Source organism: Tenacibaculum sp. L6 (genome assembly GCF_028823685.1).
Classification (GTDB): Bacteria; Bacteroidota; Bacteroidia; order Flavobacteriales; family Flavobacteriaceae; genus Polaribacter.
The window spans coordinates 1-51,825 of the sequence record NZ_JAPEHZ010000012.1 but is presented as its reverse complement, the minus strand read 5'-3'; the positions used below and the strand labels follow the sequence as shown (position 1 = coordinate 51,825).

Annotated in this window: 48 protein-coding genes, 1 other RNA gene and 3 pseudogenes; 29 read left to right on the top strand and 23 right to left on the bottom strand. The window is 33.3% G+C overall.

The window, feature by feature from the left end:
* Positions 1–37 precede the first annotated feature (37 nt).
* The 9 genes from OU788_RS04170 to hemA form a co-directional block, all read right to left on the bottom strand.
* Positions 38–1,348 carry a dihydrolipoamide acetyltransferase family protein gene (locus OU788_RS04170; RefSeq protein WP_274633992.1) on the bottom strand — a complete coding sequence of 437 codons (1,311 nt, stop codon included), beginning with the start codon at positions 1,346–1,348 and terminating at the stop codon, positions 38–40.
* A 183-nt stretch (positions 1,349–1,531) separates the two neighbouring features.
* The gene (gene hemF, locus OU788_RS04165) at positions 1,532–2,434 is read right to left on the bottom strand and encodes an oxygen-dependent coproporphyrinogen oxidase (RefSeq protein ID WP_274633991.1); all 903 of its coding nucleotides are present in this window, start codon (positions 2,432–2,434) and stop codon (positions 1,532–1,534) included.
* A 28-nt stretch (positions 2,435–2,462) separates the two neighbouring features.
* Positions 2,463–3,209: an EI24 domain-containing protein gene (locus OU788_RS04160; RefSeq protein ID WP_274633990.1), complete on the bottom strand. Its 747-nt coding sequence runs from the start codon at positions 3,207–3,209 to the stop codon at positions 2,463–2,465.
* A gap of 71 nt (positions 3,210–3,280) precedes the next feature.
* Complete coding sequence (locus OU788_RS04155) at positions 3,281–3,883, bottom strand: TlpA family protein disulfide reductase (protein WP_274633989.1); 603 nt, start codon at positions 3,881–3,883, stop codon at positions 3,281–3,283.
* Between the two features lie 20 nt (positions 3,884–3,903).
* Positions 3,904–4,935, bottom strand: coding sequence for a uroporphyrinogen decarboxylase (gene hemE, locus OU788_RS04150; protein WP_274633988.1), 1,032 nt, complete (start codon positions 4,933–4,935; stop codon positions 3,904–3,906).
* A 70-nt stretch (positions 4,936–5,005) separates the two neighbouring features.
* Positions 5,006–6,295 (bottom strand): glutamate-1-semialdehyde 2,1-aminomutase, encoded by a 1,290-nt coding sequence (gene hemL, locus OU788_RS04145; RefSeq protein ID WP_274633987.1) that lies wholly within the window; start codon positions 6,293–6,295, stop codon positions 5,006–5,008.
* 65 nt (positions 6,296–6,360) lie between these two features.
* Positions 6,361–7,323, bottom strand: coding sequence for a porphobilinogen synthase (gene hemB, locus OU788_RS04140; protein ID WP_274633986.1), 963 nt, complete (start codon positions 7,321–7,323; stop codon positions 6,361–6,363).
* 3 nt (positions 7,324–7,326) lie between these two features.
* Positions 7,327–8,913, bottom strand: coding sequence for a hydroxymethylbilane synthase (gene hemC / locus OU788_RS04135; RefSeq protein WP_274633985.1), 1,587 nt, complete (start codon positions 8,911–8,913; stop codon positions 7,327–7,329).
* Positions 8,897–10,168: a glutamyl-tRNA reductase gene (hemA, locus tag OU788_RS04130; protein WP_274633994.1), complete on the bottom strand. Its 1,272-nt coding sequence runs from the start codon at positions 10,166–10,168 to the stop codon at positions 8,897–8,899. The genes hemC and hemA overlap by 17 nt, the downstream gene beginning before the upstream one ends.
* Before the next feature lie 211 nt (positions 10,169–10,379).
* Here hemA and OU788_RS04125 point away from each other — a divergent pair, with 211 nt between their 5' ends.
* Genes OU788_RS04125 through OU788_RS04110 form a run of 4 tightly spaced genes read left to right on the top strand, consistent with a single transcriptional unit; the run spans position 10,380 to position 13,520 of the window.
* Entirely contained in the window at positions 10,380–11,264 is an 885-nt protein-coding gene (locus tag OU788_RS04125; RefSeq protein ID WP_274633984.1) for a helix-turn-helix transcriptional regulator, read from the top strand.
* Between the two features lie 55 nt (positions 11,265–11,319).
* Positions 11,320–11,835 carry a TrmH family RNA methyltransferase gene (locus OU788_RS04120; RefSeq protein ID WP_274633983.1) on the top strand — a complete coding sequence of 172 codons (516 nt, stop codon included), beginning with the start codon at positions 11,320–11,322 and terminating at the stop codon, positions 11,833–11,835.
* A 12-nt stretch (positions 11,836–11,847) separates the two neighbouring features.
* On the top strand, positions 11,848–12,885 hold the full coding sequence (hemH, locus tag OU788_RS04115) for a ferrochelatase (protein ID WP_274633982.1): 1,038 nt from the start codon (positions 11,848–11,850) through the stop codon (positions 12,883–12,885).
* A gap of 44 nt (positions 12,886–12,929) precedes the next feature.
* Complete coding sequence (locus tag OU788_RS04110) at positions 12,930–13,520, top strand: CopD family protein (RefSeq protein ID WP_274633981.1); 591 nt, start codon at positions 12,930–12,932, stop codon at positions 13,518–13,520.
* A gap of 31 nt (positions 13,521–13,551) precedes the next feature.
* Here the strand turns inward: OU788_RS04110 and recR are convergent, their stop codons facing one another.
* Positions 13,552–14,169, bottom strand: a complete 618-nt coding sequence (recR, locus tag OU788_RS04105) for a recombination mediator RecR (protein ID WP_274633980.1) — start codon at positions 14,167–14,169, stop codon at positions 13,552–13,554.
* 71 nt (positions 14,170–14,240) lie between these two features.
* On the opposite strand from recR, the gene OU788_RS04100 reads away from it, so the two are divergent.
* From OU788_RS04100 to OU788_RS04035, 15 genes are all read left to right on the top strand, one after another.
* A complete protein-coding gene (locus OU788_RS04100; RefSeq protein ID WP_274633979.1) occupies positions 14,241–15,704 on the top strand; it encodes an aminoacyl-histidine dipeptidase in 1,464 nt (487 codons plus the stop codon).
* A gap of 63 nt (positions 15,705–15,767) precedes the next feature.
* Positions 15,768–16,355, top strand: coding sequence for an acyl carrier protein phosphodiesterase (locus tag OU788_RS04095; protein ID WP_274633978.1), 588 nt, complete (start codon positions 15,768–15,770; stop codon positions 16,353–16,355).
* Positions 16,356–16,360: 5 nt separating this feature from the next.
* Positions 16,361–18,040, top strand: coding sequence for a gamma-glutamyltransferase (ggt, locus tag OU788_RS04090; RefSeq protein ID WP_274633977.1), 1,680 nt, complete (start codon positions 16,361–16,363; stop codon positions 18,038–18,040).
* A 145-nt stretch (positions 18,041–18,185) separates the two neighbouring features.
* Positions 18,186–18,818: a pseudouridine synthase gene (locus OU788_RS04085; protein WP_342454902.1), complete on the top strand. Its 633-nt coding sequence runs from the start codon at positions 18,186–18,188 to the stop codon at positions 18,816–18,818.
* A 4-nt stretch (positions 18,819–18,822) separates the two neighbouring features.
* Positions 18,823–19,062: a hypothetical protein gene (locus OU788_RS12900; RefSeq protein WP_342454901.1), complete on the top strand. Its 240-nt coding sequence runs from the start codon at positions 18,823–18,825 to the stop codon at positions 19,060–19,062.
* Positions 19,063–19,092: 30 nt separating this feature from the next.
* Entirely contained in the window at positions 19,093–19,767 is a 675-nt protein-coding gene (gene trmD / locus OU788_RS04080; protein ID WP_274633976.1) for a tRNA (guanosine(37)-N1)-methyltransferase TrmD, read from the top strand.
* A gap of 126 nt (positions 19,768–19,893) precedes the next feature.
* Entirely contained in the window at positions 19,894–20,241 is a 348-nt protein-coding gene (gene rplS / locus OU788_RS04075) for a 50S ribosomal protein L19 (RefSeq protein ID WP_274633975.1), read from the top strand.
* A gap of 706 nt (positions 20,242–20,947) precedes the next feature.
* Positions 20,948–23,173 (top strand): NADP-dependent isocitrate dehydrogenase, encoded by a 2,226-nt coding sequence (locus OU788_RS04070; protein ID WP_274633974.1) that lies wholly within the window; start codon positions 20,948–20,950, stop codon positions 23,171–23,173.
* 207 nt (positions 23,174–23,380) lie between these two features.
* Positions 23,381–24,196: an N-acetylmuramic acid 6-phosphate etherase gene (gene murQ, locus OU788_RS04065; RefSeq protein ID WP_274633973.1), complete on the top strand. Its 816-nt coding sequence runs from the start codon at positions 23,381–23,383 to the stop codon at positions 24,194–24,196.
* Complete coding sequence (locus OU788_RS04060) at positions 24,189–24,431, top strand: DUF6095 family protein (RefSeq protein WP_274633972.1); 243 nt, start codon at positions 24,189–24,191, stop codon at positions 24,429–24,431. The genes murQ and OU788_RS04060 overlap by 8 nt, the downstream gene beginning before the upstream one ends.
* A complete protein-coding gene (locus tag OU788_RS04055; protein WP_274633971.1) occupies positions 24,418–25,470 on the top strand; it encodes a D-alanine--D-alanine ligase in 1,053 nt (350 codons plus the stop codon). Before OU788_RS04060 ends, OU788_RS04055 begins: the two co-directional genes overlap by 14 nt.
* An 89-nt stretch (positions 25,471–25,559) precedes the next feature.
* Complete coding sequence (locus OU788_RS04050) at positions 25,560–26,507, top strand: hypothetical protein (protein WP_274633970.1); 948 nt, start codon at positions 25,560–25,562, stop codon at positions 26,505–26,507.
* A 51-nt stretch (positions 26,508–26,558) separates the two neighbouring features.
* Entirely contained in the window at positions 26,559–27,305 is a 747-nt protein-coding gene (locus OU788_RS04045; protein ID WP_274633969.1) for a hypothetical protein, read from the top strand.
* A gap of 22 nt (positions 27,306–27,327) precedes the next feature.
* The gene (locus tag OU788_RS04040; protein WP_274633968.1) at positions 27,328–29,421 is read left to right on the top strand and encodes a hypothetical protein; all 2,094 of its coding nucleotides are present in this window, start codon (positions 27,328–27,330) and stop codon (positions 29,419–29,421) included.
* Between the two features lie 10 nt (positions 29,422–29,431).
* Positions 29,432–30,607 carry a gliding motility-associated C-terminal domain-containing protein gene (locus tag OU788_RS04035; RefSeq protein ID WP_274633967.1) on the top strand — a complete coding sequence of 392 codons (1,176 nt, stop codon included), beginning with the start codon at positions 29,432–29,434 and terminating at the stop codon, positions 30,605–30,607.
* A gap of 3 nt (positions 30,608–30,610) precedes the next feature.
* On the opposite strand, the gene OU788_RS04030 is transcribed toward OU788_RS04035, so the two are convergent.
* Positions 30,611–31,105, bottom strand: coding sequence for a DinB family protein (locus OU788_RS04030; protein WP_274633966.1), 495 nt, complete (start codon positions 31,103–31,105; stop codon positions 30,611–30,613).
* Between the two features lie 240 nt (positions 31,106–31,345).
* Here OU788_RS04030 and OU788_RS04025 point away from each other — a divergent pair, with 240 nt between their 5' ends.
* Positions 31,346–32,053: a hypothetical protein gene (locus tag OU788_RS04025; protein ID WP_274633965.1), complete on the top strand. Its 708-nt coding sequence runs from the start codon at positions 31,346–31,348 to the stop codon at positions 32,051–32,053.
* A 60-nt stretch (positions 32,054–32,113) separates the two neighbouring features.
* Here the strand turns inward: OU788_RS04025 and rny are convergent, their stop codons facing one another.
* From rny to OU788_RS04005, 4 genes are all read right to left on the bottom strand, one after another.
* Positions 32,114–33,679, bottom strand: coding sequence for a ribonuclease Y (rny, locus tag OU788_RS04020; protein ID WP_274633964.1), 1,566 nt, complete (start codon positions 33,677–33,679; stop codon positions 32,114–32,116).
* A gap of 49 nt (positions 33,680–33,728) precedes the next feature.
* Positions 33,729–33,836, bottom strand: a non-coding RNA gene (gene ssrS / locus OU788_RS04015) — 6S RNA.
* Positions 33,837–33,895: 59 nt separating this feature from the next.
* Complete coding sequence (locus tag OU788_RS04010) at positions 33,896–34,183, bottom strand: cell division protein ZapA (RefSeq protein WP_274633963.1); 288 nt, start codon at positions 34,181–34,183, stop codon at positions 33,896–33,898.
* Between the two features lie 14 nt (positions 34,184–34,197).
* Entirely contained in the window at positions 34,198–34,488 is a 291-nt protein-coding gene (locus tag OU788_RS04005) for a hypothetical protein (RefSeq protein WP_274633962.1), read from the bottom strand.
* 149 nt (positions 34,489–34,637) lie between these two features.
* On the opposite strand from OU788_RS04005, the gene OU788_RS04000 reads away from it, so the two are divergent.
* The 3 genes from OU788_RS04000 (at position 34,638) to OU788_RS03990 (ending at position 37,307) form a co-directional block, all read left to right on the top strand.
* Positions 34,638–36,335 (top strand): M23 family metallopeptidase, encoded by a 1,698-nt coding sequence (locus OU788_RS04000; protein WP_274633961.1) that lies wholly within the window; start codon positions 34,638–34,640, stop codon positions 36,333–36,335.
* A gap of 273 nt (positions 36,336–36,608) precedes the next feature.
* Complete coding sequence (locus OU788_RS03995) at positions 36,609–36,935, top strand: DMT family transporter (RefSeq protein WP_274633960.1); 327 nt, start codon at positions 36,609–36,611, stop codon at positions 36,933–36,935.
* Between the two features lie 9 nt (positions 36,936–36,944).
* Positions 36,945–37,307 (top strand): DUF2200 domain-containing protein, encoded by a 363-nt coding sequence (locus tag OU788_RS03990; RefSeq protein WP_274633959.1) that lies wholly within the window; start codon positions 36,945–36,947, stop codon positions 37,305–37,307.
* Between the two features lie 62 nt (positions 37,308–37,369).
* On the opposite strand, the pseudogene lgt reads toward OU788_RS03990, so the two are convergent.
* The 6 genes and pseudogenes from lgt to OU788_RS03960 form a co-directional block, all read right to left on the bottom strand.
* Positions 37,370–38,225, bottom strand: a pseudogene (gene lgt / locus OU788_RS03985) (prolipoprotein diacylglyceryl transferase).
* 127 nt (positions 38,226–38,352) lie between these two features.
* The gene (gene yidD / locus OU788_RS03980; RefSeq protein WP_274633958.1) at positions 38,353–38,607 is read right to left on the bottom strand and encodes a membrane protein insertion efficiency factor YidD; all 255 of its coding nucleotides are present in this window, start codon (positions 38,605–38,607) and stop codon (positions 38,353–38,355) included.
* A 149-nt stretch (positions 38,608–38,756) separates the two neighbouring features.
* Complete coding sequence (gene cysS / locus OU788_RS03975) at positions 38,757–40,238, bottom strand: cysteine--tRNA ligase (RefSeq protein ID WP_274633957.1); 1,482 nt, start codon at positions 40,236–40,238, stop codon at positions 38,757–38,759.
* A 108-nt stretch (positions 40,239–40,346) separates the two neighbouring features.
* The gene (locus tag OU788_RS03970; protein ID WP_274633956.1) at positions 40,347–41,870 is read right to left on the bottom strand and encodes a hypothetical protein; all 1,524 of its coding nucleotides are present in this window, start codon (positions 41,868–41,870) and stop codon (positions 40,347–40,349) included.
* Positions 41,851–42,417: a hypothetical protein gene (locus OU788_RS03965; RefSeq protein WP_274633955.1), complete on the bottom strand. Its 567-nt coding sequence runs from the start codon at positions 42,415–42,417 to the stop codon at positions 41,851–41,853. Before OU788_RS03965 ends, OU788_RS03970 begins: the two co-directional genes overlap by 20 nt.
* Positions 42,410–42,964, bottom strand: coding sequence for an RNA polymerase sigma factor (locus OU788_RS03960; protein WP_274633954.1), 555 nt, complete (start codon positions 42,962–42,964; stop codon positions 42,410–42,412). The genes OU788_RS03965 and OU788_RS03960 overlap by 8 nt, the downstream gene beginning before the upstream one ends.
* 100 nt (positions 42,965–43,064) lie before the next feature.
* Between OU788_RS03960 and meaB the strand changes: the two are divergent.
* The 6 genes and pseudogenes from meaB (at position 43,065) to OU788_RS03930 (ending at position 49,652) form a co-directional block, all read left to right on the top strand.
* A pseudogene (gene meaB, locus OU788_RS03955) lies at positions 43,065–44,140 on the top strand (methylmalonyl Co-A mutase-associated GTPase MeaB).
* A 10-nt stretch (positions 44,141–44,150) separates the two neighbouring features.
* Entirely contained in the window at positions 44,151–44,492 is a 342-nt protein-coding gene (locus OU788_RS03950) for a tRNA-binding protein (RefSeq protein ID WP_274633953.1), read from the top strand.
* 180 nt (positions 44,493–44,672) lie between these two features.
* Positions 44,673–45,866, top strand: a pseudogene (locus OU788_RS03945) (APC family permease); the annotation flags it as partial.
* Entirely contained in the window at positions 45,867–46,775 is a 909-nt protein-coding gene (locus OU788_RS03940; RefSeq protein ID WP_342454904.1) for a PTS sugar transporter subunit IIA, read from the top strand. It begins immediately after the preceding pseudogene.
* Between the two features lie 108 nt (positions 46,776–46,883).
* Positions 46,884–47,693 carry a hypothetical protein gene (locus OU788_RS03935; RefSeq protein WP_053056683.1) on the top strand — a complete coding sequence of 270 codons (810 nt, stop codon included), beginning with the start codon at positions 46,884–46,886 and terminating at the stop codon, positions 47,691–47,693.
* 117 nt (positions 47,694–47,810) lie between these two features.
* Complete coding sequence (locus tag OU788_RS03930) at positions 47,811–49,652, top strand: PLP-dependent transferase (protein ID WP_274633952.1); 1,842 nt, start codon at positions 47,811–47,813, stop codon at positions 49,650–49,652.
* A 113-nt stretch (positions 49,653–49,765) separates the two neighbouring features.
* On the opposite strand, the gene rlmF is transcribed toward OU788_RS03930, so the two are convergent.
* Both rlmF and bshC read right to left on the bottom strand, forming a co-directional pair.
* The gene (gene rlmF, locus OU788_RS03925) at positions 49,766–50,623 is read right to left on the bottom strand and encodes a 23S rRNA (adenine(1618)-N(6))-methyltransferase RlmF (RefSeq protein ID WP_274633951.1); all 858 of its coding nucleotides are present in this window, start codon (positions 50,621–50,623) and stop codon (positions 49,766–49,768) included.
* Positions 50,623–51,825, bottom strand: a 1,203-nt coding sequence (bshC, locus tag OU788_RS03920) for a bacillithiol biosynthesis cysteine-adding enzyme BshC (RefSeq protein WP_274633950.1), incomplete at its 5' end; no start/stop codon positions are given. The genes rlmF and bshC, both read right to left, overlap by 1 nt.

Sequence of the window (51,825 nt, the reverse complement as noted above, 5' to 3'; positions counted from 1 at the left end):
TCACTTTTCAGTGAGCTTTTTTATTTCTATACTTTTATTAAAAATCTTGGTCAACATTCCAAGACTCTAAAATTTCTTTAAATGTTTTGATAAACATACCACCTAAGGCTCCGTTTACTACTCTGTGATCGTATGAATGAGATACAATCATTTTATGACGGATTCCGATGAAATCTCCTTCTGGAGTTTCAACAACTGAAGGCATTTTTCTAATAGCTCCTAAAGCTAAAATTGCCACTTGTGGTTGGTTGATAATTGGAGTTCCCATAATTGAACCAAAACTTCCCACGTTTGTTACCGTATAAGTTCCTCCTTGAATTTCGTCTGGCTTTAATTTATTAGCTCTCGATCTGTTTGCTAAATCATTTACTTGCTTAGTCATTCCCACTAAACTTAATTGATCTGCATTTTTAATTACAGGAACAATTAAATTCCCATCAGGTAAAGCAGCAGCCATTCCTAAGTTTACATTTCCTCTTTGGATGATTTTATCTCCATCAACAGAAATATTAATTAATGGGTGCTTTTTAATCGTTTGCGCTACAGCTTGCATAAAGATTGGAGTAAAGGTTAACTTCTCTCCTTCTCTCTTAAAGTAAGCGTCTTTAACTTTATTCCTCCAGTTTACAATATTGGTAACATCAATTTCTATGAAAGACTGAACATGCGCCGATGTTTGTATTGAATCAACCATGTGCTTGGAAATCAATTTACCCATACGGCTCATTTCAATTACTTGATCTTGCCCTCCTAAGGTAATAGGTGTTGACACTACTTTTTCAGCTGGAGCTGCTTTTGCTGGAGCTGCAGCAGGCTTTTCAGCTACTTTTGGTTGACTTCCTCTATTTTCTAAATATGATAAAATATCATTCTTAGTAACTCTTCCTTCTTTTCCTGTTCCTGAAATAGAGTCTAATTCTTCAACAGAAATTCCTTCTGTTTGTGCAATACTTTTTACTAATGGTGAGTAAAAACGATCGCTAGAAGAAGTATCAATTGATGTGGCAACGGTTTCTTTTGCTACTTCAACTGTTTTTTCTACTGCTTCAACAGCCGCTGGTTGTGCTTCTTCTTTCTTTGGAGCTTTTGTAGCTGCTCCCTCTCCACCTTCTGTTTCGATAATAGCAATTGTTTGCCCTACCTGCACAACAGCATCTTTTTCAAATAAGATTTCAACTAAGGTTCCTTCAACTTCACTAGGTACTTCACTATCTACTTTATCAGTAGCTACTTCAACAACGGTATCATCTATATCAATAGTTTCTCCAACTTCTTTTACCCAAGAAGTAATCGTTGCTTCTGCAACACTTTCGCCCATTTTAGGCAACTTCAATTCGTATCTAGCCATAGTGTGTATATTTTTAACGCTTGCGAAGTTACTAAAAAGCAATGATTTTTCATCATTTTAACAATGAAAAAATCATTTTATATAATTTTTATTTTTGAATTATTTTCAAAAAAAAAGACTAAAAACAACATTTACCATTTTTAAATATTGATTTTCAGTCTTAAAATTATGCTTTTCGTAATGCTATACCCAATTTTTAGGTTTTGCTAATACCTCTAATAATTTCGCTTCTTCTGAACCTTCTTCTGGATGATGATTGTATTTCCATTGTACCGTAGGTGGCAAACTCATTAAAATACTTTCAATACGTCCGTTAGTTTTCAATCCAAATAACGTTCCTCTATCGTGTACCAAATTAAACTCTACATAACGACCACGACGAACTTCTTGCCAATCTTTATGCTCTTGGGTATACTGTATGTCTTTTCTTCTCTCTACAATAGGTACATACGAGTTTAAAAAGCTGTTTCCTACTTCAGTAACAAAATTATATCGATCCTGAATTGAAAATTCTTCTGTTTCTTTTAAATAGTCAAAGAACAAACCTCCTAAACCACGGGCTTCATTTCTGTGCGCATTCCAAAAGTAGCTATCACAGGTTTCTTTATACTTCGGATAAAAATCAGAATGGTGTTTATCACAGGCTTCTTTACAAACTGAATGAAAATGTACTGCATCTTCTTCAAATAAATAATACGGAGTTAAATCTTGTCCGCCTCCAAACCATTGAGTAACAATATTTCCTTCTCCATCATACATTTCAAAATAACGCCAGTTGGCATGTACTGTAGGTACAAACGGATTTTTAGGATGAATTACTAAACTCAATCCACAAGCAAAGAAATCTCCACTTTCTACTCCAAACTGCTTTCTTAACACCTCTGGTAATTCACCATGTACTGCTGAAATATTTACGCCTCCTTTTTCAAAAATGTCTCCATTTTCAATCACACGAGTTCTACCTCCACCACCTTCAGCACGATCCCATAAGTCTTCTTGAAACTTCGCTTTACCATCTACTTCTTCTAATTTTAAAGTTATTGTATCTTGTAATTGTTGGATATAGGCGTAAAATTGTTCTTTCATCTTAATTTCTATTGAAGTGCAAAAGTACTTATTCTGGTAATTTTTTAAGCTGTATTTTCTTAATAGTTTCAGTAGTAGCTGCTGTAACTGATAATGGTAATACAAGGATGACTCCGATTATAGGGATTAATAAAAAAAGCATGAATACTATTCCGTTTCCTATTGCTAATCCTTTATTTTGTTTTACAAAATTGATACTTTCTCTGTATTTAAAATGACGTTCTAGCGTATAATCCATATTACCAAAACCTGCATAATAGGCTTGCATTAAAAACAATAATACGGTTGAAATAATACCTATAACAGGAATGAACCCTAATAATAGGATAGGAATGGTTAATAACAATTCTCTTGTTAAATTTCTTAGGTTAATTCGTATACCTCTAATTAATTGTTCTTGAAAAGAAGTTATTCTATGAGTATGATCTTCACCTCTAAGATAATCTTCTATTTTTTCTGAAACTGGACTCATAAAAGGAGCTGATAATGCCATTACGATGTGTTTATACAATATCAATCCTATTACGACTATTATCAATCCACTTATAAAAGTGCTAATTACCTCAAAGGTTTGTTTACCAAATTCCCATTTCCAAAAATTAGCTACATAATGACCTATATTATCAGAAAAAGTATAAGCCATGAAACCTACAAATGTTGCTGTTAATAAGCTTATAAACATTGGTATGATGAAATATTTCCATAGCTTTAATTTAGATATTAGTCCGAACGCTCCGAAGTATGCTTGAATTCCTTTTACAATATTTTGTATCATTTCTTTTTTTGTGTGAAAATAAAAAACCTCTTTCGATTAGGAAAGAGGTTTAAAAAATATTGTTATTTCAACTACTTTAAAATTGGTGCTAAAAAGTCTTCGAAATTCTTAGTATTAATTTCGTTTACTTTATCCCAACCAACTTCTTTTGTTGGCGTAGCAGCACCTCTTTTTACATTAACAAATTGCTTCTCTTTGTTAATTAAGTATACTGTAGGATAATCTAATCTATGAACAAACCCACTGATGTCTAAATATCCTTTTTCAACTTTATCTATATCTCTGGCAGGTACTAATTTTACTCTTTTATCTAACTTCTCAGCCATTCTTTTAACCTTAGCTTCCTTATCCCAAAAAATCATAATAAACTCTAATTGGTTATTATATTTTTCAACCATAGCATTTAAGGCAGGTACATCTCCCCAACTAGGAGCTGACCAAGTAGCGTTAGCTATAAGTACAATTGGCTTGTTAATTTTGTCTGTACTTACCGTTTTGCTATCCATTGTAGTAAAGTTATAATTTAACAAAAAAGAGCCTTTAATGCACTTATCAATCAAACCTTCGGTACTTTCTTCTACACAATTATTTACAGCAAAATTGTAATACGTTTTATTTTGAGCGAAACTAACAGTAGTTAAAAAACACATCAAAACAAAAAATAAGTTCTTCATTTTTAATTATTTAAAGGGGGTTATCTATCGGCCTTATACTCCTTAACCGCATCAATAAACGCCTTAGCATTTTCTAGCGGAATGTTGGGTAAAATTCCGTGCCCCAAGTTAACAATATATTTGTCTTTACCAAACTCATTAATCATTTGGTGTACCATCTTTTTTATTTCAGCTGGTGGAGACAACAATCTTGAAGGGTCAAAGTTACCTTGTAAGGTAATATTACCTCCTGTTAAATAACGTGCATTTCTTGCTGAACATGTCCAATCTACTCCCAAGGCTGATGCATTTGATTGTGCCATTTCATGTAAGGCAAACCAACATCCTTTACCAAAAGCGATAACTGGAGCATCATCTTTTAATGCTTCTATTATTTGATTGATGTACTGCCATGAAAATTCTTGATAGTCGGTTGGAGATAACATTCCTCCCCAAGAATCAAAAACTTGTACAGCATTTACACCTGCTTTTACTTTTTCTTTTAAATACGCAATAGTGGTATCGGTTATCTTCTGAAGCAATTCGTGTGCCAAAACCGGTTGCGTAAAACAAAATTCTTTTGCTTTATCAAAATTTTTAGATCCTTGCCCTTGTACAACGTAACATAAAATCGTCCAAGGAGAACCTGCAAAACCAATTAATGGAATCTCATCATTTAGTTTTTCTTTGGTTGCTTTAATAGCATCCATTACATAACCTAACTCTTCATGAATATCAGGAATAATTACATTATCTAACCCTTTTCTATCTCTAACTGGGTTTGGTAAATATGGTCCAAAATTTGGCTTCATTTCCACTTCAATATTCATTGCCTGTGGAATTACTAAAATGTCTGAAAACAAAATAGCAGCATCCATTCCATATCTACGGATAGGTTGTACTGTTATTTCAGAAGCTAATTCAGGAGTTTTACAACGTGTAAAGAAATCGTACTTTTCACGTAATTCCATAAATTCTGGTAAATATCTTCCTGCTTGACGCATCATCCATACTGGTGGACGATCGACAGTTTCTCCTTTTAACGCTCTTAAAAATAAATCGTTTTTTATCATAATTCATTGTTGAAAAGTTGAAAAGTTAAAGGTTTAAAAGTTTACTTTGCAACTTTATTACTTTTAACTTTTAACTAACTTTCCCTACTGCTTCCATCGACTTATCAATGGCACTTGCAATCTTTTGAATATCTTTTTCAGTTAATGCTGAAGACAAGAACCATGCTTCAAACTGGCTTGGAGGTAAAAACACTCCGTTTTTAGTCATTTCCCAAAAAAAAGTAGCATACTTCTTTGTATCTGAAGTTTGTGCATCTTCAAAATTGGTTACTTTCTTATTCGTGAAAAATGGATTAATCATCGAACCAAATCGATTAACCGTGATTTCTACTCCGTATTTTTTAGCTGACTCTAACAAAAACACCTCTATAATTTGAGCAATCTCATTGAACTTTTCATACGGATTTTGTTTCTTTAACTCTGTTAAGGTTGAAATTCCTGCTGCCATTGCAATTGGATTTCCTGATAAAGTTCCTGCTTGATACATTCCTCCTAACGGTGCCACCATTTCCATAATTTCATTACGAGCACCATAAGCTCCTACTGGGAAACCTCCACCAATTACTTTTCCTAAACAAGTAATATCTGCTTCTACACCTAACACTTCTTGAGCTCCTCCAAATTTAGAACGGAAACCTGTCATAACCTCATCAACAATTAATAAAGCTCCTTTCGAGTTTACATACTCTTTTAACTCTTTTAAGAAATCGTTTTGAGGGGTTACTACCCCCATATTTCCTGCAATAGGTTCTAAAATAACTCCAGCTATATCATCGTGCGCTTCAAAATGTGCTTTTACACTTTCTAAATCGTTATAATTCGCTATCAACGTATTTTTTACAGCTCCTTCTGGCACTCCTTTACTTCCTGGTAAACTCAAGGTCGCTAAACCAGAACCTGCAGCCACTAATAAGGCATCTTGATGACCGTGATAACAACCAGCAAACTTGATGATTTTATCTTTTCCTGTATACGCTCTCGCTAAACGAATTCCGCTTAATACCGCCTCTGTACCAGAATTTACAAAACGTACTTTATCCATTCCAGGGAAAGCATCACAAACAATTTTAGCTAGTTTTATTTCACCTTTTGTTGATGCCCCAAAAGAGTATCCGTTTTTTAACGCTTTTTTTACAGCTTTTTCTACCTTTTTATTACGGTGGCCTAAAATCATTGGACCGTATGACAATACTAAATCGATATACGAATTATCATCAACGTCGATAATTTTACTTCCTTTCGCTTTTTTTATGAATAAAGGGTTCCCTCCTACGGATGCAAATGCACGTACTGGTGAATTTACCGCTCCTACTAGGTTTACTAACCCTTTGTTATATAATTCTTGTGATTTTTTGAACATTTTATTTAGCTTTTGACTATTGGCTTTTAGCTATTAGCAAATTGCCAACAGCAAATAACTAATAGCTATTTATTTAAAACTCTTGCTGCTTCTTTAGCAAAGTAGGTAATGATGATGTCTGCCCCTGCTCTTTTCATAGACAATAAGCTTTCCATCATTACTTTTTCACCATCAATCCAACCTTTTTCAGCTGCTGCTTTTATCATTGAATATTCTCCACTTACATTATAGCAAGCAATAGGTCTATCAAAATTATTTTTTAAATCTCTGATGATATCTAAATACGATAAAGCTGGTTTTACCATTAAAATATCTGCTCCTTCTTCATCATCAAAAGTTGCTTCACGTAAACCTTCATCTCTGTTAGAAGGATCCATTTGATAGGTTCTTCTATCTCCAAATGATGGTGCTGAATCTACCGCTTCTCTGAAAGGTCCGTAAAATCCTGAAGCGTATTTTACTGAATATCCCATGATTGGTAAGTTTGCAAAACCTGTATTATCTAATGCTTCACGCATCATTGCTATAGCTCCGTCCATCATTCCAGATGGCGCTACCATATCTGCTCCTGCCTTTGCATGTGATACTGTTTGCTTTGCTAAATTTACTAGAGTAGCATCGTTATCTACATCATTATCGTGTATTACACCACAGTGACCATGTGAGGTATATTCACAAAAACATACATCGGTAATTACATATAAACTCGGATAATTCTTTTTAATGAATCGGATAGCTTGTTGCATAATTCCGTTATCATTCCATGTTTCGGTACCTTCATCATCTTTTTTAGATGGAATTCCAAATAACAAAACCGCTGGAATTTTTAATGCTACAACCTCATCTAATTCTTTAGAAATGGTATCTAACGAATAGCGATAGATTCCTGGCATTGAAGGAATTTCAGTTTCGATACCTGTTCCTTCTTCAATAAATAATGGATATACAAAATCATCAACCGATAGTTTGTTTTCTCTAACTAAACGACGGATATTTTCTGTTTTTCTTAGTCTGCGTGTTCTAAACATAGTTTATTTTTTAACAAAGTGTAAGTTCACTAACTCTATAACACTTTCTACGGTTGGCATTTTCGCTACTTGCACTTCTTTAAAATGCTTTTTAGCTTCATTCGCCGTACTTTCACCTATACAAAATGCAATTTTATCAGCAGCGTTTTCTTCCATATAACTTTCTACTGTTGATGGGCTGTAGAACAATACTCCGTTTACCTTCTCATCAACCTTAGTTGGACTGTACATTGTTTTATAAGCTTCTACTTCATTTACCGTAACTCCGTTCGCTTTTAAAAGCATAGGAAGGGTATCTAAACGTAAATCGCTACAGAAATAAGTAACTTCTTGTCCTTTTAATTCTTTTGATAAGTATTCAGATAATTTTTTTGCATTATTTTCTGAATGAGCTACTTTACCAATACGTTGTTCGATTAACTTTTTAGTTCTTCGACCAACACAGTAAATATTTTTAAACTGTAATTCTTCTGAAGTGAAAGAGTTTAAAAGTGCTTCTACTCCGTTTTTACTGGTGATAATCACATTCTCTATTCCATTCTTAATTACCTTAGGAGCAATTCTATTAAAACGGATTTTAATAAAATCACTATCCTCAACATGCATAGTTGTTGGTAATAATTTCTTTTGTGCTTCTGATAATTTTTTGGTTGAATAAACTGAAAATTGCTTTTCAATCCCTTCATCTTCCATCATAATTAGCTTTCCTCCTTTATCTATCACATAATTTGCGCAATCTTTTGCTACAAATTTATGCTTACCTACTTTTACTTTTTTACTTACTTCAATCTTCTTTTTACCATCTCTACTTAGTAAAATTCCTTTGAAGTTTATTTCATTTTCTTTTTCGTTGATAAAAGCCAAAGCTCCGATAGGTGCTGAACAACCTCCTTCTAAACGATTTAAGAACTCACGCTCTATCCCCGTACAGATTTCGGTATCCTTATCATTTAACTCAGCACAAATTTCTTTAATCTCTTTGTTTTCATCTAAAGCAGTAACCATGATTGCTCCTTGAGCTGGAGCTGGAATCATCCATGTTAAGTTCACTGCTCCTTTTGGTCGTAATCCTACACGTTCTAATCCTGCTGCTGCAAAAACAGCTCCATTCCAATTATTATCTTCTAGCTTTTGTAAACGTGTATTGATGTTTCCTCGTAACCCTTCAACTGTATGGGTTGGGTAACGGTTTAACCATTGTGCTTTTCTACGTAAACTACCCGTTGCAATCACTCCATTTGGTTGCGACATGAATTCTTCATTGTCTTTTAACAACAAAATATCGTTGTAATTAGCACGTTTTAAAACCGCAGCTTGTATAATACCTTCTGGTAATATTGTAGGAACATCTTTCATTGAATGCACCGCAATGTCAATTTCATCATTTAACATAGCGATGTCTAAAATTCTCGTAAAAATTCCTGTGATTCCTAACTCATAAAGGGGTTTATCTAAAATTAAATCACCCGCTGATTTAACGGGTATTATTTTAGTTTCATGTCCTAATTCTTCTAAAAGTTTTTGAACTTTTGTTGCTTGCCACATAGCCAATTGGCTATCACGTGTACCTATTCTAATTGTCTTCTGCATGGATCGCTTGTAAATTTGCACCAAACACTTTAGCCATTACTTCAATACTTGTATTTACCGAAGTTTCTTCGTCTTTTAAGTGTTTTACAAATTGTGTAGTTATTTTTTGAATAAATCTTGATGTTAATATTTCTGCTTGTTCTTCATCAAAATTTTTAATTTTCTTTTTATGGAATGCTATTTCGTCTTGTTGAATCGTTTGTAATGATTCTTTTAACGCTGTAATAGCTGGCGTAAATCTTCTGTGATTTAACCACTCTTGAAACTCTTGATTATGAGTATCGATAATTGCTTCAGCAACTGGAACTTCTTGTTGGCGAATTGCTAAAGTTTCATCAGTAACTTTAGATAAGTCATCAACATTAACAATAGTTAGATTTTCTAATTCAGCAACTTCTTTGGAAACATTCGCAGGCATCGATAAATCTAAAATCAACAATTCTTTATCTGCAGGAATGTGTTCTTTCGTGATTGTGGGAAAACTAGCTCCTGTAGATACAATTAACACATCTGTGTTATGCACTTCAGTTGTTAAATCAGCATACTTAGCATCTCTAATTAATGGATGTTCTTTTACAAATTCCGAAACTTTTTCCTCAGTTCTATTAATTAAACTTACCGATTTGTTTTGCGTGTATTCTGCTAAGTTTTTACAGGTGTGTTTTCCCATTTTACCTAATCCGAAAACTAAAATATTTTTCGAATTGTAATCTGGTAAATTATTGATAATGTACTGTACCGCAGCATACGATACTGAAGTGGTACCTGAACTTAATTTTGTTTCGTTCTTAACACGCTTACTCGCTTGCATTACGTGATTTAACAAACGCTCAAAATATGCATTGGTAGTTCCTAACTTTTTTGCTTGTTTAAAAGCTTGACGTAACTGACCAACGATTTCATAGTCTCCTAAAATTTGACTATCTAAACCGGTCCCCATTCTGAATAAATGGTTAATAGCTTCGTTGTTTTTATATACGTTAGATACGTCTGCAAATTCTTCAACAGTTCCGTTTGAATATTTACACAACATACTAATTAGCTGAAAAGGATGTTCGGCAAAACCACAGATTTCTGTTCTGTTACAGGTTGACAGTACAAAAATACCGTCTACACCGTTTTGCTTCGCTTCTTTTAAAAGTGCTTTCTGATTTTCTTTAGAAATGCTAAACTTCCCCCTAATTGCAGCATCAGCTTTTTTATAACTAACGCCTATGTTGTATAAGTTCCCTTGTTGTTTGTTTTCTACTGTCATTGAGTCTTCTTCAAAAAAGTCGGTCAAAAATATAAATATTGAATAAAAAAAAGTATCGCTAAAAGAACTTTTAATGTCGCTATTTGTTTTTTCACCTAAAAACACACCAAAAACCTATTCAAAAGTGTATTTTTGCAGTAAATTAGGCTTGTAGAGATATATTATTTTAGAATCATTCTAAATAACAAGCTTTAAAAAAAACATAGAATCTATGTCAAAAAATATCGCAGAAAGTACATTTAGAGAAGTTTCGCTAGAAAAGGGTTTTTTTGTGCTAAAATTTCAAAACAACTCTGATGAGACTGAGTTTTTCAAAAGAGATATCGACAACTCTTACATACAACTACACTACTGTGTTAAAGGTAATTGTAAGTTTCATTTTAACAACAACAGCTATACTTTTAACGTATTAGATAAGCATTCTATTTTCTTATACAACCCCCAACAAAACCTTCCTATTAACTTAGAGATTTTACCAAAAACCTCACTAGTTTCTGTGTTGATTTCTATTGAAAAGTTCCACACTTTTTTTTCTAAAGAAGCGAGCTACATTCCTTTTTTAAGTGAAAACAATAAGAACAAAAAGTATTATGACAACGCTGAAATAAATCCAAATGTATTATTTGTGCTTCAGCAAATATTAACAGCTCAAAACCAAAGTTCTATGCGAGACCTTTATATTAAAGGAAAAACATACGAACTACTGAGTTTACATTTTGATAGCGGAGAAAATACCAGCGAAGAGTATTGCCCTTTCCTAATTGATGACAGAGAAGTTTTAAAAATTAGAAAAGCAAAAGACATTATTATCTCTAGAATGAGTGAACCACCAAGTTTACAAGACCTAGCTAATGAAGTAGGATTAAATCTTAAAAAATTAAAAGAAGGTTTCAAACAAATTTATGGAGATACGGTATATAGCTTCTTGTTTGATTACAAAATGGATCATGCTCGTAAACTTTTAGAAAGTAATCAATACAATGTAAATGAGGTTGGATTGCATGTTGGTTACAGTACTTCTAGTCACTTTATTGCTGCTTTTAAAAAGAAATTTGGCACTACACCTAAACAATATGTAATGAATTTGAGTCAGTAGGCAAAATATAAACTTTAGAAACTTTTAAACCTTCTAACTTTTCAACTAAAAACAAATGAAACAACTAACTCATTACGATATAGAAAACAACCAACAAAGTTTTCCTATAACTATTGTTTGTGACGCTATCCGAACTCCTGAAAACATTGGAATGTGTTTTCGCATTTCAGAAAGTTCTGGGGTATCTAAAATCTATTTACACGAAAGTTCTCCTTCTATAGAGAACAGAATTGTTAAGAAAACTGCTCGAAATACGATTCAACAAATTCCCCATAGTACGTATAACGATTTTGAACAACTTATCCATCAATTAAAAGAAGAAGGAAACGTGATTATTGGAATTGAAATTACCGATGAAAGCATAGATATTAGCGATTACGATTTCAGTCCACATTCGAAAATTGTGTTACTTTTGGGTAGCGAAAGAAATGGTATAGAAAACGTTAATTTGGTAGATGCAACAGTAGCTATACCAATGTACGGGCGAAATTCCAGCATGAATGTAATTCATAGTTTAGCTATTGCATTATACGAAACAACAAATCAGTTAAAAGAAAAAAAACTGAAATAAATTCAGATAAATATGAAAGGAGTTTTATTAGTAAACCTTGGCTCACCAGAAAGTACAAATCCTAAAGATGTAAAAAAGTACTTAGATGAATTTTTAATGGACGAACGTGTTATTGACGTTCCGTTTTGGTTACGTGCATTTATTGTTAGAGGTATTATTTTAAATACACGTCCAAAAAAATCGGCAGAAGCCTATCAAAAAATCTGGTGGAAAGAAGGTTCTCCCCTAATTGTATTATCAGAACGCTTACAAAACAAAGTACAAGCAAAAACAGAACTACCTGTTGCTTTAGCAATGCGCTATGGAAACCCTTCTATCAAAAATGGATTACAAGAACTACACGACAAAGGTGTTACGGATGTTTTATTAGTTCCGTTATATCCTCAGTTTGCTATGGCGACTACTGAGACTATTTTGGTTTTAGCTGAAGAATTACGAAAAGAATTCTTCCCAAACATGAAAATTACGGATGTTCCTGCTTTTTACAACAAACCAGAATATATTAAAGCGTTATCTAACAGCATAAAAGATTATTTAGCTGATAAAGACTACGACCATATCTTATTTTCTTATCACGGAGTACCAGAGCGACACATCAGAAAATCTGACATCACAAAATCGCACTGTAACCCTGAGGCAGGAAATTTAAGTTGTTGTAACACTCCTTCTGAAGCTCATAAGTATTGTTACCGTCACCAATGTTATCAAACTACAAAAAATGTAATTTCTGAATTAGGTTTAGACGAAAATAAAGTATCCACTTCATTTCAATCACGCTTAGGAGTAGATCCTTGGTTACAACCGTATACTGATAGAACAATTGTAAATAAAGCTGAAAAAGACGGAATTAAAAAGTTAGCTATTGTAACTCCTGCCTTTGTTTCTGATTGTTTAGAAACTTTAGAAGAAATAGCAATGGAGGGCAAACATGATTTTTTGGAAGCTGGTGGTGAAGAGTTTTACACTGTTCCTTGTATTAACGACAACGATGAATGGGTGGATGTATTAGCAGGATGGATTGATGAGTTTTCAGTAAGCAGTAAGCAGTAAGCAAAATAAAAACTTTATAACTTTCAACTTTTAAACTAAAGATAATGGACTTTTTATACGTAAAAGCATTACACATCATATTTGTAGTCACATGGTTTGCAGGATTATTTTACATAGGTCGTCTGTTTATTTACCATGTAGAGGCAGAAAAAAAAGACGAACCTGCCAAGTCTATATTGCAAACTCAATACAAGTTAATGTCTAAACGTTTATGGTATATTATTACTTGGCCTTCTTTATTTTTAGCAAGTTTTTTTGCTTTTTGGATGCTATATAAAAACCCTTATTATTTAAAAATGCCGTGGATGCATGTGAAATTAGCCTTTGTATTAGCATTGTATTTTTACCACGGATTTTGTCACAAAATCTACAAAGAACTACAACGTGATGAGATTAAATACACACCTAATAAACTTCGCATATTTAATGAAATTCCAACTGTAATTTTATTCGCTGTTGTATTTTTAGTCGTTTTAAAAAGTGCTATTAACTGGATTTGGGGTGTGGTAGGAATTATTCTATTTGGAGTATTATTGATGATTGGTATTCGTTATTACAAAAAAGTAAGAGCTAAAAAATCGTGGGATAAATACGAGCAAGAATTGATGGATGAAGATAAAAAATTAGATAATTAGAAAAAAGCGAAGTTTAAAACTTCGCTTTTTTTTATCCCTTTATCGATTGTTCAAACGGTATCCTGTTCACAATACTTCTTCCTAAAGTAACCTCGTCCGCATACTCTAACTCATCTCCTACCGAGATTCCTCTAGCAATCGTTGAAGTTGTAATTCCGTATTGCTCTATCTGTTTGTAAATATAAAAGTTAGTCGTATCACCTTCCATCGTAGAACTTAAGGCAAAAATTAATTCTTTAATTTCGCCTTCTTTTACTTTTTCTACTAAGGATTCTATTTGTAAGTTTTGAGGACCAATTCCTTCAATAGGAGAAATCTTCCCTCCTAACACATGATACAAACCTCTGTATTGTGCTGTATTTTCAATCGCCATCACATCTCGAATGTCCTCTACTACACAGACTATTTCATCATTTCTTTTCGGATTACTACAAATATCACACAATATTGTATCTGAAATATTATGACACTTTTTACATGATTTTACATCGTTACGTAAATGCGTCAATGCTTCTGTTAAATACTTCGTATTCTCTTTCGGTTGTTTCAATAAATGTAACACCAAACGAAGTGCAGTGCGTTTACCAATCCCTGGTAATCGACTTACTTCATTTACTGCATTTTCTAATAATTTTGACGAAAAATCCATGCTGCGAATTTACAATTTTTCGATAAGGATTAAGTATCTTCGTAGCTTTAAAATTAAACAAACAATTCACAATGAATTCAGAGATAAGAAACCTAGAACCGAAAGCTGTTTGGAAAAATTTCGCAGATTTAAACGCAGTTCCTCGTCCATCAAAAAAAGAAGAAAGAATTATTCAATTTATGGTTGATTTTGGTAAAAAATTAAACCTTGAAACTATGGTTGACAAAGTAGGAAACGTGATTATTCGCAAACCTGCTTCAGTTGGAATGGAAGACCGTAAAACAGTAGTTATGCAAAGCCATTTAGATATGGTACATCAAAAAAATGCAGATACAGTTTTTGATTTTGATACTGAAGGAATTAAAATGTTTGTAGATGGTGATTGGGTTAAAGCTGAAGGAACTACTTTAGGTGCTGACAACGGTTTAGGTGTTGCTGCTATTATGGGAGTTTTAGAATCTACTGACATCCCTCACCCTGCTATCGAAGCTTTATTCACAATTGATGAAGAAACTGGTATGACAGGTGCTATGGGTCTTGAAGGAGGTTTATTAGAAGGTGAAATTTTATTAAACCTAGATACAGAGGAAGATGATGAAATTGGAATGGGATGTGCTGGTGGTGTAGATATAACTGCTACTAGAAGCTACAATGAAGAAGCTACTCCTGAAAACACAATCGCTTATGAAATTTCTGTAACAGGATTAAATGGGGGTCACTCTGGAATGGATATCATCAAAGGTTTAGGAAACGCTAACAAAATTATGAACCGTTTATTATTTGATGGATTTACAAACTTCGGATTACGTGTTACTGAAATAAACGGAGGTAGCTTACGTAATGCTATTCCTCGCGAAAGTTTTTCTACAGTAGTTATTGATGCTGTTTCTAAAGAACCTTTCTTATTTGAAATCCATGAACTTATCAACAACATTAAAGCTGAGTTTTCAACATTAGAACCTAATCTTTCTATCGAATTAAAAGAAGTTGAAACTCCAGAAACTGTAATGGATTTAGGAGTTCAAGAAGGATTAATTAAAGCCGTTTACACAGCCTTGAATGGCGTATACCGTATGAGTCCTGATATTGAAGGATTGGTAGAAACATCAAACAATATTGCTCGTATTATTGTAAAAGACGGCGCTATTAAAATTGGATGTTTAACACGTTCTTCTTCTGAAACTAATAAATGGGATTTAGCGAACTCATTACGTTCAGCTTTCGAATTAGCAGGTTTTGACGTAGAGTTTTCTGGTTCGTATCCAGGATGGTTACCAAACGTAAACTCTGAAATTTTAAAAACGGTAACAGATTTATATGAGGAATTACACAACGAAAAACCTATTGTGGCTGCTTGTCACGCTGGATTAGAATGTGGTATTTTAGGTCAGAACTATCCAGAAATGGACATGGTTTCTTTCGGTCCTAATATTAAAGGAGCTCACTCGCCTGATGAGCGCGCACAAATATCGTCAACGCAAAAATTCTGGAAGTTTTTACTAGAGATTTTAAAGAACACTCCAGTAAAAAACTAAATTTTATACATAAACTTTCAAACCACAACTTTTCAGTTGTGGTTTTTTGTTTACATTTATAAAATGAATTTTTTAGCGCATTTATATCTTTCCGATAATGACACCAATGTAATGATTGGTAACTTTATTGCCGATCATGTAAAAGGGAAAAACTTTTCTCATTATCATGAAGATATTCAAAAAGGTATTTTACTACACCGAGAAATAGACACCTATACAGATGCACATGAAATTGTTAGGATTAGTAAGCGTCGCCTTCACGAAAGATATCGCCACTATGACGGAGTAATCATCGATATTTTTTACGATCATTTTTTATCTAAAAACTGGAAAGATTATTCTCAAATCCCATTAGACGTTTATGTAGACTCTGTTTATAATTTATTACAAAAAAACTTCAATATCCTTCCTCAAAAAACTCAAGAGATGCTTCCATACATGATTGAATACAACTGGTTATACAACTACCAGTTTGCTAAAGGTATTCAAGAAGTATTAAGCGGAATGAACAGACGCACCAATGGTAAATCTCACATGAATTTAGCCACGGAAGACCTACTAGAACACTATACTATTTTTGAAAACGATTTTACCACATTTTTTGAAGATTTGCGTACTTTTTCACATCAAAAACTAGAAGAATTAAGTTAAAACTCATGAAAAAAACACTATTACTTCTTACTGCATTTATAACACTATACAGTTGTAAAAAAGATAAAGTTACGGGTGTAATTACCGAAAAAGCCATGGTAGTTTCTGCTCGTAAAGAAGCTTCAAAAATAGGATCAGACATCTTACAAAAAGGAGGAAATGCTTTTGATGCCATGGTTGCTACCGAACTAGCTTTGGCAGTTGCTTATCCGTATGCAGGAAACATAGGCGGTGGCGGATTCATGGTCTACCGCAACAATTCAGGAGAAATTGGCGCGTTAGATTACCGTGAGAAAGCACCACTTGCCGCTCATAAAAACATGTATTTAGACAGCTTAGGAAATGTAATTGAAAACAAAAGTACCTTGGGCGCTATGGCTGTTGGAATACCCGGTACAGTAGCTGGAGTTTTTGCTACACACGAAAAATTTGGTTCATTACCTATACAAGAAATTTTAAAACCAGTTATAGCCTTAGCTAAAAAAGGCGTTATAGTTACTCAAAAACAAGAAGACCGCATTAAAAAATATCAACACTACTTTTTAAAAGCGAATAAAGACTCTATTCTTTTTGATAAATCTTGGAAAAAAGGTGACACCATTAAATACCCTGCTCTAGCAGAAACCTTAGGGCGCATTTCAAAAAACGGTCGTGATGAGTTTTACAAAGGAGAAACCGCTAAACGTTTAGTTTCTTTTATGCAAGACAATGGCGGAATTATGACCGAAGAAGATTTAGCTAAGTATGAAGCCAAATGGAGAACTCCGATAACTTTTACCTATGACGATTTACGAATCATTTCCATGTCACCACCTGCTAGTGGAGGTATTTGTTTAGCACAAATTATGAATGGAATTGAACCGTTTGATTTAGACAAATACGGACATAATTCAACAAAAGCGATGCAAGTAATCACCGAAGCTGAACGTAGAGCATATGCAGATAGAAGTTTTTACTTAGGTGATCCTGATTTTGTTGAGATTCCAGTTAAAACACTTATAAGCAAAGAGTACACAAAAAATCGAATGGATGATTTTTCTTTTGAAAAAGCGACTCCTTCAACCAATGTTTCTCACGGAAGCATTACTATGATTGAAAGCGACGAAACCACCCACTACTCTATTGTTGATCAATTTGGAAATGCTATTTCAGCCACCACAACCATCAACGGAGCTTACGGTTCTAAATTATATTGTTCAGATTTAGGATTCTTCCTAAACAATGAAATGGATGATTTTTCAAGCAAACCTGGGGTACCAAATATGTTTGGTTTGGTAGGTGCTGAAGCTAATAAAATAGAACCTGAAAAACGCATGTTAAGTTCTATGACTCCTACCATTGTAGAGAAAAACGGAAACTTGTATATGGTTGTAGGAACCCCTGGAGGCTCAACCATCATCACATCTGTATTACAAACCATTTTAAATGTGCATGAATTTGACATGGGAATGCAAGAAGCAGTAAATCAACCACGCTTTCACCATCAATGGTTGCCTGATGTAATTAAAATGGAACCTAATGGTTTTAACGAAGAAGTAAAAAAAGAGCTACAACTACTCGGATACGAACTAGACGAAACAAACTCACCTGTTATTGGTAAAGTAGATGCTATTTTAGTACTTCCCAATGGAAAACTAGAAGGTGGTGCTGATCCTAGAGGAGATGATACTGCGGTAGGGTTTTAGGTTTTAGGTTTTAGGTTTTAGGTTTTAGGTTTTAGGTTTTAGGTTTTAGGAAGTTTATTTTTTTACACTTACATCACAAATAATTTTACATTTTTTTTCACTTTTCACTTTTAATTTTACAGTTTTAATTTTACAGTTTTAATTTTTGAACTTTACAAACTTTCTACCTTTACCACTTCAACAAACAGATATGCAGTTATTAGAAACTCATAAAGTTCCTCTTTTAAAAACTCCTATTCGATTACAAGAATATGGAGTTGGTATTTTTGCTACATTACCCACAAAATCTGGACTAAAAAAGGCTATTAAAAATAATTTGATATTTGTTAACGGAAAACCTGCTACTACCGCATTATTTATTAAAGGAAACGAAACCATTGAATTATTTCAAACTGAAGACAACACTAATAAAAAACACTTCCATTTTCCTTTAGAAGTTCTTTTTGAAGATGATTATTTAGCTATTGTATATAAACCAGCAGGAATTTTAGTTAGCGGAAACTCTTTTGCTACGATGGACAACACACTTACTCAAAATCTACAAAAAAGCAGCTTACCAAATGCCACTCGTCCCAGACCAGTACATCGATTAGATTATCCGACTAGTGGATTGCTACTCATTGGAAAAACAACCGAAAGTATCATTGCTTTGAATAAACTTTTTGAGCAAAAAAAAATTCAAAAAACATATTTTGCAATTTGTATTGGTAAAATGAAACAAAACGGAGAAATCGATTTACCTATTGATGATAAAAGCGCTCGCTTCTCCAAGATTTGAGTTCTTGAATCTAGTTAAACTTCAACCTCAAACAGGAAGAAAACATCAATTACGCAAGCATCTTTTTGCTATTGGTAATCCTATTTTAGGTGACAAAGAATACTTTTTAGAAGACCTAATCTTAAATGGAAAAGGGTTATTTCTTCATGCTTCTACACTCGATTTTAAGCATCCCTTTTCCGAAGAAAAAATAACGATTACGAAAGAACTTCCGAAGAAATTCAAAAAAATATTCTCTCAGTAAAATCTCCTTTAAAAGATATATCTTTGCCGCATGCGAATAGATATTATCACAGTAGAACCCGACTTAATTAAAAGCCCTTTTGAAAACTCAATGATGAAAAGAGCTATTGAAAAAGACTTAGCTGAAGTTCATTTTCACAATTTAAGAGAATACGGTTTTGGCAACTATCGTCAAGTAGACGATTACCAATTTGGTGGAGGTGCAGGCATGGTTTTAATGATTGAACCCATTGCGAAATGTATTGACATGTTGCAATCAGAAAGAACTTATGATGAAATAATCTATATGACTCCTGATGCTAAAACTTTAAACCAAGCTACTGCAAACACACTTTCTTTAAAAGAAAATATCATCATTTTAACAGGACATTATAAAGGTGTTGACCAACGTGTACGTGATAAATATGTTACCAAAGAAATATCTATTGGCGATTATGTATTAACCGGAGGCGAACTTGCGGCCGCAGTTTTATGTGATGCCGTAATTCGATTAATTCCTGGTGTTTTAGGTGATGAAACTTCTGCTTTAACCGATAGTTTTCAGGATAATTTGTTATCACCACCCGTATACACAAGACCTTCTGAATATGAAGGCATGAAAGTACCAGAAGTATTATTGTCTGGTAATTTTCCTAAAATTGAAGAGTGGCGTTCAGAACAAGCGTATAAACGCACCAAAGAAATACGACCTGACTTGTTAGATTAACTAATAATCAGCTGTTTATTTATTTTTTTTATCGAAATAAAAATCTTAAATTTGCAGCCACTAAAATCAACCTCTGACGAAAAAATCGTGTATGTTGCTTTTACGCAACCATAAATAATTATAGAAATGGATTTAGTAAAATTTGTTCAAGACGAATTTGTAACAAAAAACGAATTACCAGAATTCGCAGCTGGAGACACTATTACAGTGTACTACGAAATTAGAGAAGGAGATAAAGTTCGTACTCAGTTCTTTAGAGGAGTTGTTATCCAAAAAAGAGGTAGTGGAGCTTCTGAAACATTTACTATCAGAAAAATGTCTGGTACTGTAGGTGTTGAGCGTATCTTCCCAATCAACTTACCATCTATTCAAAAGATCGAAGTTAACAAAAGAGGTAAAGTACGTAGAGCCCGTATTTTCTACTTTAGAGGTCTTACTGGTAAGAAAGCAAGAATTAAAGAAAGAAGACACTAAGATTTTCTTTCGTTTAAGAAGCAAAAGCACTGTGGTTTCACAGTGCTTTTTTTATGCACATTTTGTTAATAACCCCTCCCTTTCAACCTGTTGATAACTAACTAGTTAAAACCAATGAAATTCCAAAAAATCTTCTTATATTTGAGAAAGAGTTTACAAATAAGTGACGTCAAAAAATAGTTAAACTATATTAATCACACAAAGTAAACCATTTAAAGTAACGTTCTTTATATATTTTGTTTTTAAGCTTAGAAAAGCTAAATTCCATCGTAATTTTTGATTAATTGTAAGTTATTAGTAATTTATAATTTTCTAGTTATAAGTTTATAAGTATTATTGGTTTTAAATTTAGCGAATCCGTTTAAAAACATCGAAGTAGTAGTTTTATAAATAGATTTTTTATAAAATGAAGCTTCAAATTTGAAGTAGTAATGTAGTTTTTTCTACGGAAGAAACATAAACACTGTTTTATTTGATGATGTAGCAATACAAGTCAGTGCTCTTATTATTTCAGGAAAGCCATGTCAATTACAAGAAATTGTTTGATATGGCTTTTTTTTTGATAACGAAATCTTCATTTTAACCCATTATATTATCATTTTCACAATAAAAAACCTTAATTAATAACAATTTAGCATTAGAAAACTCGTTCGTTATTCTTAAATTTGCCTCACTTCAAAATATAATTTAATTATTACATATAAATATGAATAAGACTGCTAAAATTATGTATACAAAAACGGATGAAGCTCCAGCATTAGCTACTCGTTCGTTTTTACCTATCGTAAAAGCTTTTACAAAATCATCTAACATAGAAATAGAAACCAAAGATATTTCTCTTGCGGGTCGTATTCTTGCTAATTTTTCAAGCTACTTAACAAAAGAACAACAAGTAGAAGATGCTTTAGCTTTTTTAGGTGACTTAGCTACAAAACCAGAAGCTAACATTATTAAACTTCCTAATATTTCTGCTTCTGTTCCTCAGTTAAAAGCTGCTATTAAAGAATTACAAGCTTTAGGTTACGCATTACCTGACTACCCAGAAGAAGCTACTACCGATGAAGAAAAAGCTGTTTTAGCACTTTATAATAAAGTAAAAGGTTCTGCAGTAAACCCTGTGTTACGTGAAGGAAACTCTGACCGTAGAGCTCCTAAAGCTGTTAAGAACTACGCAAAAAAGAACCCTCATTCAATGGGAGCTTGGAGTGCTGACTCTAAAACACACGTTTCTACAATGACTGAAGGTGATTTTGCACATAGTGAAAAATCAGTCACTGTACCAAATGCTACTGATGTACAAATTGTACATACTGATGCCAACGGAAACAAAACTGTTTTAAAAGAAAAAGTTTCTTTACTAGCTGAAGAAGTTATCGACGCTTCTGTAATGAGTAAAAAAGCTTTATTAACTTTCTTAGAAGAGCAAGTTAAAGACGCTAAAGACAAAGGAGTATTATTCTCTTTACACATGAAAGCAACCATGATGAAGGTTTCTGACCCTATCATTTTCGGACATGCTGTTCGTGTTTTCTTTAAAGATTTATACGCTAAACACAGCCAAACTTTCAAAGAAATTGGTGTAGATGTAAACAACGGATTCGGTAACTTAATAAGCAATCTAGAAGAATTATCAGCAGATAAAAAAGCAGTAATCTTAGCTGATATTGAAGCTGTTTATGCTAACAATCCTGATTTAGCAATGGTAAATTCCGACAAAGGAATTACCAACTTACACGTTCCTTCAGATGTAATTATTGATGCTTCAATGCCTGCAATGATTCGTACTTCAGGACAAATGTGGAATAAAGAAGGAAAACAACAAGACACCAAAGCGGTAATTCCTGATAGTTCATATGCTGGATTATATCAGGAAACTATCGATTTTTGTATTAAAAATGGTGCTTTTGATCCAACTACTATGGGAACCGTTCCTAACGTAGGATTAATGGCTCAAAAAGCTGAAGAATATGGTTCTCACGATAAAACTTTTGAAATTGCTGCTGATGGAAAAGTTGAAGTTATTGATGCAAACGGAACTACTTTATTAGAACACACTGTTGAAGCTGGTGATATCTGGAGAATGTGTCAAACTAAAGACGCTCCTATCCAAGATTGGGTAAAGCTAGCTGTTACTCGTGCAAGAGCTACTGACACTCCTGCTGTTTTCTGGTTAGGAAAAGAAAGAGCACACGATGCAGAAATCATCAAAAAAGTAGAAAAATACTTACAAGACCACGATACTACAGGGTTAGAAATTAAAATTTTATCGCCTGTAGAAGCTACTAAATATACGTTAGAAAGAGTTAAAGAAGGAAAGGATACTATTTCTGTTACAGGAAACGTGTTACGTGACTATTTAACAGATCTTTTCCCTATTTTAGAATTAGGAACTTCAGCTAAAATGTTATCTATCGTACCATTAATGAATGGTGGTGGATTATTTGAAACTGGTGCTGGTGGATCTGCTCCTAAACACGTTGAGCAATTAGTAGAAGAAAATCACTTACGTTGGGATTCTTTAGGAGAATTTTTAGCCTTGGCGGTTTCTTTAGAACACTTAGGTGAAACGAACAACAACAATAAAGCGAAAGTTTTAGCAGAAACTTTAGACGATGCTACAAGCAAGTTGTTAGATAACAAAAAAGGTCCTTCTAGAAAAACTGGAGAGTTAGACAACAGAGGTTCTCACTTTTATTTAGCTATGTATTGGGCTCAAGCATTAGCTGCTCAAGACAACGATGCAGAATTAAAAGCTCAGTTCGCTCCTATTGCTGAAAAAATGGCTGCGGGTGAAACTACAATTGTAAATGAACTAAACACTGTTCAAGGAAAAGCGGTAAACATTGGTGGGTACTACGAACCTAACGATACTTTGGCTGATGATGTAATGCGTCCTAGTGCTACTTTCAATGCTATTTTACAAAGCATTTAATATAGTATAACAACTTATGAAACAAAAAGCAGGTGATTTCTCACCTGCTTTTTCGTTTAAAATAAGAAAAACAAACAACTTACTAATAATTCCCCCAAATTATTATATAATACCCCATTAATATTGTTAGGCTTCATATAATAAGACACTCAAAAATTATAAACGTCACACTTCTTGCTTAAACTTTTAAATTAGTAAATTTGAAGCATGAAGTTTACCAAAACGACCGAGCAAGATTCTAAGTACAACAACTTAGAGCAGATGAGTATTTCTGAATTATTAACAAACATTAATAATGAAGATAAAACAGTTCCTTTAGCTGTTGAAAAAGCTTTACCGCAAATAGAAAATCTAACCCGACAAATCGTTCTAAAACTAAAAGAAGGCGGACGATTATTTTATATGGGAGCAGGAACTAGCGGTAGATTAGGAATTGTTGATGCAAGCGAGTGCCCTCCTACTTTCGGCGTACCGCATGAGTTGGTTGTTGGCTTAATTGCTGGAGGAGATTATGCCATTAGAAAAGCGGTAGAATTTGCTGAAGATTCTACCACACAAGGTTGGGAAGACTTACAAAAACACGACATATCATCTAAAGATGTTGTGGTCGGTATTGCAGCTTCTGGTACCACTCCGTATGTGATATCAGCTCTAGAAAAATGCAATGAAAATAACATAGTTACAGGCTGTATAACCTGTAACGAAGGAAGTCCGTTAGCACTTACAGCACAATTTCCTATTGAAGTTGTTGTTGGACCTGAATTTGTAACGGGTAGCTCTCGAATGAAGGCAGGTACCGCTCAAAAATTGGTGTTAAACATGTTGTCTACTGCAAGCATGATTCAATTAGGAAAAGTAAAAGGAAATAAAATGGTAGACATGCAACTATCAAACAACAAACTAGTTGATAGAGGCGAAAAAATGTTAATGACTGAGTTACAGATTGACCAAAAAACTGCGGCAGACTTATTAAAAAAACACGGAAGTGTTCGAGAAGCTATTAAAAATTTCAACAATGAGTAACACTTCTACTTTAGAAAAAGGCATTAAAAAACTCCTAATCTTTTTAGGATTACTTATTGCATCTCCACTGGTATTAAGTATTGCTTTTAAAGCAATCCGTATATTTAAAGAAGCTCCAAAAGTTTTCTTTGCCTATGGTTTGTTAGTTATAGGTATTTTGCTAACCCTTTTTACCGTATATTTCGGTTTTAAAACATTTAAAACCTTGCTAGATTACCTTTTTGAAAAAAAGTAACACCATACAAAAACTTACGAATTGGGAGCATTGGCCTTCAGCAATGTTTTACCTCCCTAACCTACCCTATGCTTTTTATTTGGCACTAAGAGCTAAACATTTAACTTTTTTCAGCGCTACGAATCCCTGTATAAAAAGTTCAGGAAACGGAACAGAAAGTAAGTATGAAACTATTTTATTGGTTCCTGAAAAACACCGCCCGAAATCAGTTTTAGTAAAAGCTACTACTAAATTTGAGGACGTTCTTTTTGCTATCAATCAGCAACAAATAGCTTTTCCTTTAATTGCGAAACCAGATGTAGGTTTCAGAGGGTTGTTGGTTCAAAAAATAGCTTCCGAAGAAGAACTTAAAAACTATCTTGAAAAGTATCCTATTAATATTATTATTCAGGAGTTTTTAGACTACGAAAATGAATGTGGCGTTTTTTATCATAGAAATCCGAATGAGCAAACAGGGCAAATTTCTTCTTTAACCTTGAAACATTTTCTATCAGTAACAGGAAATGGTAACGCAAATCTAAAAGAATTAATCCTTGCAGATGATAGGGCTAAATTATACGTCGATTTATTTGCTGAAATCCATAAAGAAAAACTCGCTTCTATTCCGAAGAAAAACGAAATCATAAAACTTACAGCGGTAGGAAATCATTCCAAAGGAACACAATTTATCAATGGTAATCACCTTATCAGCAAAAAGTTAATTAAGACTTTCGATCAACTAAGCAAAGCTATTCCTGGTTGGTACTACGGAAGGGTTGACATAAAATACAATACGTTTGAAGAATTAGAAAACGGCACCGATTTTAAGGTTTTAGAAATTAACGGAATCATCGCTGAACCTACGCATATTTACGATTCTGAAAACTACACCTACCTAAAAGCTTTAAAAGCTATTAGAGCGCATTGGAAGTCTCTTTTTTGCATAGCAACTACCAATCACACCGATTTTAACACACCATATAAAAATCCTTTTCATTTCTTAGGTGAAATACTCGTTTTAAAAAAATACACAAAAAAAATTAGGCATCTTTCAAAATAAGAAAACTTTTTTATTACATTTGTCTCAGATACAGAACCTGTATTCTAAGAATCCCCCGAGTCTTAGAAACCAATTAATTAGCTCACTGAATGGAAAGAAAACTACTCTTTTCTTTAATTCTTATTTTTCTGTTAACCCCTATTTTTGCTCAGGTAAAAATTGGGAACAATCCTTCTTCTATACACTCAAATTCCATTTTAGAATTAGAAAGTTCAGACAAGGTTTTAGTTATTAGTAAAATGACTGACACTCAAATGAACGCAATTCAACCTTTACGAGGTGCGTTGGTGTTTAACACCGATCGTAATTGTGTGTTTATGTACAACGGAACCGCTTGGGCTAGTTTATGTACAGGAGGTACAGGAGGCGGAATTAACGTAACGACATCGAGTACTGCTCCTAGTAATAACAGTTTAGGTGATTTTTGGATAAACGACACGCAAAATAACACAACACATATTTGGGATGGCAGCAACTGGATTGCTATCGACAACAACCCGAGAAGAGGAAACGGAAGTCCGAATGCAAGTACTGCCCCAAACCCTATTGCTGGTGATGTGTATGTAGATAGCAGTACGGGAATTATTTATGCTTACGATGGCACTACTTGGTTAAACTCAAACACAACACCATCCGCCAATAACGGTTTGTTGGTAAACGCTAATAACACCATTCAGTTAGGCGGCGTTTTAATACAACCTACGGTTATTGAAACCGATGCTACCAATACCTTAGCCATAACAGGTTTACAAAACGGAGATGTTACTACAGATGATATCGTAACTATTGATAGAACCACAGGCGTCCTTAAAAGAACAACGGCTAGTAATTTATTAAGAGAAGAAGTAACTGACATTATTGCTACTGACGGACAAGTAACATTTACAGGGTTAACGCTTTATACTACCGACAAGATAAATGTATATAGAAATGGGGTACGTATTGATTTTACAGTAGATAACGCCACCACCATAACCATAGAATCTGCAGCAACTTGTTACGCAGGTGATGAAATACGAATCGTTCAATTATATTAATATAAAACAAAAATTAAAAAAAGTTTAATAACGCAATCAATTCTTTAAATTATGAAAACAATTACAAACAAATTAAAAGTCGCTTTAGTAGCCGTTGGTTTCCTTGCTATGGGTACTGTTAGTGCACAAACGACTGATCCTAGTGACGGTAGATTAGACAAAGATGCAGATGCTACTAAAGTAGTAAGATTAATAGACAATAAAGGTACTATTAAGTATGTACAATCTAAAAATGGTATTACACAAATTACCTCTACTAATGGGGCTAATAGAACCACCACCACTTGGCAATTAGGAGGTACTTTAACAGACAACACATATATAACTGCGGATGCTGGCACTGAATTTGCTTTAAATGGTCTACAATTAATTACAGATGTAACAACAGCTTCAACAAACGCTCAAGATCGTGGTGATCATAATGACGGTTTAGGAGCTACTGGTTTTACAGTTTTAATCAGAGATGAAGCTACTGGTGCCATTCAAAAAATGCAATTATCAGACTTATTAGAAGTTCAAGGAAGTCAACATGTATATGCAGCAGCTGAGATAGTGGACACTGCCAATCCTTCTACTTTAGCTTTATCTGCTCTTCCAGGTGCTCCACAAAATTTAGTTTATCAAAAAGTAAGTGTATATAGAAATGGTGCTAAACTTGTGGCAAATGTAGATTATATAGTTGTCAATGGAGCTACAGCTGCTGATTCTGCTTCGATAACTCTTCAACCACAAGCAGCAGTTCCAAGTGATTGGGAAGTGTATGCTGGTGACATCATTGAGGTTCATTGGATAAAATAATAAATATTTTTGATTTTTCTTAATGCCTAAGAACATTAAACATATAAAAACATTTATACTAACTTTTGCATTGGTACTTTTTACTTTAAGTACCAATGCACAAGAAGTTAGGGTTATTGACAATAAAGGAACGATACAAAAAATTAATAATAACCTTGTAAACACTACTAACGACGGGAATCCACCCCCTAACCCTGTTGAAGGAGATGTTTGGTTTGATACAACCAACAACGAAATAAAGGTTTATGATACTGCAGACGGTTGGAAATTAATTACCTCTACAACAGCTCAAAACATTTATACTGTCGACGATAATTTAACATCAGATAGAATTTTAAATGGAAATGGAAATTCTTTAGATTTTACAAACTTTAGTCGATTTGATATTCGTAACTCTGGATTCACTAACATAGAATCTACTGGATCTATAGCTTTAAGAGCTACAGGCGGTCTTATAGATTTAATTGGAAGTGATACTAGAATTAACGAAGATCTTATATTAGAAAAAAATCTTGTAGACATAAATAACTCTCCTGGAACTCCTGGTCAAATATTAACCTCTACAGGCTCCGGTGTAGATTGGATAGATAATCCTGCTTTGAATAACTGGCTAATTACAGGTAATACTGGAACTACGAATACAAATTTTTTAGGAACGATTGATGATGTTAAAATGCAAATTCGTTCGAACAATACTCCAATGCTAGAGTTTGGTAGAAGACAAACATTAGGCTTAAACGAACCAACTAGAACTGATTATAACAACCCAAACCAATCGTTAGTATATTTAAATGGTTCTGATGGTGTATCTGCATTACAATTTAGAGCTGACGGTGCTAGCTTTTACAAACCTATGTTTTATACAACTTCTAATGGAAGTTTTAGGTTAAAAGGTAGTTCTGGAGGTACTGATTTTTTTGAAATAGGTTCCGCTGGTCCTACTAATGACGGTCGTTTGGAGTTTGTTATTGCCGATGATGGAAACGAACCTATTGTTTTCAAAAGATTTGACTATAGAAATGGAGAGTTCTATAAAGAGTTTTTTAGAGTTCAAGGATCTAATGCTACTGAGAATGCTAAAACACGTTTTGGTATTAATATTAATCAGAATCAATATTCTGTAACAGACAATATAAATGCACCTTCAAACGGAGGTGTTACAAACCCTAAATTAATAGCTAATTCGACTTTACAAATTGAGGGATCTGTCTCTAAATCTATTGAACAAATTAACTCTAACACTACACTTAATGAAGACCATCATACAGTAGTTGTTATAGCTAACGTTACAATTAATTTTCCTACAGCAAATACCTGTAAAGGAAGAATCTACATAATTAAAAATGTATCTGGTGGAAACATTAATTCTTCTACTTACAGAAACGAATCAAACACAGATACATCTACGATAAACAATAATACTACATTAAAGGTACAGAGTGATGGAACTAGATGGGTAAGTATTAGTAATATTCTAAACAATATTAATAATAATTGGAAAGTTACTGGTAACTCAGCCACAAATCCTACAAATAATTTTATTGGAACTACTGATGCTCAAGATTTATCTTTAAGAACAAACAATACTGAAGCAGTTAGAATTCTTCAATCTAATCAAAATGTTGGTATAAATACCACTATCCCTTCTGAACGTTTAGATGTTAATGGTAAAGTACGTATTAGAGATATATCTACTGTTACTACAAATAATGACATTTTAACAACCGATGCAAATGGTGTTGTTGAAAAGAAAAAATTAGTTGCTTCTGAAACTAATAATCAAATATCTACTGGAGCTAACGGTGGAGTGTATTACAACTCACCAATAAAAGCAATGGGTAAAATTAATGCCGATGGTAGTGTTGCTAAAATTACTACTGGATATACCGTAGCACGATTAGGAACAGGCAGATACCAAATTAATATACCTGCTGCTCAACGAACGGATGCTAATTACACTATACAACTAACCCCCTTTGCCAACGGTACTGGTGTTAATCAATACATAGTTATTAGCTACTACGATCAAACACCAAGTGATTTTAAAGTAGAAATAAAAAATTATTATGCAAGTTTAATAAACAGAGAATTCATGTTTACTGTCCTAAATTTTTAAAAAGTAAACCATGAAAAAATATTTTTATTCTTTTTTTTTCTTTGGTTTGATAATCAATACTTATTCCCAAACTGCTTTTTTTAATTCTGGTAACGTTCAATTGCACGATGGAGCTCAAGTAGGTTTCCATACCAATGTTATTAATGATGGTACACTAGATAATTATACCGGTTTTGCTGGTTTCTATGCTGATAATGAAGTAAGAACGATTTCCGGTACTAATAGTGTTACTTTTTTTAATGTAGAAGTTGATGCGTTACAAAATCTAGAGTTATTCAATTCTCTTGGAGTACGTAATCAATTAGACTTTATTAACGGACAAGTAATTACTCCTAGAAATAACACCAATATAACGCTCGATTTTATCGATTATGATTTCTATGCAGGTGAAGACGATGAGCGACATGTGAACGGCTACACCTCTTTAAAACAAGGAAATAAAAATACTTCTGATTTTACCTTTCCTGTGGGAGATGGCGCTATGTTACGTCCAATGAGTATTCCGAATGCCAACAGATATTATACGTTTAAAGGAGCCTATTTTTACGAAGACCCTAATTTTCCAACAACATTTACTGCTAATTTTTTAACTGATCAAAAACAAGCGATCATTGAAAATATTAGTCAAACAGAGTTTTGGGATTTAGATGGAAATAATGAAACTCAAATTACATTAACATGGAATAGCCGTAGCGATATTTCTTCCTTAGTCAATCAAATTTCACAATTAATTGTAGTAGGTTGGAGTAAAACCGAAAATCAATGGGTAAACCTAGATGTACTAGAAGTCACCGGAGATTTATCGGAAGGAACAATTACCTCTGCTGCCTTTGTTCCTGATAACTATGAGGCAATTACCATTGGTTCTTTGATGAGTGACGAAATAAAAGACAACAATAATAATATTCTAATATCTCCTAATGGCGATAATCTAAACGATTTCTTAGTTTTTGATGAAGTTGAGGAATACCCTCACAATAAATTAGTTATTTACAATCGTTGGGGAAATATTGTTTACCAAACTGAAAACTACAAAAACAACTGGGATGGTACTTCTAACGGAAGAGCTACCATTAACAAAGAAGACAAACTTCCTGCAGCTACTTACTTCTATTATTTAGAATTAGGTGATAAACCTAATACCTATCAAAAGCATAAAAAAGGTTGGGTATATATTAACCGATAATACTTACTCTACTAATATTTTCTTTGGAGTTGTTGGATTATAACCAAAATCGGCATCAGGCAATTCTATTCCTAATTGATGTATAATAAACCCAATACTTGCAAAATGATGTATCGCATGGCTATGCGCTTGAATTAATGCGCTTCCTAAGGTATAATTTGCTGTTACTTTTCCTGTACCCAAATCGTCTGTAACAGAAATAATTTCATCAAAATCTTCTGATTGTAAACAATGTAATTGAGTAATTACTTCATTAAAATAAGCGATTCCGAACGTTGTTTTTTCTTCTGCTAATTGGTTTCGTTCTCTATCAGAAAAATCTACACATTTTTTATCGAGTCCGTTAAAAACACAAGCAAAAACATCCAAAATATGTCTCATATTCGCTCCTATGCTTGAATAGTACGGAGGTATTGATTTATCGCTGTATTGTTCGTCTGTTATTGCTGTTAATAGTTTAATTCCTCGTTGTAAATTTTTCTCGATAGCTTCAACCATTCGTATGTATAAGTTTTAAAGTAAGTTGTATAAATATAGAACTTTTCAGCAGAAGAAGTAAATTATTTTTTAAACCATAAACAACACGCTGAATTACAGGATTATACAAAATAAATCAACCTTAAAAAACACTTCAAAAAAACAGTCTTTTTATTTTTTGGCACGTTCTTTGAAAATTACCCTAACAAATGCGGAAGCCGAAAAGCATATAGAGTAAGCATAACCCTAAAATTAGCAATTATGAGAACAGGGATACTATTATTATTAGCAATGATGTCTTTAAGCACAGTAAAAGCAGACGACAACATTACAAAATCAACTAGCAAAATTGGGGTTACTATTCGCCACAACGACGCAGTTACCTTTGTTGAAAGAGGAATTCAATTTCATGTATTTTTAAATGGTGATTTCGATTTTAACACACATTACAACAGATATTCTGATTACGGAGTACGAATTAACAGAGATAGAAGCGGACGTGTTAGAAGTGTAGGTAATGTACATATTAATTATGATCGTAGAGGTAATGTTACCCGAATTGGTAGTGTATATATGAAGTACAAATTCGGAAATTTATTTAAAGTCGGTAACCTGCGCATTCAATATGATAGATGGGGAAATCCTAGATACAGAGGATTTGTAAAGCCAGGTAACCACCATCATTACAATGATGATTATTACTATTATGATGACGGAGTTGATGTAAGTATTGATATAAACATTGGTGATATTTTTGATTATAACGATGTTTATTTTTACAGAAAAGATTTTACCAGAAACTATCGTCAATTTAGAGAGGATAACGATTTTTACTACTACAGAGCGGTACCGAATGCTAAGATTGGTAAAAAGAGTAAAATAATTAAAAGACGTAAGAACAAAGACGATAAATATTACAAAAAAGGGAAGTCTGAGCAAAGAGGAAAATCAAGAAGAAACCAAGATTAATAAAAAAATCCCTCATCAAAATTGATGAGGTAGATTTTTATTCTATTTAATTTCGTGTAATTACTTAGCTACGTTTACAGCTCTAGTTTCACGAATAACCGTAACTTTTACTTGACCTGGATACGTCATATCATTTTGAATCTTTTGAGAAATGTTGAATGATAATTCAGCTGCTTTGGTATCGTTTACTTTAGCACTTTCAACCATAACTCTTAACTCACGTCCTGCTTGAATAGCATACGCTTTTTGTACTCCGTTAAATCCAAAAGCAATATCTTCTAAATCCTTTAAACGTTGAATGTACGAATCTAATACTTGACGACGTGCTCCTGGTCTTGCACCAGAAATAGCATCACACACCTGAACAATCGGAGATAACATACTCTTCATTTCAATCTCATCGTGGTGCGCTCCAATAGCGTTACATACATCTGGTTTTTCACCATACTTCTCAGCCCATTGCATTCCTAATAATGCGTGTGGTAATTCGCTTTCTGTTTCTGGCACTTTACCGATATCATGTAACAATCCAGCACGCTTCGCTGCTTTAGCATTTAAGCCCATTTCTGCAGCCATAATACCACATAAATTAGCTACTTCACGCGAGTGTTGTAGTAAGTTTTGACCGTAAGAAGAACGATACTTCATACGTCCAACTGTTTTAATTAATTCAGGGTGTAAACCGTGAATTCCTAAATCGATAACCGTACGTTTACCTACTTCAATAATCTCTTGAGTTATTTGTTTTTCAGTCTTTTTAACAACCTCTTCAATTCTCGCAGGGTGAATTCTACCATCAGTTACTAATTTATGCATTGATAAACGAGCAATTTCTCTACGAACAGGATCAAAACAAGATAAAATGATTGCTTCTGGAGTATCATCAACAATAATCTCAACACCTGTAGCTGCTTCTAATGCACGAATATTACGTCCTTCACGACCAATAATTCTACCTTTTACATCATCAGACTCTAAGTTAAATACCGACACACAGTTTTCTACTGCTTGCTCTACTCCAACTCGCTGAATTGTATTTAATACTACTTTACGAGCTTCTTGTTGTGCAGTCATTTTAGCTTCTTCAACCGTATCTTGAATAAAAGACATCGCATCAGCTTTAGCTTCATCTTTTAAGGAAGCTACTAATTCTGTTTTAGCTTCATCTGCAGATAAACCAGAAATTTGCTCAAGCATATCTACATGACGCTTGTGCATTTTTTCAACTTCAGATTCTTTTTTCTCTAAGAATTCAATTTTGTAGTCAAAATCAGCTTCTTTCTTTTCTAATTGCTTGTTAAGTTTTTTGGTTTTATCTAACTCTGAAGATACTTGACTCTCTTTGTCTCTTATTCTCTTTTCTACATCAGAAACTTTTTTCTCTCTTGATAAGATTACTTTTTCATGTTCAGACTTTAACTCTATAAACTTTTCTTTAGCTTGTAAAATCTTATCTTTCTTTATTGCTTCGGCTTCAACTTTAGCTTCTTTTAAAATGCTATTTGCCTCTTTTTTTGTTTCTTGTATTAATTTATTCGCGTTAGATTTCTCTAACATCTTAGCAATAAAAAATCCTATTGCTATGCCTATAATTCCTGCTAAAACAGGAAATAATATTCCCTCCATAATTGTGATTTGATTATATAAAAAAAGCCTACATTAATAGGGTTATCATAAACTCCAAAAAACAAGTTTAGGATTAACTGGCTGATCAAGGATCCGAGGTAAAATCGGCGTGCTTTACTAACCATGACTCATCCTTTATAATTGAATAACGTTGAGTTTAACAAACGATGTACTAATGTAGGCAGTATGTTTAAATATTATATTTTAAAGAACGTATTATAAATGATTTTCTAGCAAGTTAGTCAATTCATTTATCTTTTCCAATACTTCGGTGTTTTCTTTAGTATTTTTTAACGATACTATTTCTGCTTTTGATGCAAATTGCAACGCGCACATTGCCAATACATCTTGTTTATCTGCTACCGCATAATTTTGTTCAAACTTAGCTATTAATTCATTAATGTTTTTTGCCGCTTTTCGCATCCCTTCTTCTTCATTGGTATCATTAACACTCAACGGATACGTTCTTCCTGCAATAACTACATTAACTTTTATTTTTGCCATGTAAAGAACCTTTTTTATGTGTTCAAAAGAGAAATACATTTATCTATCTCTCGAACTAAAGTATTTATTTTGAGTTTTGTTTCTCGTGTATTTTCATTACTGCCTTCAATAGTTTTTGCAACTTTAAGCAAAGCATATTCTTTTTGCTGTTTTTCTAATTGCTTCTCTTTTTCTTGTAATAAAACTTGTAACTCCGCGTTATTCTGAAGTAATACTTGGTTTTCTTCTTTTAAAAATTCATAGTTAGCAAGTAAGTTCTTCAACTTATCTTCCAGTAAATGAATTGCTTCTAAAGGGTTACTCATTTATTTTTAGAGAATAAAACTATATTCACAAAGTTATTAATATAACTTATAATTAGCAACACTTTTAGTGTTTTTTACCAAAACACTGTTTATTAACCCTTTAACAACTTAGTATTATTTTACTATTTTTGTTTGAAAACGATTGTACTTTGAAGCTTTACTTTTCACTTATTTTATTACTATTTATCACAACTGTTAATGCACAGAAACAGTACCCTAAAAACTATTTTTCTAACCCTTTAAAAATTCCTGTGGTACTATCTGGTACTTTTGGTGAACTGCGCAGCAATCACTTTCATTCAGGCATCGATATTAAAACACAAGGTAAAGAAGGGATTCCTATTTATGCCCCTGCAGATGGTTATGTTTCTCGTATTAAAGTACAACAATATGGTTTTGGAAAAGCTTTGTACATTACACATCCTAACGGTTATACTACCGTATATGCGCATTTAAAATATTTTGAACCAAAAATTCAAAAATATGTGAAAGACATTCAGTATAAAAAAGAAAATTATAGTACTGGAAATCTTTTTCTTTCTGCTGATAAGTTTCCTGTAAAAAAAGGTCAACTTGTAGGATATACTGGTGATACGGGAAGCTCTGGAGGTCCACATTTACATTATGAAATTAGAGATACCGAAACAGAAAACATTATCAACCCAATGCATTTTGGATTAACCGCGCATGACGACACCCCTCCTACCATACAAAAACTGATGGCTTATCCATTAAGTGATGATGCTCGTATTAATAATTCTTCTTTAGAATCTGTTATTTCTTTTAAAAACAATGGTAACGGTAATTATGTTGCTGAAAAAATTACAGCTAGCGGTACCATTGGTTTTGGAATTAGTGTTTTTGACCGACTTAATGGTGCTTTAAATAAAAACGGAATTTATAGCTTAGAAATGAACGTAAATGGTAAAAGAGTGTATTACCACGATGTAGAAACCTTTTCATTTGCTGAATCGAAGTATATTAATTTGTTAATTGACTATAAACACTACAAAAAATATAAAAATCGACTTCAAAAAACCCATAAAGTGGCCGCTAATAAATTGAGTTTATACGAAGATCTTATAAATAACGGTAAAATTAATATTGATGAAAATGCTAATTACAATATTGAAATTATAGCCAAAGATTTTGACAACAACACTTCTAAAATTAGGATTCCGGTACAAGGAGTAAAAAGCAATTTAGTTTTTAAGGAGAAAGACACTACTGATTACAAAATCACTGCTGCTGAGTTCAATAAATTTCATCAAAAAAATGTTACAGTAGCCTTTCCTAAAAATACCTTTTATACCGATTGTTTCATCGACTTTAAGGTAGAAAACGGTACGGCTAAAATTCATGAACCTACCATTCCGCTTGATAAACGATATACTCTTACTTTTGAAACTTCTTTTTTAACCGAAGATCAAAAACAGCATGTGTACATTGCTAATGTTACCAACCCTAAATATCCTAGATACACTTCAACCAAGAAAAAAATAGACAAGGTGTACACTACCACTAAAGTTTTAGGTAGTTACGCTTTACGTTTTGACACTAAAAAACCTACTATTCAACTGTATAACTTTAGCGATAATCAGTGGATTTCTAAAAATAAGACCCTAAAAGTTAAAATTAAAGATGCTGAAACCGGTGTAAAAAACTACCGCGCTACTATTAATGGTCAGTGGATTTTAATGGAATTAAACCACAAAAAAGGAATTTTAACCTATGATTTTAGTGATAAAAAATTAGAAGGAAGTAAACATCTTTTTAAAATTGTAGTTTCTGACAATGTTGGAAATACTGAAACTGTATCTGCTACTTTCTTTAAAAAAGTAAACTAAACTCTTTAAAACAACGCATAAAAAAAGTGTCTCTTAATTATTGGGAAATAATGTATCTATAAAATGTTGTGTTTAAAAGGGTGCAAGGTACATTATTAATGCCAAAACCAAGAGAATCTCTCTTAAATTAAACTAATTGATTCTTTCTTGTTAAACTTTTTAAACAGAAAATATACTGGTCTTATGGAAGTTTATAAACTTACCCTACTTTGTTTCTGTTAATTAGTTATTTTCGTATAGTGAATACTGAATTTATTTTCTTTCTGAACAAAAATGAATTGGATTTTATTAATTATTGCTGGACTTTTTGAAGTCGCATTTGCAACTTGCTTAGGAAAGGCAAAAGAGGCCACAGGAACTGAAGCTACTTACTGGTATATCGGCTTTTTAGTTTGTTTATCAATAAGCATGTTACTTCTTATGAAAGCTACTCAAGAATTACCTATTGGAACGGCTTATGCGGTTTGGACAGGAATTGGTGCTGTAGGAACTGTACTAATAGGAATTTTCGTTTTTAAAGAACCTGCTACCTTTTGGCGTTTGTTCTTTATCACAACATTAATCGCTTCAATAATAGGACTTAAATTTGTTTCAAATTAATATAGCATTATGAAAACAACACCAGAACACGACGAAAAAATAGCCAAAATAACCTTCTCTTCTGTATACCCTCATTACATTACAAAAGTTGAGAAAAAAGGAAGAACCAAAGAAGAACTACATCAAATAATTGAATGGTTAACTGGTTTTAATATTGAAAAAGTAAACGAGCTAGTTGACAGAAAAGTTACTTTTAAAACTTTCTTTGAAGAAGCGACGCTCAACCCAAATTCTGATTTAATCTCTGGTGTTATATGTGGTTACAGAATTGAAGAAATAGAAACTCCGTTAACTAAACAGGTTCGTTATTTAGATAAACTAGTAGATGAATTAGCTAAAGGACGTAAAATGGAGAAAATTTTACGCACATAATATCACTACTTTCCATAAAAAAACTCCAAGCTTTCACTTGGAGTTTTTATTTTATATATTTCTTACTTCGTTTTTCTAAACATTAACCAGAAACCGATTAACACTAACGGAATACTTAATACTTGACCTGTATTTAACGAGTTGAAAACCCAGTCTTCACGTCCTTCTACTTGTGCTTCTTTTAAGAACTCTATAAAGAAACGTAACGACCATAAAACAACCATGAACAACCCAAATAAGAATCCTGTTTGATTCTTTTTATCTGTTTTCCAGTAGAAATACCACAATGCAAAAAACAAGACTAAGTAGCTAAATGCTTCGTATAATTGGGTTGGATGACGTGGTACAGTTTCTCCTGCTAGTTTAAAAATTACTCCAAAGCTGCTTCCCGTTGGTTTTCCATAGATTTCTGAGTTGAAGAAGTTTCCAAAGCGGATAAAAAATCCTGCTAAGGCAACCATAATTCCTAACCTATCTAAAATAAACAACCATGGTTTGTTTAAATGTTTTTTAGCGTAGAAATACATTGCTATCGGAATAGCAATGGCCCGCCGCTCCATGACTTGCAAACCCTGTAAATCCTGTAAATTTCCATCCATCTAACAACCCAAATAAAGCAGAAGCTCCTTCTTGCTTTTTAATTGGTAAAATAATTTCTAGTAAGTGGTTTTGGTAATAATCCCAACTGTAAAAAAATACATCTCCTAAACGCATTCCTATTAACATAGAAACGAATACGTACATAAATAACGGATCTAATTTTTCTACAGGAATGTTATCGTTGATGTAAATCTTTTTCATTAATCGAAGTCCTAATATAAATGCTGCTACAAACATTAAGCTGTACCAACGAATACCAAAACCTCCAATATTTATTAATTCTGGGTTCCAATCCCACACTATGGATAAAAAATTCATATTTCTAATTAAAAAATTAAAAGATTTAAAAATTGAAAAACAACATTACGGGAAATCTTTCAATTAATGAATCTTTACACTTATTATTTTGTCAAATTGAGTGCAAACCTTCACGAAGTTATTGCTCTTAATGACGATTATTTTTTTCTTTTTTTTCAGGAACAGGATCATAACCACTACCGCCCCACGGATGACAACTAAAAATTCTTTTCAATGCCAACCATCCACCATAAAACAATCCGTGTTTTTGTAATGCTTCTATTGTATAGCTTGAACAGGTAGGTGAATACCTACATGTAGCGGGTGTAAACGGAGATATGGCTGTTTGATAAAATCGCACCAACAATATAAACGGGTATGCTATGATCGTTTTTAGTTTCAAATTTTGATTTTTTAAGGCTTCTTCAATATTACTAAAGATTTCTCGACTGTGCTCGAAATAACATCTTACTTCATTAACACATTTACTCATTATCGAATTAACTCATTAAATCATTGTTTCATTAAATCATTAGCTCATTGAGCTATTATTTAATTCACTGTAAACGTTGTTCCTTCTCTTCCGTCTTTTAATTGAATACCTAAAGCAAGTAGCTTATCACGAATTTCATCTGACAATGCCCAATCTTTGTTCTCGCGGGCTTCTTTACGCATGGTAATTAACATTTCTACCACACCGTCTAATTTATCAGAATTATTTCCTTCAGAAGTTTCATTTAACAATCCTAAAACATCATAAACAAATGCCTTGATGGTTTCTTTTAACATTGTTAAATCTTCCTCAGTTAAACTAGCATTTCCTTCTTTTATTTGATTGATAACCTTAACGGCTTCAAATAAATGAGAAATTAAAATAGGCGTGTTAAAATCATCATTCATAGCAGCATAACAATCCTCTTTCCATTGAGTAATATCAAATGTTGAAGTTGCGCCAGCAGTTATTTTATCTAAAGCATTTATCGCTTCCATTAATTTATTATACCCTTTTTCAGAAGCTAACAAGGCTTCTCCTGAAAAATCTAGGATACTACGATAATGTGCCTGCATAATAAAGAAACGTACCACACCTGCATTAAACGCCTTTGGTAAAATAGCGTTTGTTCCTGTTAAAATTTCATCAGGTAAAATATAGTTTCCTGTAGATTTTGCCATTTTCTGACCGTTTAACAGTAACATATTAGCGTGCATCCAATAATTAACAGGTTGTACTCCTGAGCAAGTATGCGATTGCGCAATTTCACATTCATGATGCGGGAATTTCAAATCCATTCCTCCACCATGAATATCAAATTGTTCTCCTAAATACTTGGTACTCATTACCGAACACTCTAAATGCCAACCAGGAAAACCATCACTCCAAGGAGAAGGCCAACGCATGATATGACGCTCATCTGCTTTTTTCCAAAGTGCAAAGTCTTGTGGATTTTTCTTGTCTGATTGTCCGTCTAAAACTCTTGTATTATGAATAGCATCTTCAATAGTACGCCCTGAAAGAATTCCGTAGTTATTCTTCTCATTATACTTTAACACATCGAAATACACCGATCCGTTTACTTCGTAAGCAAAACCTTTTTCCATGATTTCTTTAATCATTTCTATTTGCTCTACAATGTGTCCTGTTGCAGTTGGCTCTATACTCGGTGGTAAAAAATTGTATTTTGCGGCTACTGTATGAAAATCTACCGTGTAACGCTGAACCACTTCCATAGGTTCAATTTCTTCTAATCGCGCTTTTTTAGCAATTCTATCTTCACCTTCATCTGCATCATTTTCTAAGTGACCTGCATCGGTAATATTACGTACATAACGTACTTTATAGCCTAAGTGTAGTAAATAACGAAAAACCATATCAAACGACATAAAGGTTCTAATATTTCCTAAATGCACGTTGCTATAAACTGTTGGTCCACACACATACATTCCTACGCGCCCCTCAGTTACTGGTTTAAAAAGCTCTTTTGATTTGCTTAAAGAGTTATATATTTTAAGTTGATTTTCTTTGTATAATTCCATAGTAAAAGTGACTATTTACAAACGCTAAGATAGGCACTTTAAAAAGAATACAGAAATGGAATTTAGCAGTATTTTTGTTAAGGAAAAAGTAGTTTTATTTACATATATCTACTGTTTTTTCAGCTCTAGTTGACTGTATTTTCCTTTTATTTCTACTTTTTTATCATTTGATAAAATTGTAAAACTCCCATTAATCTCTTCTTTAGGTTTATGGATAGTAAATTTCATCGACGGCTCTGAAGCAAACTCAGGAGATTTCTTTCCTATATCATATATTAATTTCTTCTTAATTGACAATATATTTATATTTGCTTTAGATGAGTTTAGAAAAACTTTAAAAGTATTATAGTTAGGATGTATTTTTACAATTTCTAACTCTCCAAAATCACTATTAACTTTAACATCATTAAATACATTATTAAGTTTTACTTCAGAAGAATTGGAATTTACCGTTGCGTTAGTAACCGACGCTAATTGAGCATCGGTTACATTATTTAAAAACAACGTACAAGCGTTTAATGAATTAATAGTTACTGGCGAATAAGACACGGTTAATTTTCCGCCATCAATAGCATCTGCTTTAAAAGTTCCGTAACTTACTTTTCCTGAAGCCTTCGTTTTTGGCAGCGTAACTTTGCAGTGACGCGTATTCAAATCAAACGTTGCTGATTTTGGTACTTTTACCATAATTTTTTTGGTAACTTTTACTTTTTTGCCATTTACCATAAAGTTGTTACTATCTGATGAAAAAGAATAGCTAACACTGTTTTTATGTATTTCCTTTCTTGTTTTATGCATCTCTTCTCTAGCCTTGTGCATTTCTTCCCTAGCTTTCGCCATCTCTTTTCGGATCTCTTCTCTATTAATTTTTCGAACCTCAGCTCTAGCTCTCGCCACTTCTCTTCTAAGTTCTTCTTGATTAATTCTTTCTACCTTAATCTTTTTTAATTCTTCTTGAATTTCTTTTTTTCGTTCTTCTTGATGCTTTTTAAACTCTTTGTATTTAGCTGTTTTCTTGAATTCTTCCCATTCTTTTTTCGATTTAATCGTAATATCGTTTACACCGTCTTTCCATTGAAAAAAGTAATTATCACCGTCTTTTGCATACTTATCAAAATCGAACTCTATATCTTCTAATCCCGTTACAATTTCTTCAAAATTGATTTCTGGAATTTCAATTTCAGGAATCTCTGGCATCTCAGGCATTTCTGGAATTCTTACTTCAGGAATTACCACTACCTCATCATCACCATCAAATTGAAATACTTTCGGATAATTATTATCCGACGAATTAAAAAAGACAATATTGTCACTTCCTACAGAACGAAAACTACTTCGGTTGGCATTAATTTGCACTTTACTTTTGTTTCCTAAAGCTTCAAATTTCCAATTGTCTAAATATTTTTGAGCCTCCTTTTTATCTAGCCCTTCAATCTCAACAATTGCTTCTACCGAAACTTCGTTTTTGTTCCATGTAGTTACATCTATTTCAGCGTTAGACGCATTTATAGCAACCACTACATCTTTATTGGTTTTAAAATTTTCACTAAACTTTTTATTGTACTGCTGTGCAGATACAACCCCCGTTATAAACAGTGAAAAAACACTGATTTTAAATTGTTTGAATGTCATTTTGAGTTGGATTTTTAAATTCTTGTAATTGTTTTTGCATACGTTTTAACAGCTGTAAACGCAGTTGCAGGTTTCCAATCAATGCATTGATAGTATCATCGTTAACTCCTTTTGTATTGAGCTCTTGAGTTAGCGATTTATATTCTTTGGTTAATTCACCTATCTTGGTTAAATAACCATCAAAAAGTTCTTTATTAGCACTTGTTAATTCTAATTGACTTAACTCGTAGTTAATAGTGTTTACATAATAATCTTCCACCGTTTTTAATTCTGGTGAAATAGAACCTAAACTAATTTGAGTTCGATATTCTTCTGGAATATCAATAATGTCTGATTCTATATTATTTGTTGGATAAAATTTAACCCCTATACTCACCAACAACATAATTGATGCAGCTACAAATAACCATTGATATGATTTTCTTGTTGATGGTTTTTCGTGCAATTCATCTAGCAACTTTTGTTGAAAACGCTGTCTGTGATTTGTTGATAACTCCGTTGAGTTTTCAACCTCATTTTTTAGTATTTCTCTAAGATCTCTAGACATGATGTACTGCTTTTAATTGCTCTTGTACTTGCTTTTTTCCTCGTAATAAATGTGTTCTCGAACTCACTTCCGAAATTCCTAATATTTGTGAAATTTCTCCATGGTCATAACCTTCCAATAAGAACAGCGTCAACACTATTCTGTATTTTTCTTTTAATTGTTGAATACAGTTTACAATATCCTGATACGATATCGTTGAAGCTACATTCCAATTCTCATGATCATCATCTACCAATGTGGTAGTTTCTTCATTAATCGAAATCAATTCTAATTTTCTCTTTTTTAAATAATCAATACTTTGATTGATCACAATTCTTTTTAACCAAGCCCCAAACGTTACTTCTTCTTTGTAAGAATCCATATTTTTAAACGCTTTTATAAACGCTTCTTGCATCACATCTTCCGCAGTAAATGAATCTTTCACGTACCGTAATGCCACTGTGTACATAGCATCACAATACAAATCATACAATTGCATTTGCGCTTTTGCATCATTATTTTTACAGGCATCTATAACCGGTTGATGTATCTGTTTGGTTGATTTCATTCTTGATTTCTTACCCTAAAGACGAGTCTTTTTATACTCCGTTGCATTTTCCTGCATTTTTATTTCTAAATTTACATTATTATTCTGTTTTAGCTATACAATGACCGATAAAAACAAATCTGCACTTACTGAAAAAGACGGGGTTTCACAACCTGACAAACGACTAGCAAAGCTTCCGCAGAAAAAATAAAACGTAGCAGAAGAAAAAGCACCTCTACCGAAGAATTTGTAACCCAAATATTAGCAGGAAACATTCCTTTTTTAAGTAGAGCGATTACCTTAGTAGAAAGCACCAATCCAAAACACCAAGAACAAGCAAATGAAATTTTAGAAGCTTGTTTGCCACATGCCAATAAATCGGTACGAATTGGAATTACAGGAGTGCCTGGAGTTGGAAAAAGTACATTTATCGAGTCTTTCGGTAAACATTTGACTTCACTAGGTAAAAAAGTTGCGGTATTAGCAGTAGATCCAAGTAGCTCGGTACACAAAGGAAGTATTTTAGGAGATAAAACTCGTATGGAAGAATTGGTTACTGATGAAAATGCGTTTATCCGCCCTTCTCCTTCTGGGACTTCACTGGGTGGAGTAGCTCAAAAAACACGCGAAAGTATTATTTTATGTGAAGCAGCAGGATTTGATACCATTATTATAGAAACTGTAGGTGTTGGTCAATCAGAAACTGCCGTACATTCTATGACCGATTTCTTTTTATTGTTGAAGTTGGCAGGTGCTGGTGATGAATTACAAGGAATTAAACGCGGAATTATTGAAATGGCAGATGCGATTGTGATTAACAAAGCAGACAGCGGTAACGAAAAAAATGCGAAGATTGCCAAAGTGGAGTTTAACAGAGCCTTACATTTATATCCGCCAAAAGATAGTGGTTGGCAACCCAAAGTTTTGTTGGCAAGTGCACTTCATCATCAAGGGATTGATGCTATTCATACGATGATTGATGAATACATTACGCTGGCAAAAAACTCTGGATATTTTCAACAAAAAAGAAACGAACAGAACAACTATTGGTTGTTAGAAACCATTAATCAGCAACTAAAAAGTAATTTTTATAACAACCCAAAAATTAAAGAATTGTTACAACAAGAAGTTGCTAAACTAGAAAACGGAAAAACCACACCGTTTACAGCTGCAAAACGATTGTTAGGCAACAAATAATTAAAAATATATGGAAGAGAACACACTTACTTGGAACGATTTTACAAAAGTTGAAATGCGCATTGGTACGATTATTTCTGCAGAAATTTTTGAAGAAGTAAAAAATCCTGCGTATAAAATGCAGGTAGATTTTGGCGACTACGGAATAAAAAAAACCTCAGCACAAATTACCAAACTATACCAACCTGAAGACTTGATAGGAAAACAAGTGGTAGCAGTCGTAAATTTCCCAAAAAAACAAATTGCCAATATGATGAGCGAATGCTTGGTATTAGGCGGCTTAGGTGATGATAAAGAAGTAACGCTTTTAACTGCCGAACGTGCTGTTAAAAACGGAACAAAAATTGCGTAAAAACCCTTACCAAAACATTTTTATTATAGTATAAAACAAAGCCCTAGAAACATCCTTTTAGCTAAACCACTTTAAAAAAGTGTATTTTTTTTCATATCTTCTTGCGGTCTAACCACTTAATTGTAAGCCTTAATCGTAAAAAACTATGAGAAATAAACTAAAAAAAATTTAGGGTTATTTGATGTTTTTGCCATAAGTACTGGAGCTATGTTTAGTTCTGGTTTCTTTTTATTACCAGGAATCGCCTCACATTACACAGGTCCGTCTGTGTTTTTAGCATATTTACTTGCAGGGGTATTAATACTCCCCACTATGTTTAGTATTGCTGAAATATCAACAGCTTTACCACGATCTGGTGGTGCTTACTTTTTTTTAGACAGAAGTTTAGGGCCACTTATGGGAACCATTGGTGGGCTCGGTACCTATTTCGCTTTAATGCTTAAAACTGCCTTTGCTATTATTGGTATTGGTGCTTATGCGGCTATATTTTGGGACGTTCCCACCAAAGCAGTTGCCATTATAGCTACACTTTTTTTCATGGCGTTAAACTTAATTGGAGCTAAAAAAACCTCCGCCTTTCAAAAAGTGTTTGTCATATTTCTGTTAATCATTTTAGTGGGTTTTATTGTTGATGGACTTTTTACCATCGCCACTTCAGATACTATCACTAACGAAGCCATCAGTAAACAGTTTACTCCTTTCTTTTCAAACGGATTTGGCGGCTTATTCACAACCGTAGGTTTTGTTTTTGTTTCTTATTTAGGTCTCACTCAAATAGTAAGTGTTGCAGAAGAAATTAAAAATCCTGAAAGAAATATTCCTTTAGGAATGATTCTCTCTTTAGTTGTTACCGGATTAATTTATGGTTTGGGTGTTTTTATTATGGTTGCTCTTATTGAGCCTGCAACTTTTGCCAACGAAATGGCACCAGCTGCCAAAGCTGCCGAACAACTTTTTAAATGGTCTCCCTACAATGTAGGAGTTATATTAATGTCAATAGCAGCACTTGCCGCTTTTGCTTCTACAGGAAATGCAGGATTGTTGTCTGCATCACGATATCCGTTTGCCATGGGGCGCGACAAACTGTTTCCTGCTGTTTTAGCAAGAATTGGCAAAAAAGGAAGTCCCGTAGTTGCTATCCTTTTAACCACAGCACTAATTATAGTATTCATTTTAGTACTCTCAGAAGAAGGTATTGTAAAGCTTGCGAGTACCTTTCAATTATTGATTTTCATTTTCATCAACTTCTCTGTTATTGTTTTTAGAAAAAGTAAAATAGAATCGTACGATCCTGGGTATGTATCGCCACTATATCCGTTTATGCAAGTTGTCGGAATTGTCATTTCCTTTATTCTTATTATTTACCTAGGATGGATGCCCGTACTTTTTACCTCAGGAATTATTCTAATCGGGCTACTTTGGTATCACTTTTATTCTAAAGGAAAAGTAAAACGAGAAGGCGCTATTTTTCATTGGTTTGCTCTTTTAGGAAGACATCAATACGATGAATTGGAAAACGAATTAATGACCATTTTAAAAGAAAAAGGACTTCGTGAAGGCGATCCTTTTGATGAAACCGTAATTACTTCGAAAATAAAGATATTTAAAAAGCCTACGGATTTTGACAAAGTCTTAAACAAGGTTTCCGATTACTTTTGTAAAGAATTAGACCTCAATAAAGAAGGTGTGCTACACAAATTTTTTCAGTCTGTTCCTGATGAATCTATTATAACTTTACCAGGTATTTTAGTTTTTCATGCTAAATTCAAAAGTGTTTCGCATCCTTCCATGAAAATTGTAATTTCTAAAAAACCAATTGAAGGAACACTTCCTTCGGGTGATTATGAATTTAAAAAGCCCATACAAATCTGTGCTTTTCTAATTAATTCTGATGAAAACCCAAAACAACAACTCCGTATGCTATCGAGACTTCTTGATATTTTTGAACGAGAAAAAATCGTAAAAACCTTGCTTAAAATGGATAGCCACAGAGAAATTAAAGAGTTTTTACTACAAAATGAGCGATTTGTAAGCATCAAACTACTTGAAGGAACTCCGCAAGACACTATGATTGGAAAACAGCTAAAGGATATTCAGTTACCAAAAGATGTTTTAGTGGCTTTGGTTGAAAGAAACGATAAAACGTTTACTCCTAACGGTTCAACTGTTTTAGTAACAGATGATGTACTCACCATACTTGGGGAAACCAAGTCTATCGCAAAACTGTATAAAGAATATATGAGTTATGAAATAGATAAACTGGATACGGAGGAGACTAGTTAATTTTTGGTTTGGTTCTAAAGCTATTTGAACAACTAGTTATCAGTAAATATTTAACATTAAAGTGAGCTTATAAGCTTAATTAATTACATTAAGTAACATTTGATTAAAATGAAAAAACAAAATTCAATCGATTTAATAGTTGAAAACCTTTTAAAAGAGTTCTCTAAAATTAAGAATTTTGATTTAACCCAAAATGATCCAATGGGTAATAAATTCTTCAATTTTGTTGTTAGGCTTGTTTCAGAGTTTAATGCTTATCAAAACCTATTCATTCAATGTTACCTTCCCGCTTCTCGCAATTCTATAATTGAGGCAAAAAGAGAAATAAAACATTCAAAATACAAAGACTTTTTTCATATTAATGAAGAGGAACTCAAAGAGAATTACTATGAAACTATACGTCTTGGATACGTTGGTGCTTATCACAAATATGAAGGGTATATCAAACGACTTTTACCTTTAATGGATGAATTCTTCAAAGGCTTGGATTTCGAAAATGAATTTATTCCTCTTGAAAATTATCTGAGAAATGAATTTGATATTGTTTTAAAAAAAACAGTAAATAACTTTTATATAACTAGAAAAATTAACTGGATAAGTAACTGTGTAAAACATTATGATGGGTTTCCGGTAAAGGAACCAATACCAAAAGGATTTGAATATTTAAACAAAGAAAAAAAAATCCAAATAGAATCCAAGGAATTCAAGTCTGATATGGAGTACCTGATTACTCACAATAATTTAATGCTATCAACTTTCTTCTTGATAGGGTTTCATCAGTTTTTTGGGTACGAGTTTAGCTCTATTAAGAATCAATTAAAACCAGAAAATCAAGAAGAAGAAAAAGTTATAAAAATGCAAAAAGGTTTGAAGTTGGTAATTGAAAGAACCTTTGAAAAGAAAGGCATCATTCAATAATAAACTATAATCCATTATTTTTCTTACTATAAGAAAACGATAACGAAACAAAACTCTCAACTCTTTCTAAAAAAATCTAATTAACGTATCTTGCAGTCTTATTAAAAGACACCTATAATGCAAGACAAAAACTTACATACCTATATAAAAAATGTTGTAGAAAATATGCCAGCAGATTGGTTAAACTTAACCACGCACCGTCTGGATATTTATGTAGAAAAACTAGCCAAAACTCAGTTTTTAGAACAGTTTGAAGATTTGTATAAAAACAACGATGCTACTGCTTCAGCTTTAAGCAAGTTGCCAACTGCATACGATTATATTCGTTTAGGGCATCCGTTATCGTCTGTATTAGAGTGGACGATAGCCAAACTATACAACACAAAAGCAGCAAATGTAATTAGTTTTTCGTCACAAACAGTTCCTGTATTGGCTGTGTTAAGAGCGAACTTGTTTGCTAATAAAAATACGCAAATAGTGTACACCAATGAAATCCCTAGCTTTTTTGATGCAGAGGTAATTAAAAATGTATACGGATATCAATTTGAGTTAAAAAAGGTGGATAGTGTTGAAGCTATTCCTGAGTTTGACGGCAGCACCGTATTGATTGTTGAACAAGAAACTATTTGCAACTTTACCATTGTACCAAACGTTGATTTTTACATCAACACACATCCAGAATTAGGAAGCTTTTTATTAGTAAACGGAGAGCAAAACGATTCTTATATTTCAGAAATTCAACATGTAAGAAGAAGAGAAACTATTGCCATGACTCCATCTAATTCGTTAAAAGCGTTAAAAAGCCTTATCGATGAGCCGTATGAGGTTACAGTAACTGACGTAGCACAAAACAAAGCAAAGGTTGAGAGACTCATCAATGAAATTACCAACACCAGCACAAAAGCGTTAGTAGCTTCAAGTGGACTTTCAATACAATATGCTATTTTAATGGGATTGATTGACGATGCTCTTGAAAACCATAAAGGAAAAGCGATTAAAATTGTAGTGCCTCCAAACTGTTACGGTGGTACAAACGACCAAGCGAGACGTGTTGCTGCTTGTTTAAACAACGTAGATATTGTTGATTTACCTGTTGATGGAGACAATGATATGGTAGAAAGTATCGATACCGTGTTAACCAACATTGCAGCACAAGATGCGATTCCGTATATCATTGCTGAAATTCCGACCAACCCAAGAGTAGAAGTCCCTAATCTTACCGATTTAAGAGATGTTTTGAATAAAAAACGTACGACTCCAACGGGTGAAACAGCGGTTGATCCTGTGTTTATTTTAGACCAAACTTTTTGTCCGAATGTTCACTTTTTAGGAGATACAGACATGTTAGCCAATATTAGAACTATTTCGTTTGCTAGTGGTTCTAAATTCCCTAGTGGTGGAAAATGTACTGCTGGATACTGTGTTGGAAATAAAACAACCAACGCGTTAATCGAAAAAATAGAAAAGCACTTGCACATTTGCGATAACGAGGCTACACCACTTCAATACGAAATATTGGCTGCACAAATGCCTTCGATGACGCAACGAATTAGTGATGCTTATAAGAATACACGTGAGTTTGTAAACTTTATTCATGAAGTGTTACCTGATGCTAAAATCAATTTTGTTTCTGAGGAATTAGCAACACAAGGATTTACACCATCGGTATTTTCGTTAGATCTTCCTACCAAAGGAAATACTGCGGAAGAAAAAGAAGCGTATAAAAGAGCCTTAAACTTAAAGCTTATCAATTTAATGATTACTGAAATACCAAATGAAAGTAAGTATTGTGTAAGCTACGGACAGTTAAAAGGTTGTTATTGGACGATTCCTGCAACCTCAACACAAGGAACTACCAAAGAGGGTGATAAAGATTATATTGCTCGTGTAGCGCTTTCTCCTAATATGGATTTAGCGCTTCATAAAAAAGTATTCCTTGATTTTGTAAATAGTATTTAAGAATAATAACACGTCATAGCGAGGAGTGATAACGACGTGGCTATCTCACTACTCGCTGTGACTTTTTATAACAATTTCACCTCAACTAAAAACTAACGACTACCAGCTACCGACTACAAAAACCTCCAACACACTATACGTGTTACTTTATTTCCTTGATGCATAGGAATTACTTTGAATTCTTTAACTCCTAATTTTTTTCCTGAGTTCTGTAAGCTTTCTACATTTTCTTTTTTAGAAACCAAACTTGTAAACCATTTACTTACTTTCGGATATTTAGAACTCTCATATAAATAGGTATGCAGAAAAGCTTTCTCTCCGCCTATATACCATAGCTCGTTTGAGTTCCCTGCAAAGTTACGTACAGCATTGTTCCCTAAATTTCTCGATTTTCTTCGGTTGGCTCCTCTCGCCTCTTCTGCCGATTTATAAAATGGCGGATTGCACATCGTTACCGTAAATGCATCACCTTCTTCTATAATTCCTTCTAAGATATGCTCTTCTTTAAACTGCTGTCTTAATTCAACCTTATCCGTAAAACCATTATCATCAATAATATCTTGAGAATAATCTAACGAGTCTAAATCGATATCGGTTGCTACAAAATTCCAATCGTATACTGCAATTCCCAACAAAGGATAAATACAACTTGCCCCTGTACCAATATCTAACACCGTTACATTTTCTTCATCTGCAACTAAATCCGCTAAGTGGTGAATATAATCTACTCTTCCTGGTATTGGCGGACATAAATTCTCATCAGAAAAATCCCAATGTTTAATATTATAATGAGCTGCTAATAATGCCTTATTAAATTCTTTTACAGCTATTGGATCAGAAAAATCAATAGTCTCTTTCTCGTATTTCTCAATGATAAATTCAGAAAGTTTCGGGTACTTTTCTACTAGTAATTTGAAATCGTATCCTTTATTGTGTATGTTTTTTGGATGTAATCCTTCTTTTGTACTCATTAAAGTGTTATTACTGTAAACTCTAGTTGTAACGGACGTAAGTTTTCTTTTAAAACCTTAATAAAATCGGTTCCGTATGCTAAATAATATTCTGAAAAATTACGCTGACGTTCTTCTAAACTTTGATTTGGCAAAATCTCATTTTGCAATGCTGTAATTCTCTCTACCAAATCTTGCTGCCTGCGTTTTTCTGCTCGCAACCAACGTTTTTCAAGGTTTTCTAATCCTTTTATCTGCTTTTTTTCTTGAGCATTTACAGCTCCAACAAATGAAACATCTGTTTTTTCTGCAAGTACTCTTAACGTTTCAAATTGTTCTTGTAAAAAATGTTTTTGATTGGTAAAATCTACTTTAGTTTCAGAGTTTTCCAATACTTTTTGCTCTATTAAGCTGTTCTGTTTGATAAAAATATCTTCTATAGACAACCCCTGATTATCTAATTTCTTGGCTTGTTTTTCTGAAACTACTTGTACTGAATTACGTAACAATAAAATAGGAAAAGGAATATCAACCGATTCAAACATACTTTTCAGCTCCAGCCAATAGGCTAACTCTCCTCCACCACCAATGTAACATAGGTTTGGTAAGATTACCTCTTGGTATAACGGACGTAAAATTACATTGGGTGAAAATCGCTCAGGAAACTCGTTGACTTCTGCTAGTAAATCCTCCAAACTCCATGAAATATCTGTGCTATTTACCTTGTAAACTTCATCTTCTAAAATAATACGTTCACGGAGTGAATCTCCTAAATAAAACAGGTTAATCTCTCTAGGATTTACCTGAATTTTATAGTCGTTTTCTAAACTTGAAATCGTTTCAGAAACCTTGGTATATGAAAATTGTTCTGTTAGTTCTTTAGTAATATACGGAACAAACTCTTTCTTTAGCTCTTGGTCATCTCCATCAACAATCACCAAACCATACTCTCCAAACAATTCATTGGCTATGTATCGGGTTGCAGCGGTTAAATTAGTATGCTCTATATAGGCTTTCTTGAAAAGTTGCGCTAAATATTGTGCATTTTTCGATGTTCCTAAATGTTCTGAAAACACTTCTAATACGTGATCTAAACCTTCTGTAGAAAAACGTCCTACAGCCCCCGTTTGATGTGAATTCCATTGTACTTTCTTTCCATCGAAATTAAAAAAGTTGATTTCTTCAAAATCATGATCTTCCGATGCCATCCAATATACAGGCAC

Coding starts and splice junctions, on each gene's coding strand:
- OU788_RS04100 (WP_274633979.1), top strand. CDS start 14,241: ATGAATTCAGAGATAAGAAACCTAGAACCGAAAGCTGTTTGGAAAAAT.
- OU788_RS03995 (WP_274633960.1), top strand. CDS start 36,609: ATGAATTGGATTTTATTAATTATTGCTGGACTTTTTGAAGTCGCATTT.
- OU788_RS03940 (WP_342454904.1), top strand. CDS start 45,867: ATGCCCGTACTTTTTACCTCAGGAATTATTCTAATCGGGCTACTTTGG.
- OU788_RS03970 (WP_274633956.1), bottom strand. CDS start 41,870: ATGACATTCAAACAATTTAAAATCAGTGTTTTTTCACTGTTTATAACG.
- cysS (WP_274633957.1), bottom strand. CDS start 40,238: ATGGAATTATACAAAGAAAATCAACTTAAAATATATAACTCTTTAAGC.
- OU788_RS04025 (WP_274633965.1), top strand. CDS start 31,346: ATGAGAACAGGGATACTATTATTATTAGCAATGATGTCTTTAAGCACA.
- OU788_RS03950 (WP_274633953.1), top strand. CDS start 44,151: ATGGAAGAGAACACACTTACTTGGAACGATTTTACAAAAGTTGAAATG.
- rlmF (WP_274633951.1), bottom strand. CDS start 50,623: ATGAGTACAAAAGAAGGATTACATCCAAAAAACATACACAATAAAGGA.
- OU788_RS04050 (WP_274633970.1), top strand. CDS start 25,560: ATGGAAAGAAAACTACTCTTTTCTTTAATTCTTATTTTTCTGTTAACC.
- OU788_RS04005 (WP_274633962.1), bottom strand. CDS start 34,488: ATGAGTAACCCTTTAGAAGCAATTCATTTACTGGAAGATAAGTTGAAG.
- OU788_RS03930 (WP_274633952.1), top strand. CDS start 47,811: ATGCAAGACAAAAACTTACATACCTATATAAAAAATGTTGTAGAAAAT.
- OU788_RS04155 (WP_274633989.1), bottom strand. CDS start 3,883: ATGAAGAACTTATTTTTTGTTTTGATGTGTTTTTTAACTACTGTTAGT.
- OU788_RS04095 (WP_274633978.1), top strand. CDS start 15,768: ATGAATTTTTTAGCGCATTTATATCTTTCCGATAATGACACCAATGTA.
- OU788_RS04040 (WP_274633968.1), top strand. CDS start 27,328: ATGCCTAAGAACATTAAACATATAAAAACATTTATACTAACTTTTGCA.
- OU788_RS04060 (WP_274633972.1), top strand. CDS start 24,189: ATGAGTAACACTTCTACTTTAGAAAAAGGCATTAAAAAACTCCTAATC.
- OU788_RS03935 (WP_053056683.1), top strand. CDS start 46,884: ATGAAAAAACAAAATTCAATCGATTTAATAGTTGAAAACCTTTTAAAA.
- OU788_RS04110 (WP_274633981.1), top strand. CDS start 12,930: ATGGACTTTTTATACGTAAAAGCATTACACATCATATTTGTAGTCACA.
- ggt (WP_274633977.1), top strand. CDS start 16,361: ATGAAAAAAACACTATTACTTCTTACTGCATTTATAACACTATACAGT.
- OU788_RS04030 (WP_274633966.1), bottom strand. CDS start 31,105: ATGGTTGAAGCTATCGAGAAAAATTTACAACGAGGAATTAAACTATTA.
- OU788_RS04070 (WP_274633974.1), top strand. CDS start 20,948: ATGAATAAGACTGCTAAAATTATGTATACAAAAACGGATGAAGCTCCA.
- OU788_RS04045 (WP_274633969.1), top strand. CDS start 26,559: ATGAAAACAATTACAAACAAATTAAAAGTCGCTTTAGTAGCCGTTGGT.
- OU788_RS04125 (WP_274633984.1), top strand. CDS start 10,380: ATGTCAAAAAATATCGCAGAAAGTACATTTAGAGAAGTTTCGCTAGAA.
- OU788_RS04120 (WP_274633983.1), top strand. CDS start 11,320: ATGAAACAACTAACTCATTACGATATAGAAAACAACCAACAAAGTTTT.
- OU788_RS03990 (WP_274633959.1), top strand. CDS start 36,945: ATGAAAACAACACCAGAACACGACGAAAAAATAGCCAAAATAACCTTC.
- OU788_RS04035 (WP_274633967.1), top strand. CDS start 29,432: ATGAAAAAATATTTTTATTCTTTTTTTTTCTTTGGTTTGATAATCAAT.
- hemA (WP_274633994.1), bottom strand. CDS start 10,168: ATGACAGTAGAAAACAAACAACAAGGGAACTTATACAACATAGGCGTT.
- OU788_RS04160 (WP_274633990.1), bottom strand. CDS start 3,209: ATGATACAAAATATTGTAAAAGGAATTCAAGCATACTTCGGAGCGTTC.
- OU788_RS03965 (WP_274633955.1), bottom strand. CDS start 42,417: ATGTCTAGAGATCTTAGAGAAATACTAAAAAATGAGGTTGAAAACTCA.
- trmD (WP_274633976.1), top strand. CDS start 19,093: ATGCGAATAGATATTATCACAGTAGAACCCGACTTAATTAAAAGCCCT.
- hemF (WP_274633991.1), bottom strand. CDS start 2,434: ATGAAAGAACAATTTTACGCCTATATCCAACAATTACAAGATACAATA.
- OU788_RS04170 (WP_274633992.1), bottom strand. CDS start 1,348: ATGGCTAGATACGAATTGAAGTTGCCTAAAATGGGCGAAAGTGTTGCA.
- hemL (WP_274633987.1), bottom strand. CDS start 6,295: ATGTTCAAAAAATCACAAGAATTATATAACAAAGGGTTAGTAAACCTA.
- hemB (WP_274633986.1), bottom strand. CDS start 7,323: ATGTTTAGAACACGCAGACTAAGAAAAACAGAAAATATCCGTCGTTTA.
- hemC (WP_274633985.1), bottom strand. CDS start 8,913: ATGCAGAAGACAATTAGAATAGGTACACGTGATAGCCAATTGGCTATG.
- rny (WP_274633964.1), bottom strand. CDS start 33,679: ATGGAGGGAATATTATTTCCTGTTTTAGCAGGAATTATAGGCATAGCA.
- hemE (WP_274633988.1), bottom strand. CDS start 4,935: ATGATAAAAAACGATTTATTTTTAAGAGCGTTAAAAGGAGAAACTGTC.
- murQ (WP_274633973.1), top strand. CDS start 23,381: ATGAAGTTTACCAAAACGACCGAGCAAGATTCTAAGTACAACAACTTA.
- rplS (WP_274633975.1), top strand. CDS start 19,894: ATGGATTTAGTAAAATTTGTTCAAGACGAATTTGTAACAAAAAACGAA.
- OU788_RS04010 (WP_274633963.1), bottom strand. CDS start 34,183: ATGGCAAAAATAAAAGTTAATGTAGTTATTGCAGGAAGAACGTATCCG.
- OU788_RS03960 (WP_274633954.1), bottom strand. CDS start 42,964: ATGAAATCAACCAAACAGATACATCAACCGGTTATAGATGCCTGTAAA.
- recR (WP_274633980.1), bottom strand. CDS start 14,169: ATGGATTTTTCGTCAAAATTATTAGAAAATGCAGTAAATGAAGTAAGT.
- hemH (WP_274633982.1), top strand. CDS start 11,848: ATGAAAGGAGTTTTATTAGTAAACCTTGGCTCACCAGAAAGTACAAAT.